Here is a 56599-nt window from a genome sequence, read left to right as displayed (position 1 = left end):
CGCATCCCGGGGAAGCGGAAGCGGCTGACGGCGTATCCGGTGGTGGCCGCCACGAACACGCCGAGCAGCGTGGTGATCACCACGATGAACAGCGAGTTGCCGAACCAGGTGAGGAACTCCGTATCGGCGAGGACATGGCGGTAGTTGGCGAACGTCGGGTTCTTCACCACGTCCGTGGAGAACGCCTCGCTCTTGGGCTTGAGGGAGGTCACCAGCAGCCACAGCGGCGGGAAGACCGCGACGGCGGAGGCGACGATCAGGGTCGCGTGCAGGCCGATCGAGGCCAGCGGGGAGCGTCGTTGGTCGCGCATGGTCACCACACCTCTCCCTGCCGGCGGAGCGCGCGGCGGTAGACCAGCGCGAAGAGCATGAGGATCAGCAGGATGAGTACGCCCCATGCGGAGGCGCCCGCGAAGTCGCGCGGGCTGTTGACGAACGACAGCCGGTAGGCGTACGTCACCAGGATCTCCGTGCTGTCGCCCGGTCCGCCGCGGGTGAGCAGGAAGATCACCGGGAACATGTTGAAGGTCCAGATGGTCGACAGCAGGACCACGGTGGAGCCGACCGACCGCAGCCCGGGCAGGGTGATGTGGCGGAACCGCTGCCCCGGCCCGGCCCCGTCCATCTCGGCGGCCTCGTACAGCTCACCGGGGATGGACTGCAATCCGCCGAGCAGCGCGACCAGCATGAACGGCACCCCGAGCCAGACGTTCACCGCGATCACCGCGATCTTGGCCATGGTGGGGTCGTTCAGCCAGGGCACGGCGTCGATGCCGCCGCCGTCCAGGATCTTGTTGAGGATGCCGTTCTTCTCGTTGTAGAGGAGGCGCCAGGCGAAGACCGAGACGAAGGCGGGGACGGCCCAGGGCAGGATCAGCAGCGAACGGTAGACGGCGCGGCCGGCGAAGGTGCGGTTCAGCAGGACGGCCAGGCCCAGGCCCAGCGCGAAGGTGACGGTGACACAGGCGACGGTCCAGGTCAGGGTCCAGCCGAGCCGGTCCCAGAAGACCTGGTCCTTGAGGATCGCGGTGAAGTTGTCCAGGCCGACGGACTTGTAGGTCGCGGGGATGTGGTTCATCCCGATGGTGCGCTCGACGTTCGCCTCGTTGGCGTCGGTGAACGAGAGGTAGAGGCCGCGCACCAGCGGATAGCCGATGATCAGCCCGATCACCAACACCACGGGGGCGACCATGGCCCAGGCGTACCAGTGGCGGCTCAGCGCGTTGCGGATCCGGCCGGGGGGCCGCCCGCCGCCCTTGCCGGTCCCGCCCGTCCTGCCCTTGTCAGCGGTCTCGCGGGCCGGGCCGCGGGCGCCGTTCGCGCCCGCGGCCGATCCCGCCGACTGCCCGGTCTCGACAGTCATCGTCGCGGGTCCCTACTTCCAGTCGCCCTTGAGGAGCTTGCGGTACGCGTCGCCGACCGCCTTCGCCGCCTTCTCGGGGGAGGTCTTGCCGGTCACCACGTTCGGGAACTGCACCAGGATCGCCTGGAAGAGGCTGTTCCCCTCGGGGATCCACGGGCGCTCGACGGCCTTGTCCACGGCCGACTTGAAGAACTTGACGTTGGGGTTGGCCGCGACCGCCTTGTCCGCGTAGACCGAGGTGCGGGTCGGCAGCAGGCTGAGCTTCTCGGTGGTCCTGGCCTGGACCTCGGGCGAGCTCATGTACTTGACGAAGGCGTAGGAGGCGTCCAGGTTCTTGGATCCGGCGTAGACGGTGAGGTTCTGGCCGCCCTGCGGGGAGCCCTGGGCCTTGCTGCCGGCCGGGACGGGGACCACGCCGAGGTTGTCCTTGTCGTCCTTGAACGCCTTGCCGGCCAGGGTGTCCTCGATCGCCCACGGCCCGTTGACGGTCATCGCGACATCGCCGTTCTTGATGGCGTTCTGCATGTTGTCCCAGCCGTCGGTGGCGTCGGTGACCGCCGCGCCGGACTTGACCAGGTCGCGGGCGGCCGCGAAGGCCCGGACGCCCGGCTCCTCGTCGACGGTGACCTTGTGGGCCTTGGTGTCCAGGAGGTCACCGCCCTCGCCGTAGATGAAGGGCAGGTACCAGTAGGCGTCGTCGCCGCGCAGGTAGAGACCGGTCTTGCCGGTCTTCTCCTTGATCTTCTTCGCGGCCGCCTCGAGCTCGGTCCAGCTGGTCGGCGGCTCGACGCCGGCCTCCTTCAGCAGCTTCTTGTTGTAGAAGAGGCCGAGGGTGTCGATGACCTGCGGCACGGCGTAGGTCTTGTCCTTGAACTTGGTGCCGGCGGCGGCCTTGGGCAGATAGTCCGACTCGTCTGCGAGCGCGGGGGTGCCGTCCAGCGGGGCCAGATAGCCGATGTTGGCGAGGTCCTGGGTCCAGGCGACCTCGGCGCGCAGCACGTCCGGGGCGCCGGAGCCGCCGCTGCCCGCGGCGTTCTTGAACTTGTTCAGCGTCTCGCCGAAGGGGACGTTGACGTAGTTGACCTTGACCTTCGGGTACTTCTTGCTGAAGTCCTCGGCGAGCTGCCGGTAGGTGCCCTTCTCGGCTTCGTTCGAGGTGTCCCAGTAGGTCACGGTGCCGGAGATCTCCCCGGAGGACTTCCCGCCCCCGCCGCTGCCGTTGTCGTTGTCACCGCCGCACGCGGTCGCCGCGAGCGCCATCGCCGCGACGAGTGCGGTGGTCGCTATGCCACGTCGCATCTGAACCCCTCCAAAGCCGGCCGCTCCATCGCGGCGCCGAGTTGCCGAGGAACGTAACAGGGATGCAAATGAGCCGAAAGACTTTGCAGCAGATTTCAGCAAGGACCCGGGATCGTTACCTCCGCGTGTCCCACTGGTAGCCGCTCTGGCGCTTGACTCGGGCGCCGATGCGCCCCGGCGCCGCCGGGACCTCACCCTGAGCCCCCGCCGGGACGCCCCGAGCCCCTGCAAACTCTTCCGCAAGGCATTGCAGAGCTGTTACGTTCACCGGCATGACCCAGGAGCTCACCACCTCCCCCCAGACCGAGACCGCGCGCCCGTCCAGCGGTGCGGACTGGTGGCGCGACGCCGTCATCTACCAGGTGTACGTACGGTCCTTCGCCGACAGCGACGGCGACGGCGTCGGCGACCTGCGCGGCGCCCGCGAACGGCTGCCGCACCTGGCCCGGCTGGGCGTGGACGCGGTCTGGCTGACCCCCTTCTACGCCTCGCCGCAGGCCGACGGCGGCTACGACGTGGCCGACTACCGCGCCGTCGACCCGCTGTTCGGCACCCTCTCCGACGCCGACGACCTGGTGCGTACCGCCCATGAACTGGGCCTCAAGGTGATCGTGGACATCGTTCCGAACCACACCTCCGACCGGCATGTGTGGTTCCAGGAGGCGCTCGCGGACCGGCCTCGGGGGGCGGCCCGCGAGCGCTACCACTTCCGCCCGGGCCGCGGCGCGGACGGCGAGCTGCCGCCCAACGACTGGGAGTCGGTCTTCGGCGGCCCGGCCTGGACCCGCACCACCGGCCCCGACGGCACCCCCGGCGAGTGGTATCTGCACCTCTTCGCGCCCGAGCAGCCCGACCTCAACTGGGACTGCCCCGAGGTCGCCGACGAGTTCGCGTCCGTCCTGAAGTTCTGGCTGGACCTGGGCGTGGACGGCTTCCGTATCGATGTCGCGCACGGCATGGTCAAGGCCCCTGGCCTGCCCGACATCGGCCGCACCGAGCAGGCCAAGCTGATCGGCGCGCAGGTGCTGCCGTTCTTCGACCAGGACGGGGTGCACGAGATCCACCGCTCCTGGCGGCGGCTGCTGGACTCCTACAGCCGGGCCCACGAAAGCGGCCCGGCGCGCATCGGCGTCGCCGAGGCGTGGGCGCCCACCTCCGAGCGGCTGGCGCTGTACGTGCGCCCCGACGAACTGCACCAGGCGTTCAACTTCCAGTTCCTCAGGTGCCCGTGGGACGCGGCGGCGATGCGCGAGGTGATCGACGAGTCGCTGGCCGCGACCGCCTCCGTGGGCGCCCCCACCACCTGGGTGCTCTCCAACCACGACGTGGTCCGGCACCCCACCCGCTACGCCGAGGACAGCCCCGCCCAGGGCCTGCGCCGGGCCCGGGCCGCGGCCCTGCTGATGCTGGCGCTGCCCGGCTCGACGTACATCTACCAGGGCGAGGAGCTGGGGCTGCCGGAGGTCATCGACCTGCCCGACGACTGCCGCCAGGACCCGGCGTTCTTCCGCACCTTCCGCGAGAGCGGCCAGGACGGCTTCCGGGACGGCTGCCGGGTGCCCATCCCCTGGGCGCGCGAGGGCGAGTCGTACGGCTTCGGCCCCGGCGGCAGCTGGCTGCCGCAGCCCGCCGACTGGCGGAATCTGTCGGTGGAGGCGCAGACCGGGGACCCGGACTCTACGCTGGAGCTGTACCGCGAGGCGCTCGCGGTGCGCAGGGAGCTGCCCGGCCTCGGCGACACCCCCATGGACTGGCTGGACGCGCCCGGCGGGGTGCTCGCGCTGTCCCGCCCGGGATTCGTGTGCACCCTCAACACCCTCGCGGAGGAGGTGGAAATGCCCGTCCCCGGGCGCGCGCTGCTGTCCTCGGCACCGCTGGAGTACGGGGCCGGCACCGTGCGCATTCCCGCCGATTCCTGCGCGTGGTGGGCAATCTGACATGCGACCGGTACAGTCCAGCCCCATGACCGCACGGCTCGCCGACATCGCAGCCCAAGCGGGGGTCAGCGAAGCCACCGTCAGCCGCGTCCTGAACGGCAAGCCCGGCGTGGCGGCGACCACCCGCGAATCCGTCCTGGCCGCACTCGACGTGCTCGGCTACGAGCGTCCGGTGCGGCTGCGGCAGCGCAGCGCGGGGCTGGTGGGCCTGATCACCCCCGAGCTGGAGAACCCGATCTTCCCGGCGCTCGCCCAGGTGATCGGCCAGGCGCTGACCCGCCAGGGCTACACCCCGGTGCTGGCCACCCAGACCCCGGGCGGCTCGACCGAGGACGAGCTGACGGAGATGCTGGTGGACCGCGGGGTGTCGGGGATCATCTTCGTCTCCGGGCTGCACGCGGACACCAGCGCCGATATGCAGCGCTACGACCAGCTGCGCGGCCAGGGCGTGCCGTTCGTCCTGGTCGACGGCTACTCCCCCAAGGTGCGGGCGCCGTTCATCTCGCCCGACGACCGGGCGGCGATGCTGCTGGCGGTGACCCACCTGGCCTCGCTCGGGCACACCCGGATCGGGCTGGCGCTCGGCCCCAAGCGGTTCGTGCCCGTACTGCGGAAGATCGAGGGCTTCCAGAACGCGATGCGCGAGCAGCTGGGGCTGGCTCCCGAGGAGTCCGAGGAGCTGATCCAGCACTCGCTCTACACGCTGGAGGGCGGCCAGGCGGCTGCGGGCGCGCTGATCGAGCGCGGCTGCACGGCGGTGGTGTGCGCGAGCGACATGATGGCGCTGGGGGCCATACGGGCGGCCAGGCAGCAGGGCCTGGAGGTGCCGCGGGACATCTCGGTGGTCGGTTTCGACGACTCGCCGCTGATCGCCTTCACGGACCCGCCGCTGACCACCATCCGCAAGCCCGTGCAGTCGATGGGCCAGGCCGCGGTGCGGGCCCTGCTGGAGGAGATCGGCGGCACCCCGGCCCCGCCCAGCGAGTTCGTGTTCCTCCCGGAGCTGGTGGTCCGCGGCTCCACGGCCTCGGCCCACGGGTCGGCGGCGCGAGGTGGCGGCGCATAACGGGCGTATGCCGGACTACGCCACATGCGGGGCGGCCCGGAGGGGGACATAAGGCGTCAATACCGGCCACGAGGGCGGTATCCCATGAGGTCGCTTCTGGCAGACTGTTGCCCTATGGGTGAAGCGACTGTGAGGACTCTGGCAGGCCGGACGGCCACTCCGTCGCCCATCGAGGGGAGCAACGCCGGAAGCGGCGTACGCCCGGGGCCGGTCCATACCCGCATGGACCGGCTGCGCACCCCTCGCAGACCCCGCCTCTGGTTCGAGATCCTCCTGGTCGCCGTCAGCTACTGGACGTACTCCCTGATCCGCAACGCCGTCCCGGAGCAGAGGCGCGAGGCGATGCGCAACGCCGACTCGGTCTATGACTGGGAGCACCGGCTCGGCCTGGCCTTCGAACACGGCGTCAACCACGCGATCGACTCGGTCAGCTGGCTGATCGTAGGAATGAACTACTACTACGCCACACTGCACTTCATCGTGACCCTCGGCGTGCTGGTGTGGCTCTACCACTGGCACCCGGGCCGCTATGCCGCCACCCGGCTGGTGCTCCTCGCGACCACCGGCGTCGCCCTGCTCGGCTATTACCTCTTCCCGCTGGCCCCGCCCCGGCTGATGGCCGGGGGCCACTTCATCGACACCGTCGTGGCGCACCACACCTGGGGGTCGATGGCCTCCGGGAATCTGGCCAACATGTCCAACCAGTACGCGGCGATGCCGTCCATGCACATCGGCTGGTCGCTGTGGTGCGGCGTCACCATCGCCACGCTGGCCCGCCCGGTGTGGGCGAAGGCGCTGGGACTGCTGTACCCGACGGCCACGCTGGTGGTGATCGTGGCGACGGCCAACCACTTCTGGCTCGATGCCGTCGGCGGCGTCATCTGCCTGTCGTTCGGCTTCACCCTGTCGGGGCTCTGGTACGGCAGGCTCTCCTACCGGCTGCCGAGGCAGGTGAAAGCCGGGGGGCTGAAGACGGCGTGAGCCCGGCTGTCAAGGCCGCTTGATCGCACCCGCCCGAGCCGCCATTCTGGCTCAGCATTCAGGGGCTCGATCACCGGCTCGGCCGTCCCGCGATGACGACGGGCCACGTTCGCGCGCGCCATCGCGCGCGTATCCGCGCATACCGCCGCGCCCCGAGGAGACGAAAGGGACACCGGCACGTGCACACCGCCGACGCCACACCGGCATCATCCGCATCCGCAAGACCTTCAGCACCCGCCGCCACCGGGATCCGCCTCCCGCGCCCCCGCTCCGGCTCCGCCGGCCCGCGCTTCCGGCTGGTGGCCACCGACCTCGACGGCACGCTGCTGCGCACCGATCTGACCGTCTCGCCCCGCACCCGCGCGGCCCTCGCCCTCGCGGGTGGCGCCGGGGCGACCCATCTGGTCGTCACCGGGCGGCCCGCCACCTCCTGCCGGGAGTTCCTGGTCGCCATCGGCTACCAGGGGCTCGCGGTGTGCGGTCAGGGCGCGCAGCTGTACGACGCCTCGGCGGACCGGCTGCTGGCCTCCGCGTCGCTCGACCTGGACCTGGCGCGAGCAGTGGTCAAGCGCACCGAGGAGGAGCTGGGCGGGCGTCCGCTGGAGCTGGCGGTGGTCACCGCCGCGCCCGAGAACCGCTTTGTGATCACGCCGCGCTTCACCGACCGGATGCGCCCCGACTGGGGGCTCGTCGGCAGCCGGGACGAGTTGTGGGCGCAGCCGATCGAGAAGGTGCTGATGCGCCACCGCGGGCTGCCCGACGGCCGGGTCGCTGCGGCCGCGGCGCTGGCGGGCGGGGACGAGGTGTCGGTGACGCACTCCGAGAAGGGCATGATCGAGGTGTTGCCGGCGGGGGTGGACAAGGCCCTGGGGCTGGGGCGGGCGGCGGAGCGCTTGGGCTTCTCGCCCGCGGACACGATCGCCTTCGGCGATATGCCGAACGACATACCGATGCTGAACTGGGCCGAGTACGGGGTCGCGATGGGCAATGCGCACCCGGACCTGATAGCGGTGGCGGACGAGGTGGCGCCGGACCACGACGAGGACGGGGTGGCGGCGGTCCTGGAGCGGCTGTACGCGAGCCCCGCCTGATTCCCACCCCACCATCCTTGACCAATCTTCTACAAGTAAACAGACTATCTAAAGTGCATCCTGAACCTCACTCTCCCGACCACCCCCAGTACCTGGACGAGCGGTCCGGCACCCGCTACCCGCTCACCGACCCGCGCTGGTGCGGCGACGACGGCGCCCCGCTGACCGTCTCCCCCCTGCCCGGCATCACCCGCGAGGACGTGGACACCGGCACCCGTTCGCTGTGGCGCTACCGCGCGGCCCTGCCCGTGGACATCGCCGCCCCGGTCTCGCTCGGCGAGGGCTGCACCCCCCTGGTCGAGAAGGCCTGGGGCGAGGTCCCGGTCCGCTTCAAGCTGGAGTGGTTCAGCCCCACCGGCAGCTTCAAGGACCGCGGCACCAGCGTGATGATCTCCCTGCTGGCGCAGCGCGGCGTGCCGGAGGTCCTCGAGGACAGCTCGGGCAACGGCGGGGCCTCGGTCGCGGCGTACTGCGCGGCGGCCGGCATCCGGGCCACGATCCTCGCCCCCAAGTCCACCTCCCCCGCCAAGGTGCTCCAGAGCCGCGCGTACGGGGCGCGCGTGGAGCTCGTCCCGGGCGACCGGGACGCCACCGCCGCGGAGGCACTGCGCCGTTCGGAGCGTACGTACTACGCGAGCCACAACTGGCACCCGTTCTTCCTCCAGGGCACCAAGACCCTCGCCTACGAGCTGTGGGAGGACCTGGGCTTCGCCGCCCCGGACAACGTGATCACCGTGGCCGGCGCCGGCTCCACCGTCCTGGGCTGCGACATCGGCTTCTCCGAGCTGCTGGCCTCCGGCCAGATCCGGCGCCGCCCCCGGCTGCTGGTCGCCCAGCCCGCCAACTGCGCCCCCATCCACGCGGCGTTCCACCAACAGGTCCCCGTCCCCTTCGCGCCCACCGTCGCCGAGGGCACGGCCATCCGCGAGCCGATCCGGCTGCCGGAGGTCGTCCAGGCCGTCCGCCGCTCCGAGGGCGACATGGCCGCCATCCCGGAGGACGACATCGCCACCGCGGTCCGCCGCCTGGCCGCCATGGGCCTGTACGCGGAGCCCACCAGCGCGACCGCGGCCGCCGCGATCGACGTCTTCCGCGCCCGGGGCGCGATCCGCCCGGGCGAGACGACCGTCGTGCTGCTGACGGGCTCGGGGCTCAAGGCGGCGACCACGATGGGCGGGCTCTTCGCCGACCAGGGAGACACACCATGACCACCGAGGACGACCTGCTCCTGCGCGAGGCCGAGAAGATCGTCGTCGCCATCGGCCGGATGTTCCCGGGCCTGTGCGAGGTCGTCCTGCACGACCTTCGCGACCCCGAACGCGCCATCCGGGCCATAGAGAGCAACCTCTCCGGCCGCTCCGTCGGCGACCCCGCCACCGAGCTCGGCATCGCCCGCATCCAGGACCCCGGCTTCCCCGACATCGTCCAGAACTACCCCAACCGCTTCCCCGACGGCCGCCCGGCCAAGAGCACCTCGATCGGCATCAAGAACAGCGCGGGCGAATACATCGCCGCCATCTGCCTCAACCTCGACGTCTCGCTGTTCGCCAGCGTCGCCCGCAGCCTCAACAACCTGGTCAGGACCGACGACCAGGAACAGCCCCTCACCGAAACCCTGCGCGCCCGCACCGCGGACGAACTCCGCACCGTCATCGAGGAGTTCGCCGCGGCCCGCGGCCACACCCCGCGCAGCCTGGGCTCCGCCGCGAAGAAAGAACTCGTACGCTCCCTCAAGACGCGCGGCTTCCTCCAGGTCAAGCACTCCGTGCAGGTGGTGACGGAGCTGCTGGGGGTCTCCCGGGCGACGGTCTACAACTACCTGCGCTCAGCCGACTGAGGACGACCGTCGAACACGGCCCGAGCGACATCGTCGGGGGCGGCACCCGCCTCGGCGATCAGCTCCCCGCCGGAGGACCAGATGCCCGAGCGGCCGGACGTACGGTCGAAGCCACCGCCGGTCGGCCCCGCGAAGGCGGCCGTGGCGACCCACACGCCGTGGTCGGCGGCGACCCGGCGGGCGCGCTCGCCGTGGAGACCGGCCTCGCGATCGGCGTGGACGACCCCCGCCACGTAGCCGTCGATGCCCAGCGCGGCGGTCCGCGCGGCGTGCTCGGGAATGCCGGTGTCACGGCAGATCGCGAGCCCCAGCCGCCAGCCGTCCACCTCGATCACGGCGGGCTCGCCGGGCACGAAGTGGGCGGCCTCGCTCCCGTGCAGATAGACCTTCCCGTAGACGGCCCTCGCCCCTTCCCCGTCCACCGCCAGCATGCCGATGCACGGACCGGGCACGGGAGCGCCGACCAGGGCGACCGTCCCGGCCTCGGCGCACGCGGCGACGATCGGAGCCAGCCGTTCGTCGTCCGGCGCGACCGGCACCGCGTCCAGCTCGTACCCCGTCAGCGACATCTCGGGGAACACCACCACCCGCGCGCCCGCCGCCCGCACGGCCTCCGCATGCGCCGCCGCGTTGGCCCTCACGTCGTGGGCCACGCAGCGCGGCTGCGCCACCGCGATGGTCAACCGCTGCTCCACCCTGACACCCCTCGTCTTATCGAGTCGTACGAATGATGAGCTCAAGGTAGTCCGGCTTCCGGCTGCTCAAGTAGTCGGTGCGGCGGGGGCCAACCGGGCCGCCGGCGGTAGCGGCGAGCGTTCCGGGGACGCCTGGAATGCCTGGATCATGAACGCGGCGAAGCGCCGGGACGCCGCGACCTGAGCGGTCGTCGATGCGGCGCGAATGCCTCTGTTGGCCATCAGCATGACGAACAGGTCGTCGAGGACGAAGTCGGCGCGCAGGCGCCCGGCGTCCTTGGCACGGTCGGCCAGTGCGGCGATCGAGCGCAGCACGTGCGCCCGGTCCATGACGGCATCCGTCGGATCGGGGAAAGCCTCCAGGAAGGCTTCGGTGAAGCCTCGGTTGCGCGCGTGCAGCTCACAGGTCTTCTCGATCATGAAGCAGAAGCCCTGCCACGGATCCGGGTCGGCGAGCGCCTCGTCGACGATGGCGTGGCAGGCGCGCGTCTCTGCCGCGAAGGCCTCGGTGACCAGGGTCTGCTTGGTCGGGAAGCGGCGGTACAGGGTGGCGGGGCCGATCCCGGCGTGCCGGGCGACCTCCCGCATCGGCACGTTCAGGCCCTCGGCGGCGAACAGGGCGCGGGCCGCGTCGAGGATGCGTTCGCGGTTCTCGAGGGCGTCGGAACGCAGAGGCTGAGGCAAACGGTCCGTCATCGCTCTCACTTTACCTAAACGGACGGTGGCGTCCGTTAGCGTCCGTCGTGGCCGGGGCTCGACACCCGGACCTGTCCCGATCGATCCCGGAGCGAGGAGACGGCATGAAGGCGGTAGCGATCCAGAGGTTCGGAGGTCCCGAAGGCCTGGAAGTCGTCGACGTGCCCGCCCCGGCTCCCTCCGCCGGCCAGGTGCTGGTCGCCGCGGAGGCGATCGGCGTCGGCGGCGCCGACACCCTGATCCGAAAGGGCGGTCTCACCGACTACGGCTTCAGGCACGGCCATATCCCCGGCAGCGAGCTGGCGGGCACGGTCACCGCGGTCGGTGACGGCGTCGATGCGTCATGGATCGGGCGGCGCGTGTGGGCCTTCACCGGCATGGGCGGCGGTTACGTCGAGCAGGCCACAGCATCGGTCGAGGAGGTTCTTCCCCTCCCCGAGGATCTGTCCGCTGCCGAGGCGGTGACGCTCGGGAGTTCCGGGCCGGTCGCGCACTTCGGTCTTGCCCATGCCCGCTTCGCTCCCGGCGAGTCGGTGCTGGTGCGCGGCGCGGCCGGCAGCATCGGGATCATGACGGTCCAGCTCGCGGCTCGTGGCGGTGCCGGTGCGGTGGCGGTCACGACGTCGTCGGCCGAGCGCGGTGACCGCCTGCGCGAGTTCGGCGCGACCCATGTGCTGGACCGCTCCGGCGAGGGAGGCGAGGACGCCCCGGAGGGCTACGACGTCATCATCGACATCGTCGCCGGAGCGGACATGTCTTCGTTCTTCGACAGGCTCAACCCGAACGGCCGCATGGTGGCCGTCGGCGCGGTCGCGGGCCTGCCGCCGGCGGACTTCGGCGCGAAGATGATGGCGGCGTTCCAGAAGTCGTTGTCGTTCGCCGTCTTCAGCACGGCCACCGTGGCCGCACCCGATCTGCGTGCCGTACGGGCCGGGCAGCTCGCCGCCGCGAGCCGCCGCGAACTGCCCACGGTGGTGCACGAGTTGCTGCCGCTTGAGCAAGCCGTTCTGGCGCACCGGAAGATGGACGCCGGTGAGGTGTTCGGCCGGATCGTGCTGACGCCCTAGCTCGTGGCGCCACCCTTCGCGGCGAGCACGATCTGGGTCTGGGTGGTCTGCCCCACGAGCCGGTCCCTGTCGTCCCGCAGGTCGGTCTGTACGACGATGAGGGTGCCGCCGACGTGCAGGGGGCGGGCCGTGGCGTGGACTCGTCCGGAGGCGACCGCCCGCAGGAAGTTGGTCTTGGACTCCACCGTGGACGTTCCGGCGCCCCGCGGGAGGTTGAGGTAGGCGCAGACGGCGCCGACGGAGTCGGCCAGCGCCATCAGCGCTCCGCCGTGCAGGATTCCGCCCGCGGTGCACGACTCCGGTGACCAGGGCAGACTGCCCACGGCCCGGTCGGGGGCGGCCTCGTGGAGCTCGATGCCCAGCTGTGCCGCGAAGGGCATGGCCGCCAGGAGGGCGGCGGGGCTGAGGGCTGCCGTCTCGGAAGGGGGCATGGGGTGCTGCCTTTCGGGTTCGGGTACGCGTCCTCGGGCACGCCACCGTGATCGTGCGGCGCACCGGCCGCCGTCAGTGTGACAGCTAGCTGATGGTGCTGTGCCCCTCTTCCGGCGGAAGCGCCCCCGGCCCGAGGCCGGGGGCGCACCGGCGGGCTCTACGCACCGCCTCCGGCCGTCCACATCTTGCTGCGCAGATCCGTGCCGCGCAGCACCTGCACCCGCCATGGCTCGATGCGCAGCACGTGGTACTCCGGGTCCGTCGGCCCGCCGCGCCAGTAGCCGCGGGGGTCGTAGCCGACGCCGGGCGGGCTGCCCTTGCGGTAGAGCTCCCAGGCATGGCGCTTGGTGGGCTCGTCCTCGACCCAGGTGGAGACGCTGTCGACGAACACGGCGTTCTGGCGAGGGCTCCAGTAGGAGTAGGTGGTGTGCGGATTGTTCGCCAAGTGGGCCGACTTCACCGGTGTCCTGTAGGCGGCCAGCCAGCCGACGGGGCGGCCGTCGACGAGCTCCCAGACGGGGAGGAGCACGCGGGCCCGGGGGCGGTTCCTCCTGTCGACGGTGATCATGGTCGCGTACCCGATGTCGCTGACGTACTGGAAGAACTCGCGCCCGATATCGGAGAAGGAGCCGACCTTCAGCGTCATGCCGCCGCCCCTTCACCGGAACGGGCGCGCAGGCCGAACGCGCTGATGAGCGCGGCCAGGACGGCCGCGGCGAGCGGGACCAGCAGCGCGGCGCGGTAGCCGTCGAGCAGGGCCTGGGGGGACCCGCCGTCGCCCGTGGCGGCGACGTTGACGGCGGTGACGGTGGACAGGCCGAGGGCGGCGCCGAACTGGAAGGAGGTGTAGAGCAGGCCTCCGGCCAGGCCCTGCTCCTCCTCCCGGACGCCTTCGGTCGCGACGATGGTGAGCGGGCCGTACGCCAACGAGAAGGCCAGGCCGAGGGTGATGAGGCTGGGGAACATCGCCGCGTACGTCCAGTCCTCGCCGACCGGCAGGAACAGGGCGTACGACAGCGCCGCCAGCACCAGGCCGCCGAAGATGACCCGGGCGTTGCCGAAGCGGCTGACGAGCCTGGGGGTGAGCGTGGGTGAGAGCGCGGCGTCGATGCCGATCACCAGGAGCGCGAGGCTGGTCTCGACCGTGGACCAGCCGCGCAGCTCCCGCAGATACAGCACGGCGATGAACTGGAAGCCGAAGAAGCCCCCGGCGAAGAGCAGCGCCGCGAGGTTGGCGCGTACCAGGGAGCCGCTGCGGAAGATCCCCAGCCGCACCAGCGGGACGGCCGCCCGGCGTTCGGTCAGCACGAAGACGGTGAGGAGCAGGAACCCGGCGGCGAGGGTGGAGAGCGTCTGGCCCGGGCCGGTGTGGGCGGCGCGTTCGACGGCGAGGACGAGGAGCACGATCGCACCGGTCACGGTGAACGCCCCGAGCAGGTCGACGCGCTGCCCGGTGCGGTCGGGCCGCCCGGACCTGGGGACGAGCGCCAGCGCGACGAGCAGGATGAGGAACGACAGGACGACGGGCGCGAAGAACACCCAGCGCCAGTCGGCCGAGGCCAGCAGCCCGCCGACGACCAGGCCGACGGAGAAGCCACCGGCCGCGGTGCCGGAGTAGACGAGGAGGGCCCTGTCGCGCTGCGGCCCCTCCTCGAAGCTGGTCGTGATGATGGACAGCCCGGCCGGGGTCATGAACGCGGCCGCGACCCCCGTCACAAAGCGGGCGACGATGAGCGTCGCCCCGTCGTCGGCAAAGCCGCCGAGGCCGGAGAAGAGCAGGAACACGGTCAGCCAGAACAGGAACATCTGCCGGCGGCCGAAGAGGTCCGCCGCCCGTCCGCCCAGCAGCATGAACCCGCCGTAGCCCACGACGTACGCGCTCATCACCCACTGGAGTTCACCGGTGGACATCCCCAGGTCGGCGCGGATGGACGGCAGGGCCACATTGAGCATGGCCACATCGATGCCCTCCAGGAAGATCGCTCCGCACAGCACAAAGAGCACTCCCCACGCGCGCCCGCTCAAGCGGGCGGCGCCGGACTCCAGGACGGTGTTCTGCGGTGGTGACGCGGACACAGCAAAGCTCCTTGACGCAGGAAGGACAGGAAGAAAGAGGAAAGGAGAAAGAAGAGGGGACGCGTCGCGCGGTTACCGGGACGCCTGTCAGTTCCCTCTTGTTACCGCCTCGATCCTGATGCACCCTGAACGACCATGGAAGAAGGCACTTTGAAGTCACCGAGTCACTGCACGGGAACCGACGACGACCACGCCCGCCAGTGGGACACCCGGGAGGGCTGCGAGGTCCGCCAGATCCTCGACCGCGTGGCCGACAAGTGGTCGCTGCTCGTCATCGCCCTGCTGGACCGCCGCACCCTGCGCTTCACCGAGCTGCGCCGCGAGATCGACGGGATCAGCCAGCGCATGCTGACCGTGACGCTGCGCCAGCTGGAGCGCGACGGGCTGGTGCGCCGTACGGTGCACCCGGTCGTCCCGCCGCGCGTGGACTACCAGCTCACTCCGCTGGGCGCGACGCTGCACGACACCATCCAGGCGCTCGTCACCTGGACCGAGGACCACCAGGACGAGATCGCCGCCGCCCGGACCGAGTACGACCAGCGCGCCGCCGAGACCGAGCAGTTGGCGGTGGCCCGGGCCTGAGAGCCGGGCCGGTCAGCCCTCGTAGTCGTAGAACAGCCGGTCCACCACGGCCCGCGCCCGCCGCGTGGTGCGCCGGTAGTCGTCGAGCATCTGGCCGACCATCCCGGGGCCGTAGCCCAAGTAGCGGGACACCGCCGCCAGTTCGCGGCTGTCGCCGGGGAAGGTGTCGCCGGGGCGGCCGCGGACCAGCATGATGCCGTTGCGGGCGCGGGTGGCCAGCACCCAGGCCTCGTCCAGGGTCTGCGCGTCCTCCGCGCCGATCAGCCCGGCGGCGTGGGCGGCGGCCAGCGCCTCGCGGGTGCGGGTGGTGCGCAGGCCCGGCTCGGCCCAGCCGTGGCGCATCTGGAGCAGCTGCACCGTCCACTCGACGTCGGACAGGCCGCCGCGGCCCAGCTTGGTGTGGGTGGTGGGGTCGGCGCCGCGCGGCAGGCGCTCGGACTCCATCCGGGCCTTGAGCCGCCGGATCTCGCGGACCGCGTCGTCGCCGAGGCCCTCGGCGGGGTAGCGCAGCGGGTCGATCAGCTCGATGAAGCGGGCGCCCAGGTCGGAGTCGCCCGCGACCGGCTCGGCGCGCAGCAGCGCCTGGCTCTCCCAGACCAGCGACCAGCGCCGGTAGTAGGCGGCGTACGAGCCGAGGGTGCGCACCAGCGGGCCGGACTTGCCCTCCGGCCGCAGGTCGGCGTCGATGGCCAGCGGCGGGTCGACCGTGGGCAGCTGGAGCAGCCGCCGCATCTCGTTGGCCACGGCGAACGCGGCGCGCGAGGCTTCCTGTTCGTCCACGCCCTCGCGCGGCTCGTGGACGAACAGCACGTCCGCGTCCGAGCCGTAGCCCAGCTCGTGGCCGCCGAAGCGGCCCATGCCGATGACCGCGAAGCGGGTGGGCAGTTCGTCGCCCCAGGTCTCGCGCACGGCGGCGCGCAGCGCGCCCGCGACCGTCGCGGCGTTGAGGTCGGAGACGGCGTCCCCGACCAGGTCGACCAGCGACGCCGGGTCGAGGGGCGGCGGTTCGGTGGCCACTCCCGTACCGGAGGTCGCTCCCGTACCGGCGACAGCTCCCGTAGCGGCGGTCGCCCGCTTCGTCCCCCCGGCGGGCCGGAGGGTGCCGGGGATCCCGGGGGCGCCGGGCCGCGCGGGGTGGGCGCCGCCGCCGGGCGCGGTGAGCGGCCCTGAGCCCGCCGGCCCGGTGCCCGCCCCGGCGCCGCCCGGCGGCGGGAGGCTCACCGACGGCTGTACGGCGCCGTTGGCCAGGCGCGCGCTCTCGATGATGTCGGCCGCCGCGGTACGGAACAGCTCGCGCCGCCGCACCCCGCGCGCCGCCGCGACCGCCGCCTCCGCGCCCTCGGCGCGGCCGACCGCCGCGAGGGTCTCCTGCTCCAGGTGGGGACGGCCGCGCGGCCGCAGCCCCTCCGGGTCGCCCAGCAGGGCGACCGCCTCGGGGGCGCGCAACAGCAGGTCGGGGGCGAGCCGCCCCGCGGACAGCACCCGCGCCAGATTCTCGGCGGCGGCGCCCTCGTCGCGCAGCAGCCGCAGATACCAGGGCGTCTTGCCCAGCGCATCGGAGACTTTGCGGAAGCCCAACAGCCCGGCGTCCGGATCGGCGGAATCGGCGAACCAGCCCAGCAGCACGGGCAGCAGCGTACGCTGAATCGCGGCTTTCCGGGTCACACCGGACGCCAATGCCTCCAAATGACGTAGGGCGGCGGCCGGATCGGCATAGCCGAGGGCCTCCAGACGCTGGCCCGCGGCCTCGGGGCTGAGCCGGGTCTCGCCGGGCTCCAGTTGGGCGACCGCGTCCAGCAGCGGCCGGTAGAACAGCTTTTCGTGCAGTCGCCTGACCTCGCGCGCATGGCGTCGCCAGGCCGCGCCGAGTGCGGCCACCGGCTCCGTGTGGCGGTCCCAGTCGTAGAGCCTGGCCAGCGAGCGGCCCAGGCGCCGCAGATCGGCCTCGTCCTCGGGCACCAGGTGGGTGCGGCGCAGCCGGTACAGCTGGATGCGGTGCTCCAGGGAGCGCAGAAAGCGGTACGCGGCGTCCAGCGCGGCGGCGTCGGAGCGCCCCACGTAGCCGCCCGCGGCCAACGCCGCGAGCGCGTCGAGCGTGGTGCCGCTGCGCAGCTTCTCGTCGGACCGCCCGTGCACCAACTGGAGCATCTGGACGGCGAATTCGACATCGCGCAGACCGCCAGGGCCCAACTTGAGCTCGCGGTCTATCTCGGTGACGGGGATGTTCTCGACGACGCGGCGGCGCATCTGCTGCACATCGGGGACGAAGTTCTCGCGCTCGACGGCCTGCCACACCATGGGCGCGAGGGCGTCCACGTACGCCTGGCCGAGCTCGGCGTCGCCCGCGACCGGACGGGCCTTCAGCAGCGCCTGGAACTCCCAGGTCTTGGCCCACCGCTGGTAGTACGCCATATGGCTGGACAGAGTGCGCACCAGCGGCCCGTTGCGGCCCTCGGGGCGGAGGTTGGCGTCGACCGGCCAGATGGTGCCCTCGACGGTGGACTCGGAGCAGATCCGCATCAGCCGGGAGGCGAGCCGGGTCGCGGCCTGCACGGCCTTGCCCTCCTCGATCCCCTCAGCGCCTACAACTCCTTCGGCGGCTTCGGCGACGAAGATGACGTCCACATCGGAGACGTAGTTGAGTTCGCGGCCGCCGCACTTGCCCATGCCGATCACGGCGAGCCGGCAGGCGGCGGCGTCCTCGGGCTGCTCCTCGGCGGCGATCTCCAGCGCGGCGCGCAGCGTGGCCGTGGCCAGGTCGGCCAGCTCGGCGGCCGCCTGGGCCACATCGGTGGTGCCGCACACATCGCGGGCGGCGATGGCCAGCAGCGCGCGGCGGTAGGCGACGCGCAGCGCGTCGGGCCGGGGCCGGCCCGCGCCGGACGGGCCCCAGATGCCCTCGGCCAGGGCCTGCTCGAACTCGGGCGTGGTTGGGTGCAGATCCGCCGACTCGTACATCACCAGGGCCTGCCAGTCCTCCGGGTGCCGGGCGAGGTGATCGCCCAGCGCCTCGGACGCGCCGAGCACCCCGAGCAGCCGGTCGCGCAGCGGCTTGGCGGTGACCAGGGTGTCCAGCAGCGCCTGCCGCGAGCCGTCGACCACCCCGCCCGCCGCCTCGGCGGGAGCCCCGGTGGGAGCCCCGGCGGGACCCCCGGTGGCGGGCAGCGCCTCGACGAGCCGTACGAGCCCGCGCAGCGCCAGGTCGGGGTCGGCGGTCGCGCCCAGCGCCTCCAGCAACACCGGGTCACTCCGTACGCCGGACAGCTCGGGCGAGTCCAGCTCCCGCTGGGCGGCGGAGGGGTCGGTGAAGCCGTGCCGCAGCAGCCGGGTGAAGTTGCTGCTCCTGCGTCCCTGCGGTACGGACATGCCGCCGCCTCCCGTGCCTCTCGAGTGCCGCCGCCCACGGTCCCGCGCCCCGGGTGACCAGGGCGGGCCCGATGACGAGCCTAGGCCCTGCGGGGCATGTCGTGACGTGTGGGATCAGCGCCGGACGGATCGGGGCGCCGTGGCTGTCAGGGGCGGCGGCCTGACAAGATCGGTGAACCTTCAGCTCCCGGCCGGCGCCGTTTCGACGCCGGCCGGGAACACCGGTCCACCGGGGCACATCCGCTGAGCCGCGCCTACAGCACCGGCAGGTTCTTGCGCAGCTCGAAGGGGGTGACCTCGGAGCGGTACTCCTCCCACTCCTGCTTCTTGTTGCGCAGGAAGAAGTCGAAGACGTGCTCGCCGAGCGTCTCGGCGACCAGCTCGCTGCGCTCCATCAGGGAGATGGCCTCGCCCAGGTTCTGCGGCAGCGGCTCGATGCCCAGGGAGCGCCGCTCCGCGTCGGACAGCGCCCACACGTCGTCGTCGGCGCCGGCCGGGAGTTCGTAGCCCTCCTCGATGCCCTTGAGGCCCGCCGCGAGCAGCACGGCGTAGGCCAGGTAGGGGTTGGCGCCGGTGTCGAGGGAGCGGACCTCGACGCGGGTGGAGCCGGTCTTGCCGGGCTTGTAGAGGGGCACGCGGACCAGCGCGGAGCGGTTGTTGTGGCCCCAGCAGATGTACGAGGGGGCCTCGCCGCCGGCGCCCGCGGTGCGCTGCGAGCCGCCCCAGATGCGCTTGTAGGAGTTGACCCACTGGTTGGTGACGGCGGAGATCTCTCCGGCGTGGCGCAGCAGGCCCGCGATGAAGGAGCGGCCGACCTTGGAGAGCTGGAACTCGGATCCGGACTCGTAGAACGCGTTCCGGTCGCCCTCGAAGAGGGAGAGGTGGGTGTGCATTCCGGAGCCGGGGTATTCGGAGAACGGCTTGGGCATGAAGGTGGCCTGCACGCCCTGCTCCAGCGCCACCTGCTTCATGACCAGCCGGAACGTCATGATGTTGTCGGCGGTGGACAGCGCGTCGGCGTAGCGGAGGTCGATCTCCTGCTGGCCGGGGGCGCCCTCGTGGTGGGAGAACTCGACCGAGATGCCCATCGACTCGAGCATGGTGATGGCCTGGCGGCGGAAGTCCATGCCGATGTTCTGCGGGGTGTGGTCGAAGTAGCCGGAGGAGTCGGCGGGCTCCGGGCGGCTGCCGTCCACGGGCTTCTTGCTGAGCAGGAAGAACTCGATCTCGGGGTGGGTGTAGAAGGTGAACCCGAGGTCGGAGGTCCTGGCCAGGATCCGCTTGAGCACAAAGCGCGGGTCGGCGAACGACGGCGAGCCGTCCGGCATCAGGATGTCGCAGAACATCCGGGCGGTGCCGGGGGCCTCGGCGCGCCAGGGCAGGATCTGGAAGGTGCCCGGGTCCGGCTTGGCGATCATGTCGGACTCGTAGACCCGGGCGAAGCCCTCGATCGCGGAGCCGTCGAAGCCGATGCCTTCGTCGAAGGCTCCTTCGAGTTCGGCGGGCGCGACGGCGACGGACTTGAGGAAGCCGAGCACGTCGGTGAACCACAGCCGCACGAACCGGATGTCGCGCTCTTCGAGGGTGCGGAGCACGAACTCCTGCTGCTTATCCATGGTCCCCTATCCTTGCAGGTCAGACGGCTCTTGGGGTACGCGTGGGGCACCTGTGGGCCCCAGTATCACCCGGCAGGGTTTCGGAGAGGTTTCGCGCCTCTCCCCCTAGTCCCCGCCACGATGTGTGCATCGTACTTTCATGTGGCCCCGGACGGCTCCGAGCGCCTGGCACACGGGCCCGCCACCGGGGTTTCGATACCCCTTGGGGGTAAGCTGTGGCCGCGGTCGGCAGGCTCCGGCAGCGAAGCGATCGTAGAGCCCATGGCCGACCGGAGGAACAGGATGCGCGGACAGCGGAGGGCAACGGCCGTCCCGTGCGGCCTGGCAGTGCCTTCAGGGCCCAGTTCGCCTCCGCTGCGCGCCGTGCTGCCGCTGCTCATATAGAAGCGCGTCCGCCCCCGCCCCGCGCCCCCGCGCCGGGCCGAGGCGCACGCGCCACCCCTCTCCCACGCAGCCCCGCTTTCACGCAGCTCACACGCATACATCGGCATTGGGGTGCTCACTCATGCACGCATACACTCGCCGCGCCCTGCTCGGCGCGGGAATCGCCGCCGCGGGCGCGGTACCGCTCGCCTCCTGTTCCTTCTCCTCCTCCGCCTCCGATGACCCACAGGGCCGGCGGCGGGCCGGCAACGCCGGCCCGGCGGCCGCCCCCACCCCCGAGGGCTATGTCTCCCCCCACGGCGAGGAGGTCGCCGCCGCCGAGCGCAAGCGCGGGGAGGGGCCCGTACGGGAGATCCGGCTGACCGCCACCACCACCTCCTTCGACCTCGGCGGCCGTACGGTCAAAACCTGGGCGTACGGGGACGAGCTGCCCGGCAGGCCGATCCGGGTCACCGCGGGCGACACCCTCGCGGTCCGGCTCGCCAACCACCTGCCGCACTCCACCACCATGCACTGGCACGGCATCGCGCTGCGCAACGACATGGACGGCGTCCCGGGGGTGACCCAGCCGCCGATCAAGGCCGGGGCGTCCTTCGACTACCGCTTCACGGCGCCGGACCCGGGCACGTACTGGTTCCATCCGCACTCCGGCGTCCAGCTGGACCGTGGGCTGTACGCGCCACTGATCGTCGACGACCCGAGGGAGCCGCTGAAGTACGACCTGGAGTGGCTCGTCGTCCTCGACGACTGGGTCGACGGGGTGGACGGCAGCACCCCGGACGCGGTGCTGGCGGAGCTCGGCGGCGGCATGGCCGGCCACGGCGACGACCCGGAAGAGCACCAGGAGCCCGACCGCTCCGGCCCGTCCCGGAGGCTGGTGGGCGCCCGGAGCCGGCTGCTGGAGGGCGACCCGGGCGATGTGGACTACCCGTACTACCTGGTCAACGGCCGTACCCCGGACGACCCCCGGACCTTCCGCGCCAAGCCGGGCGACCGCATCCGCATCCGCATCATCAACGCGGGCGGCGACACCGCCTTCCGCGTCGCGCTCGGCGGCCACACCATGACGGTCACCCACACCGACGGCTTCCCCGTCGAGCACACCGACGCCGACACGCTGCTGCTGGGCATGGCCGAGCGCTACGACGTGCTGGTCACCGCCGAGGACGGGGTCTTCCCGCTCACCGCGCTCGCCGAGGGCAAGGGGCACACCGCGCAGGCCCTGCTGCGCACGAGCGACTCCGCCACCGCGCCGGGGCCGACCGTACGCCCCAAGGAGCTGGACGGCCGGCTGATCACCGCGGACCGGCTGAAGGCCGCGGAGGACGTGCGGCTGAGGCCCCGCGACCCCGACCGGACGATCCGGCTGCGGATCACCGGGTCCATGAAGCGATACGACTGGGCGATCAACGGCAAGCCGTACGACCCGGCGCAGCGCTATCCGGTGCGCCAGGGCGAGCGGGTCCGGCTGTCGTTCATCAACGGCACCGACATGTGGCACCCCATGCATCTGCACGGCCACACCTTCCAGCTGCCGGACGGCGGCCCGCGCAAGGACACCACGATCCTGCTGCCGCACCACAAGGTGAACGTCGACTTCGACGCGGAGAACCCGGGGCTGTGGATGATCCACTGCCACAACGTGTACCACTCGGAGTCCGGGCTGATGACGATCCTGGGTTACCGGAAGTAACCGTACGCGACGGGGGCTCGGCCCGGTCTCGGCCGCAGAGGGCGGCGGAGACCGGGCCGACGTGATGAACGAGACACTCAGGGCCATCGCGTCAAAGAGACGATTACACTGGGCGCCGTGCCTCAACTTCGCCTCGCTCTGAACCAGATCGACTCGACCGTCGGCGACCTCGACGGCAACGCCGAGTCGATAGTCCACTGGACCCGGCACTCCGCCGAGCAGGGCGCCCACCTGGTGGCGTTCCCCGAGATGGCGCTGACCGGCTACCCCGTCGAAGACCTGGCGCTGCGCTCCTCCTTCGTCGAGGCCTCCCGCGCCGCGCTGCGCACGCTCGCCGCCCGGCTGGCGGCCGAGGGCTTCGGCGAGCTGCCCGTGATCGTCGGCTACCTCGACCGCAGCGATCGGGCCCAGCCACGGTACGGCCAGCCCGCCGGGGCCCCGCAGAACGCCGCCGCCGTGCTGCACCGCGGCGACGTGGTCCTCACCTTCGCCAAGCACCATCTGCCGAACTACGGCGTCTTCGACGAGTTCCGCTACTTCGTCCCCGGCGAGACGCTGCCCGTCATCCGCGTACACGGCGTCGATGTCGCCCTCGCCATCTGCGAGGACCTCTGGCAGGACGGCGGCCGGGTGCCCGCCGCCCGCTCCGCCGGGGCCGGGCTGCTGGTGTCGATCAACGCCTCGCCGTACGAGCGCAACAAGGACGACACCCGCCTCGACCTGGTCCGCAAGCGCGCCCAGGAGGCGGGCTGCACCACCGCGTACCTCGCCATGATCGGCGGCCAGGACGAGCTGGTCTTCGACGGCGACTCGATCGTCGTCGACCGCGACGGCGAAGTGATCGCCCGCGCCCCGCAGTTCGCCGAGGGCTGTGTGCTGCTCGACCTCGACCTGCCCGCCGCCGACCCCGGCTCCGTACCGCAGGGCGTCGTGGACGACGGGCTGCGCATCGACCACGTCACCCTCTCCGCGGACCCGCTCCCGGCCTACGAGCCGGCGGTGGCCGGCGGCCAGGCCGAGCGGCTCGGCGACGACGAGGAGATCTACACCGCGCTCGTCGTCGGCCTGCGCGCGTACGTGGCGAAGAACGGCTTCCGCAGCGTGCTGATCGGGCTCTCCGGCGGCATCGACTCCGCGCTCGTCGCGGCCATCGCGTGCGACGCGGTCGGCGCGCGGAACGTGTACGGCGTCGCCATGCCGTCCCGCTACTCCTCCGAGCACTCGATCGCCGACGCCGCCGAGCTCGCCCGGCGCACGGGGCTGGCCTTCCGTACGGTCCCCATCGCGCCGATGTTCGACGCCTACATGGAGTCCCTGCACCTCACCGACCTGGCCGAGGAGAACCTCCAGTCCCGGCTGCGCGGCACGATGCTGATGGCCATCTCCAACCAGGAGGGCCACATCGTGCTGGCCCCGGGCAACAAGTCCGAGCTGGCCTGCGGCTACTCCACGCTGTACGGGGACTCGGTCGGCGCGTACGGCCCCATCAAGGACGTCTACAAGACCTCCATCTTCCAGCTGGCGAAGTGGCGCAACCGGGCCGCGGAAGAGCGCGGCCAGACGCCGCCCATCCCGGAGAACTCGATCACCAAGCCGCCGAGCGCGGAGCTGCGCCCGGGCCAGGTCGACACCGACTCCCTCCCCGACTACGACGTGCTGGACCGCATCCTGGAGCTGTACGTCGACCGGGACCAGGGCCGGGCGGAGATCGTCTCGGCGGGCTACGACGACGAGCTGGTCACGCGGATTCTGCGGCTGGTGGACACCGCCGAGTACAAGCGACGCCAGTACCCGCCGGGCACCAAGATCTCCGCCAAGGGCTTCGGCAAGGACCGCCGCCTGCCCATCACCAACCGCTGGCGCGAACACGGCTGACGGCGGGCGGGGTTCCCCACCCCTCCCCCCCCCACCTGGCGCTCCGCCCCAACCCCCGCCGCACGCGTAGGGGCGCGCCCCGCGCGGCCAAGCCGAGGCGGGTCGGCCGGGTGCCGTAGGCAGTTCCGCGGCCCCCGCCCCAGGGGCTGGGGCGGAGCCCCGGTGGTGGGAACGGGCGGGGAGGGGCAGGGTCCGAGCGGCGTTCGCCTCGGCCGGGCTGCTCCCCCACCGCGCGCGGCCAAGCCGCGGCGGTTCGGCCAGGGTGCCGTGGGGCGTTCCGCGCCCCCGCCGCACGGCAGGGGCTTCGCCCCGGCCCCCCGGCCCCGCACACGTCGGGCCCGCTGCCAGCCCCCGCCCTGGGGGCTGGGGCGGAGCCCCAGTTGCGGGAAGGCGCGGGGAGGGGAACATCACGTGCGCCGGATGCCCCTACTCCGCTACTCCCCCACGTGCGCGTCCAGGAACTTCCTGATCAGCCGCAGCCACTCCGCCGGCGCCTCCAGGAACGGCAGGTGGCCGGACGGGATCTCGGCGAACTCCGCGCCGGGTATCCCGTCCGCGACCTGCCGGTGGTGGTACGGCGTCGCCATCACGTCATGGACGGTGGAGATCACCAGCGTCGGCACCCGCACCCGGCCCAGGTCCTCGCGTACGTCCACGCTCTCGACGAGCTCGACCTGCTCGACCGCCCCGGGCGGCACGGGCCCACGCGACCCGGCGACCGCCTCCGCGAGCTGCTCGGCGGTCATCCGGTCCACGTAGGGCGCCCCGGCGCCGGTGAGCACCCCCCACCGGGCCGTCGCCTCCTCGTCGCCCGACCTGAGGTGGCGCAGCCAGTCCCCGACCAGCAGCCGCATCCGCGCGCTCGGGTGGGCGAAGGTGGCCGTCAGCACCAGCGCGGTCACCCGCTCCGGGTGCCGGGTGGCGGCCCGCAGGGCGACCGGGCCGCCGAGCGAGTACCCGGCGATCGCGAAGGTCTCGAGCCCCTCCTCGACCGCGGTGGCGACAAGCTGGTCGGCGAGCCGGTCGAGGTCCAGCGGGCCCTCGGCGCTCGGGGTGCGGCCGGAGCCCGGGTAGTCGGGGCCGACCACCCGGTAGCGCTCGGCCAGCCCGTCCAGGATCGGGCCGTAGTTCGCGTCGATGCCGCCGGTGCCGCCGTGGGCGAGCAGCAGGCCGGGGCCCGAGCCGCGCACGATGCGTCCCAGGGGTGATGTGGTGGTCATGAGTGTTCCCTCCATGGATTGATCGATTGCTCTTCCCGGCCGGCCGCAAGGCCGGTCCGGGCGCTCACGGGGTCCGGGTCCGGCGCGTAGGCCCGGTGCCGCCGCCGCGCCCCGTGAAGACCGTGTCGGCCGCCAGCCCCAGCCCGGCCAGCACGACGAGCGCGCCGACCGGGGCGAGCGCGGTCAGGCCGAGGCCGCTGCTCCCCAGGACCCGGCCGCCGAGCCAGGACCCGGCCGCGATGGCGAGGTTGAAGACGGAGGTGTACGCGGAGACGGCCAGCGTGGGAGCGTCCGACGCGGCGGCCACCACCTGGGTCTGCAACACCGGCACCAGCGCGAAGCCGACCACGCCGAGGCCGAACACCGTCACCGCGGCCGTCGCGGCCCAGTGGCTGGTGACCGCGAAGGCGGCCAGCCCGGCCGCCAGCGCGCCGATCAGGGGGCGCAGCGCGCCCTGGGGGCGGCGGTCGGCCCATCGTCCGCCGACGATGTTGCCGACGAGCGCCCCGCCGCCGAAGACGGCCAGCAGGACCGTGACGGCCCCCTCGCCGAACCCGGCGACGCCGCCGAGTATCGGCGCGATGTAGGTGTAGACGACGAAGAGTCCGGTCTCGGCGACCAGGGTGACCGCGAGGAGCGCGACGGCCCGGCGGGCGCGCAGCGCCGCGAGCCCGTCGCGGAGCCGGGGCGCCGAGTCCGGGCGGATGGCCGGGACGAGCAGCACGACGGCCACGAACGCCAGCGCGCTGACCGCGCCGAGGGCCCAGAACGTCACCCGCCAGCCATGGGCGTTGCCGATCCATGTGCCGAGCGGAGCGCCGAGGACGGTGGCCAGGTTCAACCCGGTGGACACGAAGGCGACCGCCCGGCCCCGCCGCTCCTCGGGGACCATCGCCGCGGCGGTGACCACGGTGATCGCGAAGAAGGTGCTGTGGGTCAGCGCGGTGAGCACCCGCGCGGCCATCAGCAGCCCGAACCCGCCGGCGCTCGCGGCCACGAGATTGCCCGCCGTGAACACCAGGAGCAGCCCCAGCAACGCGCTCTTGCGCGGCGCTCGCAGCGTCAGCGCGGTCACCACAGGGCCGCCGACGGTGACCGCCAGCGCGTAGCCGGTCACCAGCAGCCCGGCGGTGGGCACGGACACCCGCAGATCGCCGGACAGCTGCGGCAGCAGGCCCACGACCACGTACTCGGCCGTGACCACCACGAACAGGCATGCGGCAAGCGCGGCGAGCGCGAGCCGGTTCCCGCGGGGAGACGTCGAGCTCATGCCCGCGAAGCTAAGGTCTCACATCAGTGTGAAAGTCAAGTCGGCGACTGGGAGCAGGGACGCGCTCCTGCGGGCGATCCGCACGAACCCTTCGTACGACGGGGAGAACAGCCCACCTCGGAGAGGCGGGGCATCGACTCGCTGGTCGCCACCACCCGGGACACCCCGCGCGGCTCGCGGTCCAGGCGCCCGCCGTGACCGCGACGGCCAGGCCGACGACGGCCGGCGCCGCGCCGACCAGGGCCGGCGAGGTCCGGCGCCGCTGCCGCAGCGCGGGGACACGCGCACCACGACGACGCGCTCCCGCCCCCGGCCGAGGCCAGGAGCGGGAGCGCGTTCATGCGGACGGTTGGGGCGGGCGGGGAGGTCAGCCCACCTCGGAGAGGCGGGGCATCGACTCGCTGCTCGCCACCACGCGGGACACCCCGCGCGGCTCGCGGTCGAGCGCGCCCGCCGTGACCGCGACGGCCAGGCCGATGACGGCCAGCGCCGCGCCGACCAGGGTCGGCGAGGTCCAGCCCCAGCCGGCCGCGATCGCGACGCCGCCGAGCCAGGCGCCGCCCGCGTTGGCGAGGTTGAAGGCGGAGTGGTTGGAGGCGGAGGCGAGGGTCGGGGCGTGCCGGGCCTTGTTCATGACCAGCATCTGGAGCGGGGTCGTGGTCATGAAGCCGACCGCGCCCAGCACCACGACCGTGACCATGGCCGCCCACTTCACATGCACGGTGAAGTCGAACAGCACCAGCACCGCCGCGAGCGCCGCCAGCGATCCGTAGAGCGTGGGGCGCAGCGCCCGGTCGGTGAGCGGGCCTGCGATCAGCGCGCCGAGGGTCATGCCGATGCCGAAGAGGGCCAGCACCACAGTGACGGAGGTCTCGGCCAGGCCGGTGACCTCGGTCATCATCGAGGCGAGGTAGCTGTAGACGGCGAAGACGCCGGCGAAGCCGAAGACCGCGGTGAGCAGCCCGAGCACGACCTGGCGGTCGCGCAGCGCGCCCAGCTCGTGGCGGAGGCCGGCCTGCTGGTCGAGGGAGATCTGGGGGACGAGCCGGGCGAGCGCGGCCATCGCGACGACGCCGATCGCGGCGACCACGACGAAGGTGGCGCGCCAGCCGAGGCGCTGGCCGAGCAGGGTGGCCACGGGCACGCCGACGATGTTGGCGACGGTGAGGCCGAGGAACATGGTGGCGACCGCGCGGGCCCGCCGCTCCTCCGTCACCAGCCGGGCCGCGACCACCGCGCCGACGCCGAAGAACGCGCCGTGCGGCAGCCCGGCGAGCACCCGTCCGGCCACCAGCAGCCCGTAGGAGGGGGCCAGGGCGGAGGCGAGGTTGCCCACGGTGAAGAGGGCCATGAGAAGGATGAGCATCCGCTTGCGCGGGATGCGGGAGCCGAGGGCGGTCAGGAGCGGAGCGCCCACCACGACACCGATGGCGTAGGCGGAGACGAGGTACCCGGCGGTGGGCACGGAGGTGCCCAGGTCATCGGCGACGTTGGGCAGCAGGCCCATCATCACGAACTCGGTAGTACCAATGCCGAAGGCGCTCACAGCGAGTGCGAGCAGGGCCAGGGGCATGAGAGACCTTTCAAACGAAGGAGAAAACGGCAGGGGGACTGTATGTTCGTTTCCGAAACAAAGTCTCTCACGCGTTTTGTTCCCGGCGAGAATCGCCCAGGTGAACTTGTCGTTAGATCTCTCGGGCGCTGCCCCGCGCCTGCGCTGCCCTGCGCCCCGCGCCCCCGCGCCCCGCTCAGAGCTTGACCGAGGCCGCCACCGGCAGATGGTCGCTCCCGGTCCGCGGCATGGTCCACGCCGAGACCGGTGTCACCCCGCGCACCATGATCTGGTCGATGCGCGCCATCGGGAAGGACGCGGGCCAGCTGAAGCCGAACCCGTCGCCCGCCGCGCCCTGCGCGGACCGCAGCTGCGAGGTGACGGGGGCCAGCGAGCGGTCGTTCATGGTGCCGTTGAGGTCGCCCAGCAGGATCACCTTGTCCTGCGGCTCGTTGGCGATGGCCGCGCCCAGCGCGTCCGCGCTGTCGTCGCGCTGCCCGGCGGTGAAGCCCGCGTTGAACTTCACCCGTACGGATGGCAGATGCGCGACGTACACCGCGACCCGGCCGCCCGGGGCGTCGACGACGGTGCGCATCGCCCGCGTCCAGCCCAGTTTGATGTCCACCGGCTTGGTGCCGGAGAGCGGGTACTTGCTCCACAGCCCGACCGTGCCCTGAATGGTGTGATAGCGGTAAGTGCCCTCCAGCGCCCGCACATACGTCTGCACCGCGCCGCTCTTGAGCTCCTCCAGGGCCACCACGTCCGCGTCCGAGGCGGCGACGTCCTTCGCGGTCTCACCCGGATCGGGGTTGTCCGCGTTCACGTTGTGGGTGACGACGGTCAGATCGCCGCCGCCGCCGGACTTGTCGGAGAACATGAGCCCGCCGAAGAGGTTCAGCCATACGGCGACCGGCAGCACCAGCGAGAGCACGGCGCTCGCCGAGCGGCGTACCAGACCGAGCACCAGCAGGATCGGGATCAGCAGGCCCAGCCAGGGCAGGAAGGTCTCGAGCAGGCTGCCGAGGTTGCCCACCCGGTTCGGGATCTCGGCGTGGAAGATCATGACCAGTGTGAGCAGCACCGCGATCGCCGCCAGCACCAGCCCCCGCCGCCAGATGCCGCGGTCACGCCGGAGCCGGCCGAGGAGGCGCCGGGCCCGGGAGCCGGTCGGCTCAGGAGCGTCTCCCCCGTGCTGTTCCGTCTCCTGCGTGTACGCCTGCGCCATTCGCTGTCCGTCCCTCGCTGCCTCAACTGCCGCGCCCTGGGCTACGACCCTAGGCGATGACCAGGCCCTTACCCGACGCCCCGGGCAAGCGCCCCCGAGTGGGGGACGTTCGCCGGGAGCGTACGGGTTCCGGTTCCCCGTGGAAGTCGGGACCGTTGTGACACAACGGGCACAAACCGGCCGTCGGCCGGCCGTCCACCGTCCTCCGGCGTCAGGCCCGGGGCCGCACCCCCTCGAGCACCGTATCGACGATGCTCTCGGCCAGCCCCTCCGGCAGCGCCTTCCACTCCTGAAGAATCGCGCGGGCAAGCATCGGGCCGGTGAACAGATCGGCGAGCAGGTCGATGTCGAGGTCGTCGCGGATCTCCCCGCTCGCCATCCCGCGCCGCAGCACCTCCCGCAGCACCTCGCGCCGGGCCGCTATCACATGCTCGTCATAGGTGCGCCACAGCTTCTGGTTGGCGTGCATCTGGGTCAGGACGGTGCGCAGCAGGGCGGAGTTGCGCTTGGCCAGGCCGCGCCGCCGCATGAGCTCCAGGATGGTGACCAGGTCGTCGCGTACCGAGACGCCGTCCGGCCGCGGGCTCGGCTCCTCCAGGGAGCGCAGCACATCGATCATCAGCGCGTCCTTGCCGGACCAGCGGCGGTAGAGGGTGGCCTTGCCGACGCCCGCCTCGCGCGCGATCCCCTCGATGGACAGCTCGCCGATCGTGGCGCCCTCCTCGATCAGCCGCAGCGCGGCCTCGATGATCGCGGCGTCGGCGGCGGCGCTGCGCGGCCGCCCCGGCAGCCGCGCCCCGGAGCAGCCGGACGCGGGCGCGGACGCTGGCGTGGGCGCGGGCCCGGGCGGTGGCGCGGGCGGGCTCATCGCGGCGCCCCGGCTCCCGCCTTCTCCCGCGGCCGCCCGGCGCCGGGCTCGCCTTCGGCGGCGTCCTTGCCGGGCAGGAAGGCCACCACGACGAGCGCGCCGAGGAGGGCGACGGCCGCCGAGCCGAGGGCGGCGACGTGCATGGCGTGGATAAAGGCGTCGTGCGCCGGGCCGATCAGCACCTGGCCCTTGGGCCCGAGCCGCTCGGCGAGGCCGAGGGTGGCCTCGACGGACTCCCCCGCCGTGTGCCGTACGGAGTCGGGCAGCCCAGGGACGCCCGCCAGCGTGTCCTTGATGCCGTCGCGGTAGACGGTGGAGAGCACCGACCCCAGCACCGCGACCCCGAGCGCGCCGCCGACCTGGCGGAAGGTGTTGTTGAGCGCCGAGCCGGAGCCGGCCTTCTGGCGCGGCAGCGACTGCATGACGGTCAGCGTGACGGGCGGCATGATGTGCGCCATCCCCGCGCCCTGGACGAAGAACAGCACCTCCATCACCACCAGCGGGGTGTCCGCCTCGAGCAGCAGGAACCCCGCCATGGTCGCGGCCACCATCAGCATGCCGGCCGCGCACACCGCGCGGGCCCCGAACCGCTCGACGACCAGCCGGGTGCGCGGGGCGAAGATCAGCTGGGCGACGGCGAGCGGCAGGATCAGCAGGCCGGACTCCAGCGCACTGTAGCCGCGCACGCTCTGGGTGTAGAAGACCATGAAGAAGGTCACGCCCATCAGGGCGAAGAAGACCAGGGCGATGGCGGTGATGGCGGCCGAGAAGGCGGGCTTGCGGAAGTACGAGATGTCGATGGCCGGGTGCTCGCTGCGCTTCTCGTACACCACGAACAGCGCGAGGACGATCAGCCCGCCGCCGATCGTGCCCAGCACCTTCGGGTCGGTGAAGTCGGCGATCTGGCCGCCCTTGATGATGCCGTACACCAGCAGCACCAGGCCCACGACCGACAGCACGACGCCGCCGGGGTCGAGCCGGCCGGGCGCCGGGTCCTTGGAGTCGGGGACCAGCAGTGCCATCGCGACCAGCGCGACGGCGACGACGGGCACATTGACGAAGAAGACCGAGCCCCACCAGAAGTGCTCAAGCAGCACACCGCCGGTGATCGGGCCGATCGCGATGCCGAGGCCGACCGCGGCGGTCCAGATCCCGATGGCCTTGGGCTGCTCGTCGCGCTCGAAGACGTTCACCAGGATCGCGAGGGTGGCGGGCATCACCAGGGCCGCGCCCAGACCCATCAGCGCGCGGAAGCCGATCAGCTCGCCGGGCGAGCCGGAGAACGCGGCGAGCACCGAGCCGATGCCGAACACCGCCATGCCGCTGAGCAGCACCTTCTTACGGCCCAGCCGGTCGCCGAGAAGTCCGGCGGTGAACAGCAGCCCGGCGAAGACGAGCGTGTAGGAGTTGATCGCCCATTCCAGCTCGCTCTGGCCGGCGCCGAGCCCGGTCGGCTTGGGCGAGGCGATGGTCTTCATCGCCACGTTGAGTATGGAGTTGTCGAGGACGACGACCAGGACGCTGAGCATCAGCACGACCAGGATCGCCCACCGTCTGCGGTGGACCGCCTCGGGGACGCCGCTCCCGGCGGGGGCGTCCTGAGTCTGGGAATCAGCCATGTTTCCCAGGCTAGGCAGGTTCCGATACGGCCCCGTCTCGTATTGGAAAGTCTTTGCGAGCCTTTACCGGGCTTTACCGTCGCCGGGCTTTACGGCCGACTGTGAAGGCCCACTTTCGCCTGTCGGCACCCCGTGCCAGCATGGGGGTGGTCCGGGGACGCCGTCAGGGCGCCTCGAGATGACGAACAGGAGCGTTGCAATGACGCACGTCAGCCCTGCCGGGAAACAGCCCGACAGCAGCGGGACCGGCCCGTCCGCGGCCGGAAAGGCGCTGTACGGAGGGACGGGGTCCCGGCGCATCACGGTCCGCGACATCGCCTCCGCCAAGGAGCGCGGCGAGAAGTGGCCCATGCTCACCGCCTACGACGCGATGACCGCCTCCGTCTTCGACGAGGCCGGCATCCCGGTCATGCTGGTCGGCGACTCGATGGGCAACTGCCACCTCGGCTACGAGTCCACGGTGCCGGTCACCATGGACGAGATCACCATCCTGTCCGCCGCCGTCGTCCGGGGCACCAAGCGCGCCCTGATCGTCGGCGACCTGCCGTTCGGCTCGTACCAGGAAGGCCCCGTGCAGGCGCTGCGCAGCGCCACCCGGCTGGTCAAGGAGGCCGGGGTGGGCGCGGTGAAGCTGGAGGGCGGCGAGCGCTCCGCCGACCAGATCCAGCTGCTGGTCGAGTCCGGCATCCCGGTCATGGCTCATGTCGGCCTCACCCCGCAGTCCGTCCACGCCTACGGCGGATACCCGGTGCAGGGGCGCGGCGAGGAGGCCGCGCAGCAGCTGCTGCGGGACGCCAAGGCCGTCCAGGACGCGGGCGCCTTCGCGGTCGTGCTGGAGACCGTCCCGGCCGAGGTGGCCGGCGAGGTCACCCGCTCCCTGCACATCCCGACCGTGGGCATCGGCGCCGGGCCGGACTGCGACGCGCAGGTCCTGGTGTGGACCGACATGGCGGGCCTGACCGCCGGCCGGGTGCCGCGCTTCGTCAAGCAGTACGCACAGCTGCGCCAGACCCTCGGGGACGCGGCGCGCGCCTACGCGGAGGACGTGGTCGGCGGCGCCTACCCGGCCGCGGAGCACTCCTTCCGCTGAGAGCCACTGCGGTACACCGACAGCCCGCCGATCTTCCCCCGTCGGCGGGCTGTCTGCCGCTTGTCTGCCGCTTGTCGGTGGGTTGTCGGTGGGTTGTCGGTGGCGCCTGTCATCGTGGCGATATGACGCGATACGAACACAGGACCAGCGGCGGCAACGCCGTCGAAGTACGGGGGCTGGTCAAACACTTCGGCGACACCAAAGCCGTCGACGGAGTGGACCTGGACGTGCCGGAGGGCACCGTCCTCGGTGTCCTCGGGCCCAACGGCGCGGGCAAGACCACCCTCGTCCGCTGCCTCTCCACCCTGCTGGTGCCGGACGCGGGCACCGCGGTGGTGGCCGGTTACGACGTGGTGCGCCAGCCGCGGCAGCTGCGCCGCACCATCGGGCTCACCGGGCAGTACGCCTCGGTCGACGAGAAGCTCTCCGGCTGGGAGAACCTCTACATGATCGGGCGGCTGCTCGACCTCTCCCGCAAGGACGCCCGCGCGCGGGCGGACGCCATGCTGGAGCGGTTCTCGCTCACCGATGCCGCCAAGCGCGCCGCGCGCACCTACTCCGGCGGTATGCGCCGCCGGCTCGACCTGGCCGCCTCCATGATCGGCCGGCCCTCCGTGCTCTATCTGGACGAGCCGACCACCGGCCTGGACCCGCGCACCCGCAACGAGGTGTGGGACGAGGTCAAGCGGATGGTCTCCGAGGGCTCCACGGTCCTGCTGACCACGCAGTACATGGAGGAGGCCGAGCAGCTGGCTGACGACCTGGCGGTCATCGACCGCGGCAAGGTCATCGCCGAGGGCCGGGTCAACGAGCTCAAGGCGAAGGTCGGCGGCCGCACCCTCCAGATCCGCCCGTCGGACCCCGGCGAGCTGCACCGCATGGTCGGCGCCATCACCCAGGCGGGGCTCGACGGCATCGCCGGCGCGACCGCGGATGTGGCCGAAGGCCTGGTCAATGTGCCGATCATCAGCGATGAGCAGCTGACCGCCGTAATCGGGCTGCTCGGCGAGCGCGGTTTCGCGATCTCCGGGATCGACACCCATCTGCCCAGCCTGGACGAGGTGTTCCTGGCCATCACCGGTCAGAAGACGTCCACGCCGGAAACCCCGGCGGAGAAGGACAACAAGACGCTTGAGGAGGTCGCCGCGTGAGCGCCGCGACGGTGAGTTCCGCGCCCGGGAAGGCGCTGCCCGGCGAGGGCCGGATCGGGCTGCGTGCCAATGCGCGCCATATCGGCGCGCTGGTGCGGCGCAACGCCCTCCAGATCAAGCAGGACCCTGAGTCGATGTTCGACGCCCTGCTGATGCCGATCGTCTTCTCGCTGCTGTTCGTGTATGTCTTCGGCGGCGCGATCGCGCAGGGCGACCGGGACGCCTACGTCAGCTATCTGGTCCCCGGCATGATGGCGATGGGCGGTCTGAACATCGCGATGTCGGTCGGCACCGGCGTCAATGACGACTTCAACAAGGGCGTCATGGACCGCTTCCGCACCATGCCCATCGCCCGCTCCTCGGTGCTGGTCGCCAAGCTGATCGTCGAGACCGGCCGGATGCTGGTGTCGACCATCGTCCTGCTGGTCATGGGCTTCATCATGGGGTTCGACCTCAAGACCGGCCCGCTCGAGCTGCTCGCCGCGATCGCCCTGGCCCTGTTGTTCGGCTCCTCGCTGACCTGGATATTCATGCTGCTCGGCCTGTCGGTGAAGACCCCTCAGGCGGTGCAGGGACTGGGGTTCCTCGTGATGATGCCACTACAGTTCGGCTCCTCCATCTTCGCCCCGACCGCGACCATGCCGGGGTGGTTGCAGTCCTTCACCAAGTACAACCCGCTGTCCCAGCTCGCGGACGGCGCCCGGGCGCTGACCAGCGGTCATGGCGCGGTCGCCCATCCGGTGACCATGGTCGTGATCTGGGCGCTGGCCATCACGGTGGTGACCGCCCCGCTGGCGGTGGCGAAGTTCCGCAACAAGACCTGACCCGCGAAACCCGCCGCGTCATACGAGGGCGGTGGCCTCCTCCAGGGACAGGCCGCCGCCCTCGGCGTGCGCCCGCGCGTACGCGGCGTCGCCCAGCCGCGCCCGCGCCATGGCCTCCGCCCGCTCCCGGTTGCCGGACTCCATGGCCGCCACGTGGTAGGAGGACGACCGCAGGGCGTCGTACGCGCCGAGCAGCCGCGCCGCGGTCTCGGCGTTCGCCGCGCCGCCCAGCTGGGCCAGCGCCCGGGCGCCGGTCGCGATTTGCATGATCTGCATTTGCGGGGCGACGATCCGGGACAGCGGGTCGTCGGCTTTCGTCAGGGCTTGCCGCAGCCTCACCAGGGCGTCCTCGGGCCGTCCCTCGAGCAGGTCAAGCCAGCCGAGCAGCCCCACCACCACCCCCTGGAAGAGATCCAGCGCGCGCTGGTCGAACTCCCCCAGCAACAGCTCCAGCTGGACCCGTGCCTCGGCGGTGGCGCCGGTGGAACCGCAGCGCATGGCGAGGTGCAGCCGGGCGTACGCCAGGGACTCGCTGCCCGCGTGCTGCCCCCGCTCCACCACCTCGCGCAGCACCCGCTCGCCCTCGGCCGCCTCGGCCGCCGATCCGCTCTCGATCAGCACCCCGGCCAGCCGGGCCCGCAGCAGCAACACCTGTGTGTGCGCGTCCAGCTGCTCGGCGCAGCGGATCGCCGCGCGGTAGTCGGCGGCGGCCGCCTCGCCCTCGCCGCGCTGCTCCAGCAGCTCGCCCCGGCCGGACAGGGCCTCCGCCATGCCCCACGCGTCCCCGAGCCGGGTGAAGATCTCCAGGCTCTCGTCGGCGTCCCGCCGCGACTCGTCGGCCGAGCCCTCAAGCTCGTCCCCGCCGTCCCCGCAGTCTTCGCCGTCTCCGCCGTCCCCGCCGCTCCAGTCGGGCCGGCCGCTCAGGACCTTGGCGCGCAGCTGAAGGAGCATGGCGGTCTCCCACTCGTAGCCGAGCTCCCGGCAGGTGCGCACCCCCTCGTCGACGATCTGCCGCAGCAGCTCGAACTCGCCGGTGAGCAGCACGGCGTAGAACCACATGAAGCCCGGGATACGGCAGTTCTGCGGCAGGCCCGGGCGATAGGCGGCGACGATGCCCCGCAGCTCGCTCCGGGCCTCCTCGCTGTCCAACGCCCGCATGTCGCCCTCGATGTTGGACAGCCCGATCAGCCGCACCCCGCGCCGCGCCTCCTCGAGCAGGTCGGGCGGCATGGGCGGCGGCCGGTCCGTGGAGCGGGCGAGCAGCGGGGGCACCGGGGCGATGGGCGGCGCGAAGGGGTTGGGGCCGAGCGCCGCGGCGGCCGCCGACCACTGGCGCGCGTCGCCGCGGTGGTCGCGCAGCTGCCAGAACCAGCCGAGCGACAGCACCAGGCACAGCGCCTCGTGTTCGTCGCGCGCGGCGACGGCGCGGCGCAGCGCGGTCCGCAGATTGTCGTGCTCGGTCTCCAGCCGGGCGAGCCACACCCGCTGTTCCGGGCCGCGCAGCAGGGGGTCGGCGGTGCGGGCCAGCTCCCGGTAGGCGACCAGGTGGCGCCCCTCGACCACCGCGCGCTCCCCCGCCTGTGCGAGGCGCTCGGCGGCGTACTCGGCGACGGTCTCCAGCAGCCGGTAGCGCATGCCGGAGGCCGTGTCGGGGGCGGCGACGACCAGGGACTTGTCGACGAGCGAGCCGAGCAGGGCGGCGACGTCGAGGGGATCGACCGCGGCAGACCCGTCAGGCGCGTCAGCCCCGGCGGCCCCGTCGGCCCCGGCGGCTCCGTCAGCCCCGGCGGCCTCCTCGTCGTACGGGTCTTCGCACACGGCCTCCGCGGCGGCCAGGTCGCAGCCGCCCGCGAAGACCGACAGCCGGCGCAGCACGGTGCGCTCCCGCGCGTCGAGCAGCTCCCAGGACCAGTCGACGACCGCGCGGAGCGTCTGCTGGCGGGGCAGCACCGTCCGGCTGCCGCTGGTCAGCAGCCGGAAGCGGTCGTCGAGCCGGTCGGCGAGCTGCCGCGGGGTGAGCGAGCGCAGCCGCGCCGCGGCCAGCTCGATGGCCAGCGGCAGTCCGTCCAGCCTGCGGCAGATCTCGGCGCAGGCGGCCGGGTCGTCGTCCACGCGGAAGCCGGGCCGGGCCGCCGCGCCCCGGTCCTGGAGCAGCCGCAGCGCGACGGGGTCCGGCAGCGGATCCACGGGGCGCACCAACTCGCCCTGGACGGCGAGCGGTTCGCGGCTGGTGGCCAGGACGGTGACGCCGGGGCAGCGGGTGAGCAGGGTCTCGGCGAGCCGGGCCGCGGCGTCGACGAGGTGTTCGCAGTTGTCGAGCACGATCAGCATCCGGCGCGGCGCGCAGTGCTCCACGAGCCGCGCGAGCGGGTCGAACGTGGTCGGGTCGGTCGCGGCCCTCAGCCCTTCCGCGGCGCTGCCGCGGATGACGGTCTGGCGCGCCCCGAGCGCGGTGAGCACCGTCTCCGGCACGGTCCCCGGGTCGTCCACGGGTGCCAGCTCGGCCAGCCAGACGCCGTCCGCCCAGATGTCCGCCACCGACTCGGCGGCCTCCTGCGACAGCCGGGTCTTCCCGGCCCCGCCGGGCCCGAGGAGGGTGATGAGCCGGTGGGCTCCGGCCAGGTCGGCCCGCAGCACCCCGAGGTCCGCCTCGCGGCCGACGAAGCTGGTCAGCCGGGCCCGCAGATTGCCACCCCGGACGCCCTGCCGCGCCCCGGCCGGCCGGGGCGGCGCCCCGTCGGGGGCGGGGCCCGGCGCGGCCGCGGGCCCCGCGGGGGCGGCGGGGGCTGCGGGGGCGGCGGGGGCTGCGGGGGCTGCGGGCGGGTCCAGCAGCTCGGCGTGGAGCGCACGCAGCACGGGCCCGGGGTCCGCGCCGAGGCGGTCGGCGATCTCGACGCGGATCGCCTCGTACGCGGTCAGCGCCTCGGCCGTGCGGCCCGCGTCGCGCAGGGCGCGGATCCGCAGGGCGTGCAGCGGCTCGTCGAGCGGATGGGCGGCGCAGAGCCCGGCGAGCCGGGGCAGGGCCTGCTCGGGGCGGCCGAGGGCGAGGTCGGCGGCGATCCGGCCGCGGCCGGCGTCCAGGCGGCGGGCCTCGGCGCGGGCCGCCGCCGAGCCGCCGCCGGGGAGGTCGGCGAGGGCCGGGCCGCGCCACAGGGCGAGGGCGTCGTCGAGGACGGCGGCGGCCTTGGCCGGGTCGCCGTCCTCCAGGGCCTTGGTCCCCTCCGCCACCAGGCGCTCGAAGCGGTGCAGATCGATGTCGTCGGGGTCGGCGCTCAGCCGGTAGCCGCCGGGGACCGAGCGCACCGCGTCCTTGCCGAGGGCCCTGCGGAGGCGGCCGACGAGGGCCTGGAGTGCGCCGTGGCCGTCGGCGGGCGGGTCGGCGTCCCACACCGCTTCGATCAGCGCGCCGGTGGTGTGCACCCGTCCGGGATGGAGCGCCAGCGCGGTCAGCAGTACCCGCAGACGCGTACCACCGAGCGCGATGGGGGTACCGTCGTCGCGTCGGGCCTGGGTGGTGCCGAGTATCGCGTAGCGCACCGCCCCATTGTCGGGCACGGCGGAGGCTGATCCGTTCAGCTGTTCGCCCGTGCCGGCCGTTCCCCCCGGAACTCCCGGCGCCCCGCCCGACGTTTTCCGATCCCCGACGGTTTCCGATCACCGCACTCCGTGCCCACCTGGAGAGACATCACGCATGGCCACCGCAGTCAGCCGCCGCGACCGGCGGATCAGCCCCGTGTTCCTCGCCCTGGTCGCGATCATGGTCGTATCCGCGTGGGCGGTGTGGACGGGCTTCTCCGCGAGCCCCGGCTTCGCCGTGTTCCTCTTCGTGGTCTCGGGCTGGATCGTGTCGCTGTGTCTCCATGAGTACGCCCACGCGCGTACCGCGCTGCACGGCGGCGACATATCGATCGGGGCCAAGGGCTATCTGACCCTGAACCCGCTGAAGTACACCCATCTGGCGCTCAGCATCGTGCTGCCCGTCATCTTCGTGATCATGGGCGGGATCGGGCTCCCCGGCGGGGCGGTGTTCATCGAGCGGCACCGCATCCGCGGCCGCTGGAAGCACAGCCTGATCTCGGCCGCCGGGCCGCTGACGAACATCGCGTTCGCGGTGGCGCTGACCGCGCCGTTCTGGCTCGGCGCGCTGGACGGGGTGCCGGATGTGTTCCGCTACGCGCTGGCGTTCCTGGCGATGCTCCAGGTCACCGCGGCCATCCTGAACTCCCTCCCGGTCCCGGGGCTGGACGGCTACGGCGTGATCGAGCCGTGGCTGTCGTACCGGGTGCGGCGGCAGGTCGAGCCGTACGCGCCGTTCGGGCTGATCGCGGTGTTCGGCGTGCTGTGGATTCCGGAGGTCAACCACGTCTTCTTCGACTCCATCGACGCGGTGATGCGGGGCCTGGGCGTGTCGAAGTGGGAGACGTACTGGGGTCAGGAGTTCTTCCGCTTCTGGCAGGGCGAGCCCCACCCGGCCTCGCTCAACCCATGAGCTCGGCCTCCCTGGCCGCGGCCCGGTCCAGCTTGGCCTTGCGCAGGTAGTACCAGGCCATGTTGGAGGAGACGCCCGCGAGCAGGATCCACACCACGCCGATCCAGCTGCCCTGTGCGAAGGACACGACCGCCGCGGCGACGGCGAGGGCGCAGACGGCGAGGGCATAGAGGGCCAGTCGGGGCATGGGGTGGGCTCCTGTCCGGGGGTGTGTCAGTCCCGGACATTGTCCCCCATGCCCCGCCGCCTCCCATGCCCCGCCCCGCGCCGCCCCGCCCCGCGCCGCCCCGCCTCGCCCCGGCGGGCGACCCCGGTCAGACGTCCGTGACCCGCAGGCCCGCGTGGGCCTTGTAGCGGCGGTTCGTCGAGATCAGGTTGGCGACCAGCGACTCGACCTGGTGGGCGTTGCGCAGCCGCCCCGCGAACACGCCCCGCATCCCGGGGATGCGGGCCGCCAGCGCCTGCACCAGATCCGTGTCGGCGCGGCTCTCGCCCAGCACCATCACATCCGTGTCGATCTGCTCGACCTCGGGGTCCTGGAGCAGCACCGCCGACAGATGGTGGAAGGCGGCGGTCACCCGCGAGTCGGGCAGCAGGGCGGCGGCCTGCTCGGCGGCGCTGCCCTCCTCGGGCTTGAGCGCGTACGCGCCCTTCTTGTCGAAGCCGAGCGGGTTCACGCAGTCGATGACGAGCTTGCCGCTCAGCTCCTCGCGCAGCGACTCCAGGGTCTTGCCGTGCCCCTCCCACGGCACCGCGACGATCACGACATCGCTGCGCCGCGCGCACTCCGCGTTGTCCTCGCCCTCGATGCCGAGCGCCGCGCCGCCCAGTTCCTCGGCCGCGGTCCGCGCCCGCTCCACGGCCCGCGAGCCGATGATCACCTTCTGGCCGGCCCGGGCCAGCCGGTAGGCCAGGCCGCGCCCCTGGTCGCCGGTGCCGCCGAGGACCCCGATGACCAGGTCGGAGACGTCGGGCAGGTCCCAGGGGTCCTTGGCGGGGGCCTTCTTCGCGGGGGCCGCCCCACCCTCACCAGCATCAGCAGCAGTAGAAGTCATAACTGCGATACTGACACGCCCGGTGGCGCCGACACGCCCCCGGCCGCCCGGGTCACGCCTTGACGCTGCCCTCGGTGAGCCCGGTGCGCCAGTACCGCTGCAACACCCCCATCAGGACCATCAGCGGGACCACGGACAGGAAGGCGCCGCCGACCGTGTACTGGTAGAGCTCCGGCTGCCGGTCCGCGTACCCCTGCCAGGAGGTGAGGCCCAGCTGGATCGGATACAGATCGGAGTCCGAGAGCATCACCAGCGGCAGGAAGAAGTTGTTCCAGATATGCACGAACTGGAACAGGAAGACGGTCACCAGCGCCGGGGTCATCAGCCGCAGCCCCAGCGTGGAGAAGATCCGCGCCTCGCCCGCGCCGTCGATCCGCGCCGCCTCCAGCAGTGAGTCGGGCACCGCGGCGGCCGCGTAGATCCGGCACAGATAGACCCCGAAGGGGCTGACCACACTGGGCAGCAGCACCGCCGCGTAGGTGTTGGCGAGCCCCATCTCGCTGAAGAGGAGGTACAGCGGGAGGGCGAGCGCGGTGCCCGGGATGAGCACCCCGGCGAGGATGACGTTGAAGACGCCCTCCCGCCCGGGGAAGGGGAACTTGGCCAGGGCGTAGCCGGCGGCTGCCGACAGCAGCGTGGCGGCCACTGCCCCGACGCCCGCGTACATCAGGCTGTTGGCGAACCAGCGGACGTAGATGCCGTCGTCGTAGGTGAGCACCCGGTGCAGATAGTCGATGGGGTGCGGGTCGTGGAACCAGAAGCCGAAGGTGCCGAAGAGGTCGCTGCTGGACTTGGTCGACGACACCACCAGCCAGTAGACGGGCACCAGGAAGTAGACGGCCGCGACGGCGAGCAGCGAGACGGTGATGATGCGGTAGCGCAGCGCGGGCTGCCGGCCGTCCCGGCGGCGGCCGCGGCGGCGCGGCGCGCCCGCCGCGGTGCCCGGCGCCGGGGTGCCGTCCGCCGGGATCTGCTGGGTGGCCTGGGCGCTCACCGGCTCCTCCCGTCCTTCCCCTTGGGTTGCTTGGGCCCTCGCTGTCCCACGAGCCTCAGGAAGCCGAAGGACAGCACGCAGGCGACCAGCGCGAGCAGCACCGCCTCGGCCGCCGCGATGTGCTGGTTGTTGCTGGTGAACGCCTCGTTGTAGGCGGCCAGGTTGGGGGTGTAGCCGGAGTCGATGGAGTTGCTGAGCGGCTTGAGCACCTTGGGTTCGGCGAACAGCTGGAGGGTGCCGATGATGCTGAAGACGGTGGTGAGCACGAGCGCGGGCCGGATCAGCGGCAGCTTGATGTGCCAGGCGATCTGCCAGGCCCTGGCCCCGTCGATGCGCGCCGCCTCGTACAGCTCGCCGGGCACGGCCTTGAGCTGCGCGATCAGCACCAGCATGTTGTAGCCGGTGAACTGCCAGGTGACGATGTTGGCGATGGACCACAGCACGGTTCCGCGGGACAGGAAGTCCACGTCCCAGCCCGCGGAGTGGGCCATCTCCACCAGGGGGCTGATGCCCGGTACGTACAGAAAGCCCCACAGGATCGAGGCGATGACGCCAGGCACCCCGTACGGCAGGAAGAAAGCGGTCCTGAAGAAGCCGACCCAGCGGGCGGACGCCGCCTCCAGCAGCAGCGCGAGCCCGGTGGCCAGCACGATCATCACCGGGATCTGCACGGCGCCGAACAGCAGCACCCGCCCGAAGCCGGCGGTGAAGCGGTCGTCCTGAAGCGCGGTCGTGTAGTTGGAGAGGCCCGCCCACACCTCTTTGGTCTCGCCGCCGAGGCCGAGCGCGCCGGTGCGCTCGACCCTCAGCAGGCTCTCGTACAGGGCGTATCCGATGGGCGCGATGAAGCACAGCAGGAACAGTGCGAGGAACGGCAGCAGAAACCCGGCCGCCGACCGGGCGCCGCGGACCTCGGCGCGGGTGAGGCGTCTCACCCGGCCGTCACCTTCAGTCCCTTTTCCTTGAGGTCGCTGATCGTCTCGCCCTGCACCTTCTTCAGCACGGACCTGAACGAGCCGCCGTCGCCGAGGGCCGCGGTGAAGGCGTCGCCGAGCCGCTGGTAGAGGGTGTCGGTGGAGGGGCCCCACCGCCAGCTGGTGTCCACGCCCTTGCTCGCGGCGTCGAACACCTTGCTGTACTCCTGGCCGCCCATGAAGTCCTTGTGCACATCCAGCTGGGAGGTGGTGTAGCCCTGCTTGGCGGCGGGGGTGCCATAGCCGTTGTCGATAAGGAGCTTGATCGACTCGGGGTCGGTGTTGAGCCAGATCGCGAACGCCAGCGCGTCCTTCGGGTACTTGCTCTTGGCGAAGACCGCGGTGGTGGAGCCGCCCCAGTTGGCGAAGGCCCCGTCGCCCTTCTTCCACTGCGGCATGGGCACGACCCGCCACTTGCCGCTGGTCTTGGGGGCGTTGCCGACCAGCAGCGCGTCGCCCCAGCTGGCGCCGAGCCAGGAGGCGATCGCGCCGGTCTGGACGTCCTTGTACCAGGCGTTCTGCCGGTCCGGGATGGTCTTGATCAGCTTCTGCTTGACCAGCGCCTCCCAGTAGTCGGCGACCTTGCGGGTGGGCTCGTCGTCGATGCTCACGGTCCAGGTGTCGCCCTCGGTGCCGAACCAGCTCGCCCCGGCCTGCCAGGCCAGGCCCGCGAAGCGGTTGCCGTTGGTCGCCGAGAAGGTCTCGATCCAGGCGCCCTTCTTGCGGATCGCCTTGGCCGCCGCCTCGTAGTCGTCCCAGGTGACGGGCGGTTCGACGCCCCACTCGTCGAACAGGTCCTGGCGGATGAACAGGCCCATCGGACCGGACGCCTGCGGGACGGCGTAGACGGCCTTGCCGAAGACCGACTGCTGCCACTGCCAGCCGACGAACTTGTCCTTGTACGACTCGACCCCGTACTTCGTGAGGTCCAGCAGACCGTTGTCGATCAGGAAGCTGGGCACGACCGGGTATTCGATCTGGCCGAGGTCCGGCGGGTTGCCCGACTTGATCGCGGCGTGCATCTTCGCGTACTGGGCGCCGTCCACGGCCGACACCTTCTCGACCTTGACCTGCACCTCGGGGTTCTTGCTGTTCCACAGCTCGACGGGCTTGTCGATGCCCGGCACCCAGGACCAGAAGGTCAGCTCGATCTTCTCGCCCTTCTTACGGCCCTTGGGCTCGTCGTCCCCGTCGTCCGAGCCGCAGCCCGCGAGGGCGAAGCCGGCCGCCGCGGCGGCGGCGCCGCCCAGGACGGCGCGCCGCCCGGGGGCCTGGAGGGGACCGTGAGAACTGTGGTGGTGCATCTTGCTCATACCAGCTCCTTCACCGGAATGCGCCGGAAGGTGATCGTCGAGTAGGCGCTGAAGTCGCCGGTCTCGTAGAGCAGTCCGACGGTCTCTTCATCGATCCTGACCAGGTCGGAGTAGGCGGCCGGCAGCCCGTCGACGGTGTGGGCGGGCCGCCAGGTGGCCCCGCCGTCGCCGCTGGCCCGCACCGTCATCAGGGCCCGGTAGCCGGGGTCGGCGGGCCCGGAGAACAGCAGCACATCCGGGTCGCCCAGGTGCAGCACGCTGCCCTCGACGACCGGCGCGACCAGCCCGGCCTGCGGCCTGAAGGGCTTGTCGAGGGTCGCGCCGCCGTCGGACGAGTGGGCGTCGGCCCGGTTGCCGGGCGCGTTGGCGTCGCTGCGGGTGTTGAAGTACACGCGGCCGTCGGGGAGTTCGGCCGCGGTGGTCTCGTTGACGTTGATGTATCCGTCGGGGTTGTCCTCGACGTAGCCGATCCGCCAGGTGGCGCCGTCGTCGTCGCTGAGCAGGTCGTGCCCGCCGTCGTACTTCCCCTCGGCGCCGGTGTCCCCGGCGGCGGTCGGCGGCGTCGAGTGGTTGCCCGGTACGACGATCCGGCCGGCCCGGGCGCCGTGCCGTAACCGCAGGGCGTGGCCGGGCGTGGTGGCGTACCAGCGCCACTCCGGCCGCTTCGCCTCGCCGGTGATCTCCCGGGGCGCGCTCCAGCCCACCCCGTCGTCGTCACTGTGCGTCACCCACACCCGCCGCCCGTCCTCGGCGGACACCTGGCCGCGCCGGATCAGGTCCTCGGTGGCGGTGGCGCCGTTGGTCACATGGACGAGGACGACCCGGCCGCCCGCCGTGACCACGGGCGCCGGATTCCCGGCCGTGCCGGTGCCGTTCCGCGCGACGACCTGTAAGGGCCCCCAGGTCCGCCCGCCGTCCGCCGAGCGCTTGAGCACGAGGTCGATGTCCCCGTGGTCGGCGGAGGACCCCACTCGCCCCTCGGCGAAGGCCAGCAGCGTCCCGGCGGGCGTCGCCACCACCGCCGGAATGCGGTAACTCGCATAGCCCTCGGCCCCCGCCCGGAACGGCACGGAGACCTCGTACGCGCGCGCTGCCACACCGCCTGCCATCCGACCCCCCTTCCCGCTCAGTCTCGGGGCGCTCCTACGCGCGGGCTTCCCTCGTCGCTGCGCGCTCCTCCGTCGCTGCGCGGCTCCTCAGTCCAGCCCGCACAGCGCCCCGAGACACGCGCCCCTTTTCCCGCTCAGTCCCGGCGCGCTCCTACGCGCGGGCTTCCCTCGTCGCTGCTCGCTCCTCCGTCGCTGCGCGGCTCCTCAGTCCAGCCCGCACAGCGCCCCGAGACACGCTCGTTCCGCCGATGCCCCGTCGCAATCGAGTGCCGCCGCCAAAATGACCGGACGTAGGACGTCCCTTGTGTCCGGCGACCATAGGGTTCGTCTCACAGAGCGTCAAGGGACGGCACATGAACACTTGGCGGTGGGTCCGTCGAAGGATGCAGGGCGCCGCCACCGATCTCGTCCGCCGGGCCGAGGTTCCGTCAGGCGGCGGGTCATAGCGTCGCGTTATGACCAACGCTCTCAAGCAGCTCTTGGAAGGGAGCGTCACCCTCGTCGTCGGGCTGGCGCTGTGGTTGTTCGCCGGGGACATCGAGCTCCCCGTGGTGGAGCTCCCCAAGATCGGGGTGGTGATGATGTGCTGGGGTGGCGCACAGCTGCTCTACGGCTCGTACCTGGGCGCGGCCGGACAACGCTCGAAGGGGTGAGACCGGCCCGATTCGCCCCCGCCGCCCCGCGCGGCCCGGCAGGATCCCGGTGCCATGGACGCCGTACGGGTCGCGCTGCTGCGCGATGTGCTCGCCGGGACCGAATGGCTGCGGGCCACCCGCCGGTTCGCGGGGTCCCTGCGGGCCTCGGTCGGGCCGCACGGAGGCGGGCTGCTGCTGGTCGGCAGCGAGGAGTACGAGCCCTGGCACCTGGCCGCGCACCTCGACGACGAGGCCGCCTGGTCCGGTCTGCCCGAGCTGTCCCCCACCCTCGTACGCCACCGGGTCCCCGACGGCGCGGTCCCCGCTCATCTGGCCGTCGGCCTCGGCCGGTTGGAGCGCGCCAGGCGCGGCGAGACGCTGCTCGTGGTCGCGCCGGACGACCCGGGGGCCGGGCTGCTGGAGCGGGTGGACGACGCGCGCCGGAGCGGGGCCACCGTGCTCGCCCTCGACGGCGGCCACGCCGAACTGCACGCCCTCGCACATGACGCACTGGCCGCCCCGGCCGACGCGGGCCTCGATCTGGACACCCTCCAGCACCTGGTCAGCGCCGCCGCCGGGGAGAACGGCCTGCCCGCGCCGCCCGGCCGCAACCGCTTCCGCGACCGCCTCGCGCGGCTGGCCGACCGGCTGACGGCCCCGCCACCGGCCCCCTGGTGAGCGCATGGCGTGAATAATTCGTTTGTGGGCCGCGCGGACGGCGCTTGAGCATGTCACCTTGTGACGGACGATCCACATCCCCCGGCCCCGGGGGCGCGTCGGCGCTCCCTGCTGCCCGATCTCGCGCCCTGGCGCTCCTCCCGCGACTTCCGCCTGATGTGGACCGCGGGGCTGGTGACCGCCTTCGGCAGCTTTCTGACCATGGTGGCGCTGCCGCTCCAGATCAAGGAGTTGACGGGCTCGGCCCTCGCCGTCGGGGCGATCGGCGCGGTCGAGCTGGTCCCGCTGATCGTCTTCGGCCTGTACGGCGGGGCGCTCGCGGACGCCGTGGACCGCCGGAAGCTGATCCTGCTCACCGAGGCGGGTCTTGGCCTGCTGGCCGCGCTGCTGCTGGCCAACAGCCTGCTGCCGGAGCCCATGCTGTGGCCGCTGTATGTGGTGGCCGCCCTGACCAGTGCGCTCACCGGGCTCCAGCGCCCGGCCATCGACGCGGTCACGGCCCGTATCGTCCCGCACGACCAGCTCACCGCGGCCGCCGCGCTGAACGCGATCCGCTGGCAGCTGTCCGCCATCGCGGGCCCCTCGCTCGCAGGCGTCGTCGTCGCGTACGCGGGGCTGCCCTTCGCGTACGGCCTGGACCTGCTGACCTTCGCCGCCTCGATCCTGCTGGCGCTCGGCCTCACCCCCGCGCCGCCCGCCCATGACGCGGAGAAGCCCTCGCTGCGCGCGATCGGCGAGGGTGCGCGCTACGCCTGGCGGCGCAAGGAGCTGCTGGGCACCTACGCGGTGGACATGGCGGCCATGTTCTTCGCCTTCCCGAACGCGATCTTCCCCTTCCTCGCCGACGAGTTGGACGCGCCCTGGGCGCTCGGCCTGATGTACGCGGCCGGGTCGGTGGGTTCGATGGTGGTGAGCGTGACCAGCGGCTGGGCCTCACGGGTGCATCGGCACGGCCGGATGGTGGTGCTGAGCGCGGCGCTGTGGGGCGCGGCGATGGCGCTGGCCGGATGGCTGCCGAACGTCTGGCTGGTGCTGCTGTGCCTGGCGGTGGCGGGCGGGGCGGACATGGTCAGCGGGCTGTTCCGCTCGACGATGTGGAACCAGACGATCCCCGACGAGCTGCGGGGGCGGCTGGCGGGCATCGAGCTGCTGTCGTACGCGACGGGGCCGCAGCTGGGCCAGGTCCGGGCCGGCGGGATGGCCGGGCTCGTGGGGGTGCGGGCCTCGGTCTGGGCCGGCGGGCTGGCGTGCGTGGCGTCCATCGGACTCCTGGCGCTCACACTGCCGAAGCTGATGACGTACGACGCGCGCACGGACGAGCACGCGCGGCGCGTCCGCGAGTGGCGCAAGGCGGCGGACGCACCCGTGTGAGCGCCCGCCGCGGTCAGCCGCCGTCCCGCGTGCCCCCGCCCGGCGTACCCCCGTCGCCCGTGGGGTCGTCGCGTGTGGGCTCATCGCGCCAGCGCGGGTCGGTCTCCCACTCGACGTTCCGCTCCGCGGCCAGCTCCATCGCGTGCTGGGCCTCGGTGCGGGTGGGGTACGGGCCCAGCCGGTCGGCCGCGCGGCACTCCGGGCCCTCCTCGACCCTCTGGTGCCTGATGCAGTAGTACCACTCGCCCGGCTTCCCCGCGGCCCGCTTCTTGAACAGCGCCATCGCCGTCTCCCGCCCTTCTCTCCCGGTCTTCCGCCATGCTGCCCGATGCGCCGCCGATACACTCGCTGACATGTCTGGCCAGTCGCTTCTTGTCCCGGGAAAGATCTCCCCCACCCGCCCGGTCCCCGCCTCGATCCCGCGCCCCGAGTACGTCGGCAAGGAGGGCCCGACCCCGTACACGGGGCCCGAGGTCCAGGACGCCGAGACGATCGAGCGGATGCGGATCGCGGGCGGGATCGCCGCGCGCGCGATGGCGGAGGCCGCGAGCCGGATCGCGCCGGGGGTCACCACGGACGAGCTCGACCGCGTGGCGCACGAGTATCTGTGCGACCACGGGGCCTACCCCTCGACGCTGGGCTACCGCGGCTTCCCCAAGTCGCTGTGCTCCTCGGTCAACGAGGTCATCTGCCACGGCATCCCGGACTCGACCGTGCTGCGCGACGGCGACATCGTGAACCTCGACGTGACCGCCTTCATCGGCGGGGTGCACGGCGACACCAACGCCACCTATCTGTGCGGCGAGGTGGAGGACGAGTCGCGGCTGCTGGTGGAGCGCACCCGGGAGTCGCTCAACCGCGCGATCAAGGCGGTCAAGCCGGGCCGCCGGATCAACATCATCGGCCGGGTCATCGAGTCGTACGCCAAGCGCTTCGGCTACGGCGTGGTCCGCGACTTCACCGGCCACGGCATCAACTCGTCGTTCCACTCCGGCCTGATCGTCCCGCACTACGACAGCCCTCATCACACCACCGAGATCAAGCCGGGGATGACCTTCACCATCGAGCCGATGCTGACGCTGGGCAGCTACGAGTACGACATGTGGGACGACGGCTGGACGGTCGTGACGAAGGACCGGAAGCGGACGGCGCAGTTCGAACACACGCTTGTGGTGACCGACACAGGCGCGGAGATTCTGACCCTCCCATAGGCGCGTATTGCCTAAATTTTACTCTTAGCTTACGGATCCTTGGGGCTGAGCTGGAGCTGGATAGGTAAGCCTCAGTTAAGTTAGGGCGGCCTATCCGGCCCCTGTCTCGACATGTCGCCATGTCGGCATGCTGCCCGATCTCGACTGGAGTCCGTTTATGAGAGCCGCCCGCTCCTCCGCCGTCACCGCCGTCGCGGCGGTGGCCTCGCTGGCCGCCGTGTCCGGCTGCGCCGAGAAGTCCGACGCCAAGGGCTCCGACGCGATCCGGATCACGGCGTCCGACGACAAGTGCGAGGTGTCGAAGACCGAGTTCCCGGCCGGGCACGTCAAGCTCGCGGTGGAGAACACGGGCTCCAAGGTCACCGAGGTGTACCTCTACGCGCCCGGCGACCGGATCGTCACCGAGCGGGAGAACATCGGCTCCGGGCTCAAGGCCAACATCACCGCCGAGGTCAAGGCGGGCACCTACGAGATCGCCTGCAAGCCCGGCATGAAGGGCCGCGGCATCCGGCAGAAGGTGACCGTGACCGGCGGCAAGGTCGCCAAGCGAAACCCGAAGCTGGACAGCGCGGTGGCCGACTACCGCACCTACGTCCAGGCGCAGGCCGACGAGACACTGCCGAAGGCCCAGGCGTTCGCGGACGCGGTCAAGAAGGGCGACCTGGAGGCCGCGAAGAAGGCGTACGCGCCCTCGCGCGTCGGCTGGGAGCGCACCGAGCCGGTCGCCGAGTCCTTCGGGGACATCGACCCCAAGGTGGACATCCGCGAGGACGGCCTGGAGAAGGGGCAGAAGTGGACCGGCTGGCACCGGCTCGAGAAGTCCCTGTGGAAGGACAAGAAGATCACCGCCGAGGACAAGGCCCTCGCGGACCAGCTGATCAAGGACCTCAAGGACTGGCAGAAGCGGGTCGGCACCGCGGACATCACCCCCACCGGCATGGCCAACGGCGCCAAGGAACTCCTCGACGAGGTGCAGACCGGCAAGGTCACCGGCGAGGAGGAGCGCTACAGCCACACCGACCTGTTCGACTTCGAGGGCAACGTCGACGGCGCCGAGAAGTCGTACCAGCTGCTCAAGCCGGTGGCCGCCACGAACGCCCCGGCCCTGACCAAGGATCTGGACAAGCAGTTCGCGGCGGTGAAGAAGCTGCTCGACAAGTACCGCGAGGGCGACGGGTTCGTGTCGTACGACACCGTCGGCGAGGCCAAGCGCAAGGAACTGTCGGACGCGGTCAACGCCCTGGCCGAGCCGCTGTCCCAGCTCGCCGCGGCCGTGGCGAAGTAAGGGCGCGCCGAGCATGACCGAACAGACCACGTCCTCGTCCCCGGAGACCCCCGCCCCCTCCCGCCGCGCGCTGCTCGGCTGGGGCGGCGCGGGGCTGGCGCTCGGCGCCGCCATGGGCGGCGGCACCGCCGCCGCGCTCGGCGGCTCCGGAGACGACGCCCAGCCGGTGGCCGACAGCGGGGCCGCGGTGCCCTTCCACGGCGCGCACCAGGCCGGGATCGCCACCGCCGTACAGGACCGGCTCCACTTCGCGGCCTTCGACGTCACCACCGACGACCGCGACGAGCTGATCGCCCTCCTGAAGGAGTGGACGAAGGCGGCGGCCCGGATGACGCAGGGTCACGCGGTCGGCGGCGGCGCGGTCGGCGGGCTCGCCGAGGCCCCGCCGGACGACACGGGCGAGGCGCTGGGGCTCAAGCCGTCCCGGCTGACCCTCACCTTCGGCGTCGGGCCGACCCTCTTCAAGGACAAGAAGGGCAAGGACCGCTTCGGCCTCGCCGGGCGCCGCCCGGAGGCCCTGATCGACCTGCCCGCGTTCCCCGGGGACAACCTGGACGCGGCGCGCAGCGGCGGCGACCTGTGCGTCCAGGCCTGCGCGGACGACCCGCAGGTGGCGGTGCACGCGATCCGCAACCTGGCCCGTATCGGCATGGGCAAGGTCGCGATCCGCTGGTCGCAGCTGGGCTTCGGCAAGACGTCCTCGACGACGCCGGACGCGCAGACCCCGCGCAACATGATGGGGTTCAAGGACGGCACCCGGAACATCGCGGGCACCGACTCCGCGGCCCTGGACAAGCATGTGTGGGTGGGCGCCAAGGCCGGCCCCGAGTGGCTGGTCGGCGGCTCGTACCTGGTGGCCCGCCGCATCCGGATGCACATCGAGACCTGGGACCGCACCTCCCTCAAGGAGCAGGAGGAGGTCTTCGGGCGCACCAAGGGCGAGGGCGCGCCCCTCGGCAGGCAGCGCGAGCACGACGAGCCGAACCTGAAGGCGATGCTGCCCACCGCGCATGTCCGCCTGGCCCACCCGGAGGCCAACGGCGGCGTACGGATCCTGCGCCGCGGCTACTCCTTCACCGACGGCACGGACGGCCTGGGACGACTGGACGCAGGGCTGTTCTTCCTCGCGTACCAGCGGGACGTACGGCAGGGGTTCGTACCGGTGCAGCAGCAACTGGCGCGCAACGACGCGCTCAACGAGTACATCCAGCACGTGGGTTCGGCGCTCTTCGCCGTCCCGCCGGGCGTCCGCGACGCGGGCGACTGGTGGGGCCGGGCGCTGTTCTCCTGAAGAGAAAGGCCAACCTCGTGTTCGGCAACTACCTGATCGGACTGCGCGAAGGGCTGGAAGCCAGCCTGGTCGTCTGCATCCTCGTCGCCTATCTGGTCAAGACCGACCGCCGCAAGGCGCTGCGGCCGGTGTGGCTTGGCATCGCCATCGCGGTCGCGCTGAGCCTGTCCTTCGGCGCGGCGCTTCAGTTCGGCTCGCAGGAGCTGACCTTCAAGGCCCAGGAGGCGCTCGGCGGCTCGCTGTCGATTCTCTCGGTCGGCCTGGTGACCTGGATGGTCTTCTGGATGCGGCGCACCGCCCGGCACTTGAAGTCCGAGCTACAGGGCAAGCTGGACGCGGCGCTGGCGATGGGCACCGGCGCGCTGGTGGTCACGGCCTTCATGGCGGTGGGCCGGGAGGGCCTGGAGACCGCGCTGTTCGTGTGGACGGCGGTGCAGGCGAGCAACGACGGCACGCCGCGGCCGCTGGTCGGGGTGGTGCTGGGGCTGCTCACCGCGGTGTTGCTGGGCTGGCTGTTCTACCGCGGGGCGCTGAAGATCAACCTGGCGAAGTTCTTCACCTGGACCGGCGCCATGCTGGTCGTCGTGGCGGCGGGCGTGCTCGCGTACGGCTTCCACGACCTCCAGGAGGCGGAGTTCGTCCCCGGCCTGCACAACCTGGCCTTCGACATCAGCACGACCATCCCGCCGGACTCCTGGTACGGCACCGTGCTCAAGGGCGTCTTCAACTTCCAGCCGGATCCGACCGTTCTTCAGGTATCGGTGTGGCTGCTGTATCTGGTCCCCACGCTCGCTTTCTTCCTGGTCCCCGGTAGGGTTGCGCCGTCCAAGGCAGTCCCGAAGGAGCCCACGCCTCATGACACCCACGTCACGCAGGTCACAGCGTCGGCAGAGCCCAGTTCCGACAGCCGCGGCAGCGGCGGTGGTGACGCTGGCGATGACGCTGACAGGGTGCATGACGGTGCACGGCGAGCGGGAGAACATCCCGTCCATCGCGAAGGATGAGGCGCCGAAGGCGCTGAAGCGGTTCACGGACACCTACAACAAGTCCTACCGCGAGCTGGATCCGGCGCTGGCGAACCAGGTGCAGACCGGTCCGCTGCTGGACATCAGCGCGGCCGACCTGAAGGCGCAGCACGCCGCGAAGCCCGACGGGAATCCCGCATACCCGCCGCTGCGGCTCACCGACGCGCGCTATGCCATCCCCAAGCAGGTCGGCTGGCCGAAGTTCTTCGTGGCGGACACCGAGAGCAACCGCGACGACAACCGCTGGCTGCTGGTCTTCACCCGGGGCGGCGCGGACCAGCCGTGGAAGGCCGCGTATCTGTCGATCCTCAGCCAGGACGAGGTGCCGGACTTCCAGGTCGACAAGGACGGCTGGGCGAGGTCCGTGCCGGCCGAGGGGGCCACGCCGAAGCTGGCGACGCGGCCGGACAAGCTCAGCGCCGAGTACACCGACTATCTGATGACCGGTGAGGGCGAGATCTTCGCGGACGGCCAGGCGACGTCGGGGCTGCGGACCTCGCGGAAGAAGTTCGTACGCACCCCGAAGTTCTGGACCGAGTACATCGACACGGCGGCGGAGGGCACCCGCTACACCCCGGTGGGGCTGCGGCTGAGGGACGGCGGGGCGCTGGTCTTCTTCACCTCCCACCACCGGCAGAAGCAGACCATGGCCAAGGGCTACCGGCCCAACCCCACCCCGCAGATCAAGGCGCTGATGACCGGTGAGGCGAAGCGGTCGGTGACCTTGACCCGGGTGTCGGAGTCGGCGGTACGGGTCCCGGCGAAGGACGCGGCGGACCCGAAGGTGGTGTTCCTCAACCGGCTGGAGGGCGTGACCGCCGCGAAGGGCGAGTAGGACTCGCCCCGGTCGCCGTGCCGGCGAGTAGGACTCGCCCCCGGTCGCCGCACCGGCGGGCGTCAGCGTCCTATCGGCCAGGCGTGCGACTCGTGCTCATGCCCCTCGTCCGCGAACCGGGCGCAGGCGTCGGTCAGCGACTCCAGCAGCGACAGCGGGTCCGGCAGCGGCCGCTCCGGGCCCAGCAGCCACGCCACCCGCCCGTCCCCCGGCAGCCGCGCGGGCGGCAGGAGCACATAGCTGCCCCGGCAGTGCCAGCGCAGCCCGGGGTGCTCGTCCATGGTCTCGGGGTGGCAGTCCAGCTCGCAGGGCCACCACTCGTCCTCGTCGTCCGGGGTGCCCCGGGTGGCCGTGAAGAAGAGCATCCGGTCCTGGTGCAGATCGGCGCTGGTGGTGGCGACGGGCCCGACCTCGATACCGGCCTCGCCGAGCCGCTCCAGGGCCAGCCGGCCGGCGGCCAACGGCACGTCCAGCACGTCATGGGCGATCCCGGTGGCGGTGATGAAATTCGCCTCGGGGTCGCCCGCGAGCCAGCGCGCGACCTTCTCCGGGTCGGTGGTCGCCTGCGTCTGCCAGGCGAACGAGACGGGGTGCCGGGCCGGGGTCGGACAGCCGATGCGGTCGCAGGAACAGCCGTAGCCGGAGGGGTGGGCGGCCGTCGCCAGCGGGAACCCGGCGGCGGCAGCGGCCATGAGCAGATCCTCGCGGGCGCCGGGCGCGCCCGCCCCCGTGCCCGTGTCGCCGCCCGCCCCGCTCCGCGGTCGGCGCAGCCACTGGGAAAACCTGCCCTTGCGTTCCATCTACCGCCTCGCTTCCCCGCCGGTGCCGCCGGATGCCCAGCCATTGCTGCCAATGCTGCCACCATCCTGCTCCCGAGGTGGCCGGTGTCCACATCCGGGGTGCCCGGACCCCACCTCTGGGTGCGGATATCAGGCATAACCGAACAGGCGCCCCTAGCGTTCCCTTTATGGTCACGAGGTCACTACTGACCGGTATAGCGGTCCTCGCCCTCTCGGTGCCGGCCGCCGTCCCCGCCCTCCCGACCGGGCGGCGCGGCGGGTCCCCGACCGCCGACACGCTCCCGACGATCACCTTCGTGGCACACCGCGGCGGGGCCCTGGAAGCGCCCGAGAACAGCATGTCCGGGCTGACCGCCGCGTTCGAGCGCGGTGCCGCCCAGGTCCTGGACTTCGACACCAGGATGCTGCGGGACGGCACGCTCGTGGTGTTCCACGACGCGACGCTGGACCGTACGACGTACTCGTCCGGCCCCGTGAGGTCGCTCACCGCCGCCCAGTGGCGCTCCGTACGGCTGCGCCCGGACCCGCTGCTGCCCGGGGCCTGGCGGCCCGAGGCGCCGCCGACCGTCGGCGAGGCGCTGGACCGCTTCGGCGGGCGCCGGGTGCTGACGGTGGAGGCGAAGGACCCCGACAGCCTGCCCCGCCTGGCCGCGATGATCCACGAGCGCGGGCTGGCCCGCTCCGTCTTCGTCAACAGCAACCGCGTCGACGTGGCGCGGCAGGTGCACCGGCTGGGGCTGCTGACGCAGCTGTGGCGCTCGGCCCGGCAGCTGCGCGAGGACCGTCCGGACGGGTGGCGGGGGTTCGTGGACCTGCTGGACGTGGACTACCGGGCGCGGCCGGAGGACCTGCGGCGGGCCGTACGCTCCGGCATCCGCCGGGTGTGGGCCCATACGGTGAACACGCGGGAGGCGCGGGACCGGATGCTGCGGCTGGGCTGCGGCGGCATCATCACGGACGCGCCGACGCTGCTGAGCCGTGACCTCACCTTTTGAGGATCCCCCGCAGCGCCGTCTCGACCACCGCGTCCGCGTACTCGTGGGTGAGCGGGAGGGTGCGCAGCAGCCAGCGGTGGGTCAGCGGGCCGCACACCAGCTCGATGGCGACCCTCGGGTCGACGTCCCGCGCCACCTGCCCGGCGTCCTGGGCGGCCCGCAGCCGCTCGGCGAGCAGCCGCAGCGACGGCTCCAGGACCCGGTCCACGAAGTGCGCGCCCAGCTCTGGGTTCACCAGGCCCTCGGCGGTCAGCGCGCGGGCGGGCAGGTCGTACGCGGGCGCGTTCATCTCGTCGACGGCCGCCCGCAGCACCAGCTTGAGGTCCGCCTCCAGGTCCCCGGTGTCCGGCAGCGCGGCCCCGGCGCCCTCGGGCGCCTGCCCCCCAGCGGTGAAGGCGTCGAGCAGCACCGCGGCCTTGGAGGGCCACCAGCGGTAGATCGTCTGCTTGCCGACCCCGGCCCGGGCCGCGATGGCCTCGATGGTGAGCCGGGGGTAGCCGAGCTCGCCGATGAGCTCCAGGGCGGCGTCGAGGATCGCCCGGCGGGAGCGTTCGCTGCGGCGGGCGGAGTCGGGCGCTGCTTTGTCGGCCATGGCCGACAACCTATCGACCGCGGAAACCATCCGAACGGCCCCTGCCCGGGGCGGGCACCGGGGCGCACCATGTGTCCAGGACCACGTACGACGATCCGTACGGGCCAGCATCCCCGTGAGGAGCCATCCTTGTCCTTGCGTAGCCCCGAGCGCCGCGCCACCGCGCGCCGCTATCTGATGTGCCCGCCGACCCACTTCAGGGTCACCTACTCCATCAACCCCTGGATGGACCCGGCCAAGCCCGTGGACCTCCCGCTCGCGCTCGCCCAATGGGAGGACCTGCGCGACCGCTACCGCTCCCTCGGCCACACCGTCGAGGTGCTCCGGCCCCGCCCCGACCTGCCCGACATGGTGTACGCGGCCAACGGCGCGACCGTCGTCGACGGCCGCGTCCTCGGCGCCCGCTTCGCCCATCCCGAACGCACCGGCGAGGCGGCGGCCCACCTGGAGTGGTTCCGCGCCCACGGCTGGGCGGAGGTGCGCGAACCCGAGCACGTCAACGAGGGCGAGGGCGACTTCGCCGTGACCGCGTCCTGGCTGCTGGCGGGCCGCGGCTTCCGCAGCAGCCCGCTCTCGCACCCCGAGGCGCAGGAGTTCTTCGGCCGCCCGGTGCTGGGCCTGGATCTCGTCGATCCGCGCTACTACCACCTGGACACGGCGCTGTGCGTGCTCGACGACACGACGGACACGGAGATCATGTACTACCCCGGCGCCTTCTCCCCGGGCAGCCGGGCCGTGCTCGGGCGGCTCTTCCCTGACGCGATCATCGCCACGGAGCGGGACGCCGCGGCCCTCGGGCTCAACGCGGTCAGCGACGGCCGCCATGTCCTGCTCCCGCAGGCGGCGGCCGGGCTCTTCGACCCGCTGCGCGAGCGGGGGTACGAGCCGATCGCGATGGATCTGAGCGAGTTGCTCAAGGGTGGGGGCAGCGTCAAGTGCTGCACGCAGGAGCTACGCGCCCGGGCGGCCGGCTAGGCCGGGCCTGGGGTGCTTTCCCCTACCCGCCCCTTCCCGAAACTGGGGCTTCGCCCCACCCCCAGCCCCTCGAAGGCCAGGTGGGCCACCGCCGCCC

General features: G+C 72.1%; 50 protein-coding genes (1 of these 50 cut by a window edge). 24 read left to right on the top strand and 26 right to left on the bottom strand.

The window, feature by feature from the left end; all coding sequences use genetic code 11:
* The 3 genes in view from ABTY62_RS24880 to ABTY62_RS24870 are tightly spaced (at most 12 nt apart) and all read right to left on the bottom strand, a layout consistent with a single transcriptional unit that may run on beyond the window.
* Positions 1–311, bottom strand: the start of a protein-coding gene (locus tag ABTY62_RS24880; protein ID WP_352131646.1) for a sugar ABC transporter permease. Its footprint begins 520 nt before the window's first position; only the first 311 of its 831 coding nucleotides appear in the window; its start codon is at positions 309–311; the stop codon falls past the left edge of the window.
* Positions 312–313: 2 nt separating this feature from the next.
* Complete coding sequence (locus tag ABTY62_RS24875) at positions 314–1363, bottom strand: carbohydrate ABC transporter permease (RefSeq protein WP_352131645.1); 1050 nt, start codon at positions 1361–1363, stop codon at positions 314–316.
* 12 nt (positions 1364–1375) lie between these two features.
* Positions 1376–2662, bottom strand: coding sequence for an extracellular solute-binding protein (locus ABTY62_RS24870; RefSeq protein ID WP_352131644.1), 1287 nt, complete (start codon positions 2660–2662; stop codon positions 1376–1378).
* A 272-nt stretch (positions 2663–2934) separates the two neighbouring features.
* Here ABTY62_RS24870 and ABTY62_RS24865 point away from each other — a divergent pair, with 272 nt between their 5' ends.
* From ABTY62_RS24865 to ABTY62_RS24840, 6 genes are all read left to right on the top strand, one after another.
* Entirely contained in the window at positions 2935–4599 is a 1665-nt protein-coding gene (locus tag ABTY62_RS24865; RefSeq protein ID WP_352131643.1) for a glycoside hydrolase family 13 protein, read from the top strand.
* Between the two features lie 25 nt (positions 4600–4624).
* Positions 4625–5665, top strand: a complete 1041-nt coding sequence (locus tag ABTY62_RS24860) for a LacI family DNA-binding transcriptional regulator (RefSeq protein ID WP_352131642.1) — start codon at positions 4625–4627, stop codon at positions 5663–5665.
* 114 nt (positions 5666–5779) lie between these two features.
* Positions 5780–6646, top strand: a complete 867-nt coding sequence (locus ABTY62_RS24855; protein WP_352131641.1) for a phosphatase PAP2 family protein — start codon at positions 5780–5782, stop codon at positions 6644–6646.
* Positions 6647–6945: 299 nt separating this feature from the next.
* Complete coding sequence (locus ABTY62_RS24850) at positions 6946–7737, top strand: HAD family hydrolase (protein ID WP_352131640.1); 792 nt, start codon at positions 6946–6948, stop codon at positions 7735–7737.
* Positions 7738–7829: 92 nt separating this feature from the next.
* Positions 7830–8945, top strand: a complete 1116-nt coding sequence (locus ABTY62_RS24845) for a threonine synthase (protein ID WP_352131778.1) — start codon at positions 7830–7832, stop codon at positions 8943–8945.
* On the top strand, positions 8942–9574 hold the full coding sequence (locus ABTY62_RS24840; RefSeq protein ID WP_352131639.1) for a helix-turn-helix transcriptional regulator: 633 nt from the start codon (positions 8942–8944) through the stop codon (positions 9572–9574). Before ABTY62_RS24845 ends, ABTY62_RS24840 begins: the two co-directional genes overlap by 4 nt.
* Here ABTY62_RS24840 and ABTY62_RS24835 read toward each other — a convergent pair.
* A complete protein-coding gene (locus tag ABTY62_RS24835) occupies positions 9553–10269 on the bottom strand; it encodes a carbon-nitrogen hydrolase family protein (RefSeq protein ID WP_352131638.1) in 717 nt (238 codons plus the stop codon). The two genes, ABTY62_RS24840 and ABTY62_RS24835, sit on opposite strands and share 22 nt — an antisense overlap.
* A gap of 66 nt (positions 10270–10335) precedes the next feature.
* A complete protein-coding gene (locus ABTY62_RS24830) occupies positions 10336–10965 on the bottom strand; it encodes a TetR/AcrR family transcriptional regulator (protein ID WP_352131637.1) in 630 nt (209 codons plus the stop codon).
* A 104-nt stretch (positions 10966–11069) separates the two neighbouring features.
* Between ABTY62_RS24830 and ABTY62_RS24825 the strand changes: the two genes are divergently transcribed.
* Positions 11070–12032 (top strand): zinc-dependent alcohol dehydrogenase family protein, encoded by a 963-nt coding sequence (locus ABTY62_RS24825; RefSeq protein ID WP_352131636.1) that lies wholly within the window; start codon positions 11070–11072, stop codon positions 12030–12032.
* Here ABTY62_RS24825 and ABTY62_RS24820 read toward each other — a convergent pair.
* The 3 genes from ABTY62_RS24820 to ABTY62_RS24810 all read right to left on the bottom strand — a co-directional run bounded on the left by ABTY62_RS24820 (position 12029) and on the right by ABTY62_RS24810 (position 14489).
* Positions 12029–12463, bottom strand: coding sequence for a PaaI family thioesterase (locus ABTY62_RS24820; RefSeq protein WP_352131635.1), 435 nt, complete (start codon positions 12461–12463; stop codon positions 12029–12031). The genes ABTY62_RS24825 and ABTY62_RS24820 overlap by 4 nt on opposite strands.
* Positions 12464–12621: 158 nt before the next feature.
* A complete protein-coding gene (locus ABTY62_RS24815) occupies positions 12622–13110 on the bottom strand; it encodes a pyridoxamine 5'-phosphate oxidase family protein (protein WP_352131634.1) in 489 nt (162 codons plus the stop codon).
* Complete coding sequence (locus ABTY62_RS24810) at positions 13107–14489, bottom strand: MFS transporter (protein ID WP_352131777.1); 1383 nt, start codon at positions 14487–14489, stop codon at positions 13107–13109. The genes ABTY62_RS24815 and ABTY62_RS24810 overlap by 4 nt, the downstream gene beginning before the upstream one ends.
* A 186-nt stretch (positions 14490–14675) precedes the next feature.
* On the opposite strand from ABTY62_RS24810, the gene ABTY62_RS24805 reads away from it, so the two are divergent.
* Positions 14676–15122 (top strand): winged helix-turn-helix transcriptional regulator, encoded by a 447-nt coding sequence (locus ABTY62_RS24805; protein WP_352131633.1) that lies wholly within the window; start codon positions 14676–14678, stop codon positions 15120–15122.
* A gap of 12 nt (positions 15123–15134) precedes the next feature.
* Here the strand turns inward: ABTY62_RS24805 and ABTY62_RS24800 are convergent, their stop codons facing one another.
* A complete protein-coding gene (locus ABTY62_RS24800; protein WP_352131632.1) occupies positions 15135–18488 on the bottom strand; it encodes a bifunctional [glutamine synthetase] adenylyltransferase/[glutamine synthetase]-adenylyl-L-tyrosine phosphorylase in 3354 nt (1117 codons plus the stop codon).
* Between the two features lie 254 nt (positions 18489–18742).
* Positions 18743–20104 carry a gamma-glutamylpolyamine synthetase GlnA2 gene (gene glnA2 / locus ABTY62_RS24795; protein ID WP_311730051.1) on the bottom strand — a complete coding sequence of 454 codons (1362 nt, stop codon included), beginning with the start codon at positions 20102–20104 and terminating at the stop codon, positions 18743–18745.
* Positions 20105–20609: 505 nt separating this feature from the next.
* Here glnA2 and ABTY62_RS24790 point away from each other — a divergent pair.
* Both ABTY62_RS24790 and ABTY62_RS24785 read left to right on the top strand, forming a co-directional pair.
* Entirely contained in the window at positions 20610–22181 is a 1572-nt protein-coding gene (locus tag ABTY62_RS24790; protein WP_352131631.1) for a multicopper oxidase family protein, read from the top strand.
* Between the two features lie 117 nt (positions 22182–22298).
* On the top strand, positions 22299–24056 hold the full coding sequence (locus ABTY62_RS24785) for an NAD+ synthase (protein WP_352131630.1): 1758 nt from the start codon (positions 22299–22301) through the stop codon (positions 24054–24056).
* Between the two features lie 434 nt (positions 24057–24490).
* Here the strand turns inward: ABTY62_RS24785 and ABTY62_RS24780 are convergent, their stop codons facing one another.
* The 6 genes from ABTY62_RS24780 to ABTY62_RS24755 form a co-directional block, all read right to left on the bottom strand.
* Positions 24491–25276 carry an alpha/beta fold hydrolase gene (locus ABTY62_RS24780; RefSeq protein WP_352131629.1) on the bottom strand — a complete coding sequence of 262 codons (786 nt, stop codon included), beginning with the start codon at positions 25274–25276 and terminating at the stop codon, positions 24491–24493.
* Positions 25277–25340: 64 nt separating this feature from the next.
* Entirely contained in the window at positions 25341–26546 is a 1206-nt protein-coding gene (locus ABTY62_RS24775) for an MFS transporter (RefSeq protein WP_352131628.1), read from the bottom strand.
* Between the two features lie 367 nt (positions 26547–26913).
* A complete protein-coding gene (locus ABTY62_RS24770; RefSeq protein ID WP_352131627.1) occupies positions 26914–28119 on the bottom strand; it encodes an MFS transporter in 1206 nt (401 codons plus the stop codon).
* 175 nt (positions 28120–28294) lie between these two features.
* Positions 28295–29323, bottom strand: coding sequence for an endonuclease/exonuclease/phosphatase family protein (locus ABTY62_RS24765; RefSeq protein ID WP_352131626.1), 1029 nt, complete (start codon positions 29321–29323; stop codon positions 28295–28297).
* Between the two features lie 211 nt (positions 29324–29534).
* Positions 29535–30191 (bottom strand): TetR/AcrR family transcriptional regulator, encoded by a 657-nt coding sequence (locus tag ABTY62_RS24760; protein ID WP_352131625.1) that lies wholly within the window; start codon positions 30189–30191, stop codon positions 29535–29537.
* Positions 30188–31810 (bottom strand): MFS transporter, encoded by a 1623-nt coding sequence (locus ABTY62_RS24755; protein WP_352131624.1) that lies wholly within the window; start codon positions 31808–31810, stop codon positions 30188–30190. Before ABTY62_RS24755 ends, ABTY62_RS24760 begins: the two co-directional genes overlap by 4 nt.
* A 199-nt stretch (positions 31811–32009) precedes the next feature.
* On the opposite strand from ABTY62_RS24755, the gene panB reads away from it, so the two are divergent.
* From panB to ABTY62_RS24740, 3 genes are all read left to right on the top strand, one after another.
* Positions 32010–32900, top strand: coding sequence for a 3-methyl-2-oxobutanoate hydroxymethyltransferase (panB, locus tag ABTY62_RS24750; RefSeq protein WP_352131623.1), 891 nt, complete (start codon positions 32010–32012; stop codon positions 32898–32900).
* A gap of 122 nt (positions 32901–33022) precedes the next feature.
* Positions 33023–34051 carry an ATP-binding cassette domain-containing protein gene (locus ABTY62_RS24745; protein ID WP_352131622.1) on the top strand — a complete coding sequence of 343 codons (1029 nt, stop codon included), beginning with the start codon at positions 33023–33025 and terminating at the stop codon, positions 34049–34051.
* A complete protein-coding gene (locus ABTY62_RS24740) occupies positions 34048–34875 on the top strand; it encodes an ABC transporter permease (protein WP_311730066.1) in 828 nt (275 codons plus the stop codon). The genes ABTY62_RS24745 and ABTY62_RS24740 overlap by 4 nt, the downstream gene beginning before the upstream one ends.
* An 18-nt stretch (positions 34876–34893) precedes the next feature.
* Here the strand turns inward: ABTY62_RS24740 and ABTY62_RS24735 are convergent, their stop codons facing one another.
* Complete coding sequence (locus ABTY62_RS24735; protein WP_352131621.1) at positions 34894–38412, bottom strand: AfsR/SARP family transcriptional regulator; 3519 nt, start codon at positions 38410–38412, stop codon at positions 34894–34896.
* A gap of 154 nt (positions 38413–38566) precedes the next feature.
* On the opposite strand from ABTY62_RS24735, the gene ABTY62_RS24730 reads away from it, so the two are divergent.
* Positions 38567–39364 (top strand): site-2 protease family protein, encoded by a 798-nt coding sequence (locus ABTY62_RS24730; RefSeq protein ID WP_352131620.1) that lies wholly within the window; start codon positions 38567–38569, stop codon positions 39362–39364.
* Here ABTY62_RS24730 and ABTY62_RS24725 read toward each other — a convergent pair.
* From ABTY62_RS24725 to ABTY62_RS24700, 6 genes are all read right to left on the bottom strand, one after another.
* Entirely contained in the window at positions 39354–39551 is a 198-nt protein-coding gene (locus ABTY62_RS24725) for a hypothetical protein (protein WP_311730069.1), read from the bottom strand. The two genes, ABTY62_RS24730 and ABTY62_RS24725, sit on opposite strands and share 11 nt — an antisense overlap.
* 127 nt (positions 39552–39678) lie before the next feature.
* Positions 39679–40419: an NADPH-dependent F420 reductase gene (npdG, locus tag ABTY62_RS24720; RefSeq protein ID WP_352131619.1), complete on the bottom strand. Its 741-nt coding sequence runs from the start codon at positions 40417–40419 to the stop codon at positions 39679–39681.
* Positions 40420–40471: 52 nt separating this feature from the next.
* Positions 40472–41413 carry a carbohydrate ABC transporter permease gene (locus tag ABTY62_RS24715; RefSeq protein ID WP_502997511.1) on the bottom strand — a complete coding sequence of 314 codons (942 nt, stop codon included), beginning with the start codon at positions 41411–41413 and terminating at the stop codon, positions 40472–40474.
* Positions 41410–42348, bottom strand: coding sequence for a carbohydrate ABC transporter permease (locus ABTY62_RS24710; protein ID WP_352131618.1), 939 nt, complete (start codon positions 42346–42348; stop codon positions 41410–41412). The genes ABTY62_RS24715 and ABTY62_RS24710 overlap by 4 nt, the downstream gene beginning before the upstream one ends.
* Positions 42345–43700, bottom strand: a complete 1356-nt coding sequence (locus ABTY62_RS24705; protein ID WP_352131617.1) for an ABC transporter substrate-binding protein — start codon at positions 43698–43700, stop codon at positions 42345–42347. The genes ABTY62_RS24710 and ABTY62_RS24705 overlap by 4 nt, the downstream gene beginning before the upstream one ends.
* Positions 43697–44809 (bottom strand): sialidase family protein, encoded by a 1113-nt coding sequence (locus tag ABTY62_RS24700; protein ID WP_352131616.1) that lies wholly within the window; start codon positions 44807–44809, stop codon positions 43697–43699. Before ABTY62_RS24700 ends, ABTY62_RS24705 begins: the two co-directional genes overlap by 4 nt.
* Positions 44810–45264: 455 nt before the next feature.
* Here ABTY62_RS24700 and ABTY62_RS24695 point away from each other — a divergent pair, with 455 nt between their 5' ends.
* From ABTY62_RS24695 to ABTY62_RS24685, 3 genes are all read left to right on the top strand, one after another.
* On the top strand, positions 45265–45462 hold the full coding sequence (locus tag ABTY62_RS24695; RefSeq protein ID WP_352131615.1) for a DUF5708 family protein: 198 nt from the start codon (positions 45265–45267) through the stop codon (positions 45460–45462).
* Positions 45463–45516: 54 nt separating this feature from the next.
* Positions 45517–46122: a hypothetical protein gene (locus tag ABTY62_RS24690; RefSeq protein WP_352131614.1), complete on the top strand. Its 606-nt coding sequence runs from the start codon at positions 45517–45519 to the stop codon at positions 46120–46122.
* Between the two features lie 156 nt (positions 46123–46278).
* Complete coding sequence (locus ABTY62_RS24685; RefSeq protein ID WP_502997517.1) at positions 46279–47493, top strand: MFS transporter; 1215 nt, start codon at positions 46279–46281, stop codon at positions 47491–47493.
* Between the two features lie 13 nt (positions 47494–47506).
* Here the strand turns inward: ABTY62_RS24685 and ABTY62_RS24680 are convergent, their stop codons facing one another.
* Positions 47507–47776: a hypothetical protein gene (locus ABTY62_RS24680; protein ID WP_352131612.1), complete on the bottom strand. Its 270-nt coding sequence runs from the start codon at positions 47774–47776 to the stop codon at positions 47507–47509.
* A 70-nt stretch (positions 47777–47846) separates the two neighbouring features.
* Between ABTY62_RS24680 and map the strand changes: the two genes are divergently transcribed.
* The 5 genes from map to ABTY62_RS24655 all read left to right on the top strand — a co-directional run bounded on the left by map (position 47847) and on the right by ABTY62_RS24655 (position 53140).
* Positions 47847–48704: a type I methionyl aminopeptidase gene (gene map, locus ABTY62_RS24675; protein ID WP_352131611.1), complete on the top strand. Its 858-nt coding sequence runs from the start codon at positions 47847–47849 to the stop codon at positions 48702–48704.
* Between the two features lie 157 nt (positions 48705–48861).
* Positions 48862–49989, top strand: coding sequence for an iron uptake system protein EfeO (efeO, locus tag ABTY62_RS24670; RefSeq protein WP_352131610.1), 1128 nt, complete (start codon positions 48862–48864; stop codon positions 49987–49989).
* Between the two features lie 13 nt (positions 49990–50002).
* Complete coding sequence (efeB, locus tag ABTY62_RS24665; protein WP_352131609.1) at positions 50003–51280, top strand: iron uptake transporter deferrochelatase/peroxidase subunit; 1278 nt, start codon at positions 50003–50005, stop codon at positions 51278–51280.
* 17 nt (positions 51281–51297) lie between these two features.
* A complete protein-coding gene (gene efeU, locus ABTY62_RS24660) occupies positions 51298–52284 on the top strand; it encodes an iron uptake transporter permease EfeU (protein ID WP_352131608.1) in 987 nt (328 codons plus the stop codon).
* On the top strand, positions 52217–53140 hold the full coding sequence (locus tag ABTY62_RS24655; RefSeq protein WP_502997510.1) for an SCO2278 family lipoprotein: 924 nt from the start codon (positions 52217–52219) through the stop codon (positions 53138–53140). Before efeU ends, ABTY62_RS24655 begins: the two co-directional genes overlap by 68 nt.
* A gap of 62 nt (positions 53141–53202) precedes the next feature.
* Here ABTY62_RS24655 and ABTY62_RS24650 read toward each other — a convergent pair whose 3' ends face one another.
* Complete coding sequence (locus tag ABTY62_RS24650; protein WP_352131606.1) at positions 53203–53940, bottom strand: bifunctional DNA primase/polymerase; 738 nt, start codon at positions 53938–53940, stop codon at positions 53203–53205.
* 167 nt (positions 53941–54107) lie between these two features.
* On the opposite strand from ABTY62_RS24650, the gene ABTY62_RS24645 reads away from it, so the two are divergent.
* Positions 54108–54935, top strand: coding sequence for a glycerophosphodiester phosphodiesterase (locus tag ABTY62_RS24645; protein WP_352131605.1), 828 nt, complete (start codon positions 54108–54110; stop codon positions 54933–54935).
* Here the strand turns inward: ABTY62_RS24645 and ABTY62_RS24640 are convergent.
* Positions 54925–55527, bottom strand: coding sequence for a TetR/AcrR family transcriptional regulator (locus ABTY62_RS24640; protein WP_352131604.1), 603 nt, complete (start codon positions 55525–55527; stop codon positions 54925–54927). The genes ABTY62_RS24645 and ABTY62_RS24640 overlap by 11 nt on opposite strands.
* Positions 55528–55704: 177 nt before the next feature.
* On the opposite strand from ABTY62_RS24640, the gene ddaH reads away from it, so the two are divergent.
* Positions 55705–56502 carry a dimethylargininase gene (gene ddaH / locus ABTY62_RS24635; protein ID WP_352131775.1) on the top strand — a complete coding sequence of 266 codons (798 nt, stop codon included), beginning with the start codon at positions 55705–55707 and terminating at the stop codon, positions 56500–56502.
* Positions 56503–56599 lie beyond the last annotated feature (97 nt).

This window comes from Streptomyces sp. NPDC097640, assembly GCF_040302705.1.
Lineage (GTDB): Bacteria > Actinomycetota > Actinomycetes > Streptomycetales > Streptomycetaceae > Streptomyces.
This window is presented reverse-complemented; position numbering and strand designations above follow the sequence as displayed.

Coding starts and splice junctions, on each gene's coding strand:
- ABTY62_RS24805 (WP_352131633.1), top strand. CDS start 14,676: ATGGAAGAAGGCACTTTGAAGTCACCGAGTCACTGCACGGGAACCGAC.
- ABTY62_RS24770 (WP_352131627.1), bottom strand. CDS start 28,119: ATGCCCCTGGCCCTGCTCGCACTCGCTGTGAGCGCCTTCGGCATTGGT.
- ABTY62_RS24650 (WP_352131606.1), bottom strand. CDS start 53,940: ATGGAACGCAAGGGCAGGTTTTCCCAGTGGCTGCGCCGACCGCGGAGC.
- ABTY62_RS24680 (WP_352131612.1), bottom strand. CDS start 47,776: ATGGCGCTGTTCAAGAAGCGGGCCGCGGGGAAGCCGGGCGAGTGGTAC.
- panB (WP_352131623.1), top strand. CDS start 32,010: ATGACGCACGTCAGCCCTGCCGGGAAACAGCCCGACAGCAGCGGGACC.
- ABTY62_RS24825 (WP_352131636.1), top strand. CDS start 11,070: ATGAAGGCGGTAGCGATCCAGAGGTTCGGAGGTCCCGAAGGCCTGGAA.
- ABTY62_RS24685 (WP_502997517.1), top strand. CDS start 46,279: ATGTGGACCGCGGGGCTGGTGACCGCCTTCGGCAGCTTTCTGACCATG.
- npdG (WP_352131619.1), bottom strand. CDS start 40,419: ATGACTTCTACTGCTGCTGATGCTGGTGAGGGTGGGGCGGCCCCCGCG.
- efeO (WP_352131610.1), top strand. CDS start 48,862: ATGAGAGCCGCCCGCTCCTCCGCCGTCACCGCCGTCGCGGCGGTGGCC.
- ABTY62_RS24725 (WP_311730069.1), bottom strand. CDS start 39,551: ATGCCCCGACTGGCCCTCTATGCCCTCGCCGTCTGCGCCCTCGCCGTC.
- ABTY62_RS24775 (WP_352131628.1), bottom strand. CDS start 26,546: ATGAGCTCGACGTCTCCCCGCGGGAACCGGCTCGCGCTCGCCGCGCTT.
- ABTY62_RS24870 (WP_352131644.1), bottom strand. CDS start 2,662: ATGCGACGTGGCATAGCGACCACCGCACTCGTCGCGGCGATGGCGCTC.
- ABTY62_RS24695 (WP_352131615.1), top strand. CDS start 45,265: ATGACCAACGCTCTCAAGCAGCTCTTGGAAGGGAGCGTCACCCTCGTC.
- ddaH (WP_352131775.1), top strand. CDS start 55,705: ATGTGCCCGCCGACCCACTTCAGGGTCACCTACTCCATCAACCCCTGG.
- ABTY62_RS24755 (WP_352131624.1), bottom strand. CDS start 31,810: ATGGCTGATTCCCAGACTCAGGACGCCCCCGCCGGGAGCGGCGTCCCC.
- ABTY62_RS24865 (WP_352131643.1), top strand. CDS start 2,935: ATGACCCAGGAGCTCACCACCTCCCCCCAGACCGAGACCGCGCGCCCG.
- map (WP_352131611.1), top strand. CDS start 47,847: ATGTCTGGCCAGTCGCTTCTTGTCCCGGGAAAGATCTCCCCCACCCGC.
- ABTY62_RS24765 (WP_352131626.1), bottom strand. CDS start 29,323: ATGGCGCAGGCGTACACGCAGGAGACGGAACAGCACGGGGGAGACGCT.
- ABTY62_RS24730 (WP_352131620.1), top strand. CDS start 38,567: ATGGCCACCGCAGTCAGCCGCCGCGACCGGCGGATCAGCCCCGTGTTC.
- ABTY62_RS24860 (WP_352131642.1), top strand. CDS start 4,625: ATGACCGCACGGCTCGCCGACATCGCAGCCCAAGCGGGGGTCAGCGAA.
- ABTY62_RS24655 (WP_502997510.1), top strand. CDS start 52,217: ATGACGCTGACAGGGTGCATGACGGTGCACGGCGAGCGGGAGAACATC.
- ABTY62_RS24640 (WP_352131604.1), bottom strand. CDS start 55,527: ATGGCCGACAAAGCAGCGCCCGACTCCGCCCGCCGCAGCGAACGCTCC.
- ABTY62_RS24690 (WP_352131614.1), top strand. CDS start 45,517: ATGGACGCCGTACGGGTCGCGCTGCTGCGCGATGTGCTCGCCGGGACC.
- ABTY62_RS24645 (WP_352131605.1), top strand. CDS start 54,108: ATGGTCACGAGGTCACTACTGACCGGTATAGCGGTCCTCGCCCTCTCG.
- ABTY62_RS24875 (WP_352131645.1), bottom strand. CDS start 1,363: ATGACTGTCGAGACCGGGCAGTCGGCGGGATCGGCCGCGGGCGCGAAC.
- ABTY62_RS24745 (WP_352131622.1), top strand. CDS start 33,023: ATGACGCGATACGAACACAGGACCAGCGGCGGCAACGCCGTCGAAGTA.
- ABTY62_RS24705 (WP_352131617.1), bottom strand. CDS start 43,700: ATGAGCAAGATGCACCACCACAGTTCTCACGGTCCCCTCCAGGCCCCC.
- ABTY62_RS24790 (WP_352131631.1), top strand. CDS start 20,610: ATGCACGCATACACTCGCCGCGCCCTGCTCGGCGCGGGAATCGCCGCC.
- ABTY62_RS24780 (WP_352131629.1), bottom strand. CDS start 25,276: ATGACCACCACATCACCCCTGGGACGCATCGTGCGCGGCTCGGGCCCC.
- ABTY62_RS24700 (WP_352131616.1), bottom strand. CDS start 44,809: ATGGCAGGCGGTGTGGCAGCGCGCGCGTACGAGGTCTCCGTGCCGTTC.
- efeB (WP_352131609.1), top strand. CDS start 50,003: ATGACCGAACAGACCACGTCCTCGTCCCCGGAGACCCCCGCCCCCTCC.
- ABTY62_RS24820 (WP_352131635.1), bottom strand. CDS start 12,463: ATGCCCCCTTCCGAGACGGCAGCCCTCAGCCCCGCCGCCCTCCTGGCG.
- ABTY62_RS24815 (WP_352131634.1), bottom strand. CDS start 13,110: ATGACGCTGAAGGTCGGCTCCTTCTCCGATATCGGGCGCGAGTTCTTC.
- glnA2 (WP_311730051.1), bottom strand. CDS start 20,104: ATGGATAAGCAGCAGGAGTTCGTGCTCCGCACCCTCGAAGAGCGCGAC.
- ABTY62_RS24760 (WP_352131625.1), bottom strand. CDS start 30,191: ATGAGCCCGCCCGCGCCACCGCCCGGGCCCGCGCCCACGCCAGCGTCC.
- ABTY62_RS24840 (WP_352131639.1), top strand. CDS start 8,942: ATGACCACCGAGGACGACCTGCTCCTGCGCGAGGCCGAGAAGATCGTC.
- ABTY62_RS24830 (WP_352131637.1), bottom strand. CDS start 10,965: ATGACGGACCGTTTGCCTCAGCCTCTGCGTTCCGACGCCCTCGAGAAC.
- ABTY62_RS24800 (WP_352131632.1), bottom strand. CDS start 18,488: ATGTCCGTACCGCAGGGACGCAGGAGCAGCAACTTCACCCGGCTGCTG.
- ABTY62_RS24855 (WP_352131641.1), top strand. CDS start 5,780: ATGGGTGAAGCGACTGTGAGGACTCTGGCAGGCCGGACGGCCACTCCG.